The sequence below is a fragment of the Polyangium sorediatum genome, from assembly GCF_029946465.1.
Taxonomy (GTDB): Bacteria; Myxococcota_A; Polyangia; order Polyangiales; family Polyangiaceae; genus Polyangium; species Polyangium fumosum.
Genome location: NZ_JARZHI010000077.1, coordinates 1 through 50,791 on the forward strand (window position 1 = coordinate 1; position 50,791 = coordinate 50,791).

The window sequence follows — 50,791 nt, forward strand, 5'->3', positions numbered from 1 at the left end:
GAGCGGCGGGCGCGGAGGCGGCGGGGCCTTCGCGGCGAGCGGAGGCGCAGGCGGCGCGGCGGATTTGCCCGCGGGAGGCGGCGGCGGCGCAGCAGGTTTGCCCGCGGGCGGCGGCAGCGGTGCAGCAGGTTTGCCCGGCGCGGGCGGCGGTGGTGGCGCAGCGGGTTTGCCCGGCGCAGGCGGTGGTGGTGGCGCCTTTCCGATCGCGGGCGGCGGCGGAGGCAGCGCGGAGATTCGTCCCGGGTTCGAAGTCGGCGGAGGCGGCGGCGCAGCCGGTTTCGGGGCCGCGGGCGGAGGCGGCGGCGCGGCGGGCTTCGGGGGCGGCGGCGGCGCGGCCTTCGCCGGCGGCGGCTCTGCGGTCGTGAACTCGAGCGCGTCGTCGGCGAGCTCTTCGTCCGCGAAATCCTCGACCTCGTCGGCCAGGAGATCCTCGTCGCCGAGCATCTCCTCGTCGATCGTGAGCGCCTCCTTGCGGATGCGGGCGCGGCGCTCTTCCTGCGCGGCGGCGAGCTTCGCGTACTTCTCTTTTTGCTTCTTGCCGAGGATCGTCAGCGCGTCCTTCGCGCCGAAGCGCGCGGCCGCGCGGAGCACGTCGCGCTGGTAGGTGCCGTTCTCGATCTCGCGCGCGACGCGGCCCCAGTACTGCTGGAACGTGTTGTAGCGCTGGATCAGCGTCTGGAACTTGAAGCGGAGCGCGGTGTTCCGGATCTGCTCGCGGCGCAGGAGCATGATGCGCCGATCGAGCTCCTTGCGCGGGACCAGCGGCTCGAGCTTCTCGATGCCGAGGAAGTACTGCTCGTAGAGCGCGCGCAGCCGTTCGAGTCGGCTGTCGAGATCCTCCAGGGCGCGTTCGACCTCGGCGTGTTCCATGCGGTCAGAGCGGCGTGACCTTCAGGTTGTCGAAGCAGACCGGGACTTCCCAGTCGTTGAAGCCGACGTGCTCGTGCCCAGGGCCCGCGAGCGGCTCGGGGTCGGTGAGCGTGAAGTACTCGACGCCGTTGATCGACCAAACGATCGTCTTGCCGTCCGCGCGCTCGACGCGGAACCGATAGGCCTGACCCGCAGAGACGGGGCGCTCGCGCTCGTCGTCGCTCTTCGGGTCGACGTCGATCTCCAGCCGGTCGTCGCCGTGCTCGTCGAGGCGCGCGAGGACGTGCTTCGAGTTCCGCCAGCCGCCAAAAATGGCGATGTAACTCGTGGCGTTCGTGTACGACGTCGTCGTGGCGCCGCTCTGGCCGTCGCCCCAGAGTTCGACCTTGAGGTCGCCGATCGCGCTCTCGGCGTAGGCGTCGAACTCGATACGCGCGTTCACGGGGAGCCGGCGGCGGAGCCAGATGCCGCGGTTCTTCGCGCTCTTGCCGCAGAGACGGCCGTTCTCGATGTGCCAGCCGGGCGAGAGCGCGTTCCAGTCCTCGCCGAGCGCGGCGCGGTCGAAGGTGTCCTCGAAGGGCGCCGTGATGGGCGGACCGGGCGGGACCAGAGGAACGGGCGGGGCCTTGGTTTGGGGGCGTGGGGTCGCCGGACGGGCGGGCTGCGCAGGGCCGGCGTCCGCCGTGGGCGGCCCCTCGGGCACACACGAAACGAGCGTGAGCGAGAGCAGGGCGCACGCGCCGATCGTGGTCGCTCGTCTGAGCACGCCGACATCGTAGCAGCAGGTGGGGCTCCACCAAAAGGGCCGCGCGCATCGGCGACGCTTGCCCGGCCCTTGGGGCAAGCGTAAGGAAGGGCGGTTATGCATCCGATCCTGTTCCGCGTGCCGCTCCCGCGCACGACGCTACCCCTGCTCTGGGTCCTGTGCGCGCTCGCGGGCATCGCGGCGATCGTCGCGATCTACCAGTTCGTGACGAAGAACAGGTCCTTCGCGATCGGCGCCGCCGTCGCGACCGTGGCCCTCGGCGCCGCGGCGTTCGTGTTCCGCGCGAGCACGGTGCCCGTCGGGCCGCTGCCCATCTACAGCTACGGCGTGATGCTCGGCCTGTCGCTCGTCGTGGGCTGGTATCTGACGCTCGGGCTCGCGGAGCGGGATGGACTGCCGAAGGAGCTGATGGCGAACAACTACGTGGTCACGGCCGTGGCCGCGGTGGTGGGCTCGCGCATCTTGTACATCGTTACGAACCTGAACGAGTTCGAGTCGTTCGGCGCGATGCTCGACGTCCGCAAGGGCGGGCTCGTGGCGTACGGCGGCTTCCTCGGTGGGTTCATCGGATCGCTGGTGTTCCTGCGGCGTCACGGGATCCCGCTCCTGCCATGGGCGGACGTGGCGGTGCCGAGCCTCGCGTCGGGTCTCATGATCACGCGCGTCGGCTGCTACCTTTTCGGCTGTGATTTCGGCCAGCCGCTCGCGAAGACGGCGCCCGCGTGGCTGCAGAAGCTCGGCACGTTCCCGCGCTGGGATCCCTCGCTGATCGAGACGTCGACCGGCGTGCCCGGCGGCTCGCCGGCCTGGATCCAGCACGTGAAGAAGCACCTCATCGAGGACGACGCGACGGCGTCGCTCCCGGTGCACCCGACGCAGATCTACGAGTCGCTCGTCGGCCTTTCGCTCCTCGTGCTGCTCCTGGTCTCGCGGCGGTACCAGAAGTTTCGGGGTCAAATCTTCTTGCTCTTCACGTTCGCCTACGGCGTCGGCCGCTTCTTGCTGGAGATGCTGCGCGCGGACGACGAGCGTGGCTGGATCCCGCCGTCCTTGCCCGAGCACATCCTCCTGCCGCTCGCGCTCGCGCTCTTCGCGGTCGGCTACGTGGTCGGCATCTCGAAGATGGTCGAGAACCCGACGATGCGGCGCCTGTCGCAGATCCTCGCGTTCGTCCCGGCCGTCGTGCTCTTCCTCGCGCTCCGGCCCGAGTCGTTCGGGACCTCGGCGACGATCGAGCTGTCGACATCGCAGGCCGTCGCGCTCAGCACGGGCCTCGCGGCGGCGTTCGCGTTCTCGGTGTATCACCAGGCCGCGCTCGCTCACCCGGAAGCGGCGATGGCGATCCCGCAGCTTGCCTACGTCGACGACGAAGCGGCCGAGAAGAAGGCCGAGAGCAACGTCGCCGACGAGGACGAGGACGAGGACGGCGAGGCGGCAGCGGCCGAGAAGAAGGCCGCGGATGCAGACGAGGACGAGGACGAGGACGAAGCGCCGCGCGTGAAGAAGAAGCCCGCGAAGAAGGCGCAGAAGGCTGCTGCGTCGGACGAGGCGCCGAAGGCCGTCGCGACGAAGAAAACGAAGAAGAAGCCGGTGGAGGAAGAACGGACCTCGGAGCCGCCCCCGTCCGAGGAGAGCTGAAGCGTGGAGCTCGCCTGGGGGGAGGCGGGGCTCTTGCCCGCGATCGTTCAGGACCGGATGACGGGTCAGGTGCGCATGCTCGCGTACATGAACCGCGCGTCGCTCGAACGGACGATCGAGACGGGGCGAGCGACGTTCTTCAGTCGATCCCGGGGCGCGCTTTGGGAGAAGGGCGAGACGAGCGGCAACACGCTCGCCGTCGCGGCGATCGTCGCGGACTGCGACGCCGACGCGCTGCTCCTGCTCGTGGATCCGGTCGGGCCGACGTGCCACACGGGCAAACCCGCGTGTTTCTTCCGCCGCGTGGACGAGCGCGGGATCGCCGCGGAGGCCGGCGTGGATGCGGCTGCATTCCTCGAAGTGCTGGAGCGCGAGATCGAGGCGCGGCGCACGTCGAGCGCGGAGAAGAGTTACACGCGGTCGTTGCTCGACGGAGGCCCGACGAAGATCGGGGCGAAGATCCGCGAGGAAGCGGACGAGTTCGTCCGTGCGATCGAAGGCGAGGACGACACGCGCGTCGCGAACGAGGCCGCGGATCTCGTGTACCACGTGCTCGTGGGGCTCGCGTCGCGCGGCGTGCCGCTGCGCGACGTGGTGCGCGTGCTCGCCGCGCGCGCAGGGACGAGCGGGCACGAGGAAAAAGCGAAGCGCGGCGGGCCTCGCTGACACGCGCGGCGAGGTCCTGCGGCGCGTTCCGGAAGAGGCCGATGCTCTGGTAGTCTCGGTCTGCGATGACCGGCGTTCGGCGCGCGGGGACGCCACAATCCCCCTTCCGCGAACCACCGAAGCTGGAGCTCGGCCCCCTGTCGGTCGGGCTGCATCAAGCCGCCTCGCGCGCGATGAAGCGCTTGCCAAGCGGAGGGCGCCTCGTGCGGCAAGGGCCGACGCGACGCATCGCGCACACCCAAGGCGCGCTCGGATGCACGGGGCTCGTGCTCGCCGCGAGCGCCGCGTTCATCGCGATCACGACGGGGTGGTTGCCGCAATCCCACGCCGAAGTTGCGATGGTGATGGTCACCGTGATCGTGGCCGGCGCCTGCCTCGCGGCCGTGCTGCTCGCGCTCGATCGCGCGCGGCCTCTGCCCACGTGTGAGGCGGAGCCCGTCGGGCACGCAGCGCGGCTCGTGGCGCAGCGGCTCGCGCGGCTCGCGACGTGCGCGACCGAGGACGCGGCGCGGTTTGGCCCGAGGCGGATCGATGCGCTGCGGCGCGCGCTCGCGGCGGCCGCGGATCCCGCGCTCGCGACGTGGATCCCGGACGACGTGCGCGGCCGCGCCGAGCTCCTGCTCGCGCGGGCGATCGTGGCGCACGCGCGTCCCGGATGGACACGTGACGCGGCCGTGCGCGCCGAGGTGCGCGGGCTGCTCGTGCGGGCGACGACGCACCTCGACGAGCCCGCCGTGGCCGCGGCGGATCTCGTGCGGCTCGACGCGGCGCCGCTACCGCCGGCGGACGCGGCGGCCGGCGCGCAGGACCGGGAGCCGCTCCGGAGTGGCTCCCGGCAGCGGTTTGCGAGCGAGCCCGGCGCGGCGGCGGACGAGGCTGCGGCCGAGGAAGAGGCCCAGCACGAAGAGATGCAGCCCCGCGCGAGGCGACGGAGGGAACGGCGGGCCGACGTGATACCCTGAGCCGGCGTTTTCGCGTCGCCTTCCTTCTGCTGGCACAGGTGCACGATGAAGCAGAATCGCTTGCGCTCGTTCGGCCTCGGGCTCTCGTTCCTCGCGGCGGCCGCCTCGATCCCGCTGGCCTGCTCGCCCGACTCCGGGATCAAACCCGGCGGCTCGGGCGCAGGCGCGAACGGCGGCGGCATGTCGTCCTCGTCCGGCATGGGCGCGGGCGGTGAGGGGGGCACGTTGTTCCTCGACTCCGGCGGGACATGCGGCGACCCGACGGACAAGGACAAGGACCTCATCGCCGATTTCCTCGAGCTCGCCCCGAACCAGGACACGGACGGCGACGGCACGCCCGACGCGCTCGACAACGACAGCGACGGCGACGGCGTGCTCGACGCGGACGAAGCGGCAAACCCCTTCCTCCTGAACGGCGAGCCGGGACAAACGCGTGACGATAGCTGCGATCCGCTCGCGGACTCGGACGGCGACGGCGATCCGGACGTGCGGGATCTCGACAGCGACAACGACGGCGTGTCGGACACGCAAGAGACGACGTACGACGCAGACGGCGCAAAGGGCTGCCGCGTGCGTGTCGATTGCGACGACGACGGCGTGATCGATCTCGTCGAGCTCGCGGCCGGCTCGAGCCCCACGGAGAAGGGATCGGTCCCAGCGGACGCGGGGCTCTACTTCGTCCTGCCGTACCAAGGCGGCCCGCAGGCGAAGGATTTTACGTTCTCGACCGGCGTCACGAAGGCCGACATCTACTTCCTGATCGACACGACGGCGTCGATGCAGCCCGCGATCGACAACCTGAAGGCGTCGATCGACACGGAGATCATCCCGGCGATCCTGAACGGCGATCCTGCGGCGAGCCCGCCGATCCCGGCGATCGGCGACGCGTGGATCGGTGTGGGCGAGGTGCGCGACGTGCCCTGGCTACCCTACGGACAGGACGGAGACGCGCTCTATCGGTATCGCTTCCAGGTTGGTGCTCAAACGATAGCCGGGGACCTCGCGCCGCCGGTGTTCAATGGGCAGACGTACACGGCGCCGGTCGCGACGAAGCAAATCCTCGGCACGCTCACGGCGGGGGGCGGCGGGGACGCGCCCGAGGGGACGTCGCAGGCGCTCTGGCTCGCCGCGACGAACCCGAACAACTACGCGCTCACGATCGGCGGGATCTGGAACTACCCGCAGCACGCTTGTCCGCTCATGGGCAGCATCGGCGCGCCTTGCTTCCGGCCCGAGTCGTTGCCGATCTTCGTGCTCATCACGGACGCCGCGTTCCACAACGGGCCGAACGTCACGCACCAGTACGACGGGGCCAAGGTCGGCGGGACGGTGAAGACGTACGCCGACGCCGTGACCGCGCTGAACAACATCAACGCGAAGGTCGTCGGCGTGCCCGTCGCGACGGGCAGCCCGGGCGCGGCGCGGGCCGATCTCACGGACCTCGCCACGCAGACGGGCAGCCTCTACCACGACCCCGCGTTCGGCGGGAAAGACTACCCGCTCGTGCCGAAGACGGACGTCGGCAGCGGCTCGGTGTCGCAGGAGGTCGTGCGCCTGCTCGGCCGGCTCGCAGACGCGGGCCTGCACGACGTGACCACAGCGCACGAGAACTACGCGTGCGACGGCGGCGTCGATTGCACGGGCGACGGCGTGCCGGACCTCGCGTACCAGAACCCGCCGGTCGATCAGGGGATGGCGCCGTTCGACGCGAACACGCTCATCACGAAGATCGAGACGCTCGAAAGCGCGGCCTCTCCCCTGCCCTACGCGAGCCGCACGGAAAGCACGTTCTTCGGCCTGCAGGGCGACGCGCCCGTGAGCTTCCGCGTGCACGCCGTGAACAACACGATCAAGCCCGCGACCTTGCTCGTGATGCGCGCCTTGATCCGCGTCCGTACGCCCGATGGGCAGGTCCTCGGCGGCAAGAACGGGATCAAGCTCGTGTACTTCGTCATCCCGCAGTACATCCCCAAGGTGAAGTGAGCACACGCCGAGCGATGTCGCGGGGCAGCGGACGAACCACGTGATCGGCGCGCGCTCGCTCGTCTGGCTCTCCGCCCTCGCCGTCGTGGCGATCCCGGCCCTCGCCTCGGCCGCGGATCCGCCTTCTCCGAGCACGACCGCGTCGCCTCCGGAGACGCCGCAGCGGGCGCGCCTCCGCTACACGCTCGAAGGGATCGAGCTGCGCGGCAATGTCCGCACGGCGGGGCGCGTGGTGCTCCGGTACGTGAAATTCCGCGCGGGGGATCTGCTCGACGTCGACGATCCGGAGCTCGAGCTCACGCGTTATCGGCTCCTCGGCACGGGTTTTTTCGCGCAGGTGGATCTCAGCTTGCGCAAGGGGTCGCGGCGTGGCGCGGCCGTGCTCATCATCGAGGTCGTCGAGCGCAACACGCTCGTCGTGCAGAACCTCTGGGCCGGCGTCGCCGCGGATGAAGACACGGCCGGAAATGCGCGCCCGCTCTCGGCGTTCCTCGGCGTGCAGGTGGCCGAGACGAACCTCGCGGGCACGGGCATCACGCTCGGCGCGGGCGTCGCGCTCGCCGCGGATCAGTTTGCGCTGCGCACGAGCTTCGTGGATCCCTCGTTCGTCGGGACGGGCTGGTCGGCCGCGATCACCGTGCTCTACAACGACGCGCGCGACTTCTTCGGCAATCGCGACGTCCTCTTCGAAGCGCCGCTCATCGCGCAGCGCGAGGTGACGGACTACGCGGTCGTCGCCTACCGCCGCTTCGGCGCCACGATCGGCACCGGCCACGATCTCGGGGTCTCGTCGTCCTTCGCGCTCGACTACCACCTCGAACAGATCGACGCGACCGTGCCCGTCGCGGCCTCGCACATGCGCGGGCTCTCGCGCGAGCCGGTCGATTTCTCCATCCGGCCCGGCCGCAGCGTGCTCTCGACGGTGCGCGGCACGCTGACGTACGACACACGCGACGCGCCGTTTTTGACCGCGCGCGGGACCCACGCGCAGGCGTCCGTGACGGTCGGGATCCCGGGCACCGATTACAGCTTTCAAAAGTTCGAGGGGACGCTGCGGCGCTGGTGGCGCCTGCCGTGGCGGCACGTCGTGCGGTTCGACGCGTACGTGGGCGCGATCGCGGGCGACGCGCCCTTCTTCGAGCAGTTCTACGTCGGAGATTTCACCGACCTCTTGCCCGATCGCCTGCTCGCGCTCGCGCCGGATCGGAGGCAGCCGCCGAACTTGCTCGGCACCGACATCATCGAGGTGCGTTACGGCGACTTCGCCGCGAAGATCGAAGGCGAATATCGGATCCCGCTCTACACGGGGCGCGAGTCGGTCTACGGCGTGGACCTCTTCGCGTCGGCAGGCATTTATTCAGTGGCGACGCGGCGCGAGTTCACGGATCCGCCGACGGGGTACCGGGGTTGGTCGCGCCTGCCGGTCGACGTCACGGGCAACCTCGGCTTGCGCCTCGATACGAAGCTCGGCGGCGTGACCATCGCGTTTTCCAACGTGCTCGGGCTCGTCGCCGCGCGCAACGGTGCACGCAAATGACCCGGCGGGCGGCGCTCTTCGCGCTGGCCCTCGCCGCCCTGACCGCCCCGGCCGTGACCGTGCGCGCGGAGCCGCCGAAGACCCCGGCGGCCCTGCCGACGAGAAACGCAGTCGTCGCGCTGGAGGGCAAGCAGGCCGTCCTCAGCGTGCCCTTCCGCGACGTGGTCGACGCGGAGATCGAGAAGAAGCTCTCGAGCGGTTTGCCCACGGTGATCGTGCTCCGCGCCTGGGTGTTCCGCGACGGCGGCACCGAGCCCGTCGCGCTCACGGCGAAGACGTGCCGCGTCGTCTACGACCTTTGGGACGAGGTCTTTCGCCTGCAGATCACGCAGCCGGGCGGGCTCGTCGATACGGTCGCCGTCAACATCGAGGGCGTCTTGCGCCAGTGCGCCGAGGCCCGGAAGCTGCGCTTGATCGAGCGATCTCAGCTCGACGACAATGGCCGGTACTTCGTGGCCGGGCTCGTCGAGGTGAACCCGATCAGCCAGGAGACCCAGGATCGCATCAAGCGCTGGGTGACACGCCCAAACGGATCCGCCGCGATCGGGCCGGGCGACTCGCTCTTCGGATCGTTCGTGGGTCTCTTCGTCGCGCGGATCGGCGACGCGGATCGGAAGCTCGCGTTCCGGACGCAGGTGTTTGCACCGCCGAACCCGCCGCCGCCCGAGAAGAAGCCGTAGGCGTGCCGCCGGGCGCGGCCATTGCTTCGACGTGAAACGATCTCAAGCGCAGAGCGCTTCGTGCTCGGGCTCGGGTGGCGTCGCCGCGAGCAGCCCCTCGGCGGCCTCGTTGCCTTCGCGCACGACGGCTTCGAACGCGCTGCGGAGCTTCGACTTCGTGCGCGCTTCGAGCTGCCGCATGCGCTCGCGCGAGACGCCGAGGCGGCGGCCGAGATCCGCGAGGCTCACCTCGTCGTCGTCGTCCGAGAGCAGCCGCTCCTCCACAATGAGCCGCTCGCGTGGATCGAGGGCCTTCCACACGTGGTCCACCACGCCGCGAACGATCGCGTCGCGCTCCGCGCTCGCCGTGAGGTGCTCAGGATCCGACGACGGATCGCGCAGCATCTCGAGCAACGTCGGCCCGCCCTCGGTTCGCGCCTGCACGTCGAGCGAGGTGTCGCGATACGCGACCCGCTGCGACATCGATCGGATCGTGTCCTCCGTCGTCTGGAACCGGGTCGCGAGCAGCGCGTCGATCGAGGCGTCGCCCTCGCCGAGCTGCATTTCGAGCTTGGCCCGCTCACGCCGCAGCCGGAAAAACGTGCGCGACACGAGCGGACCCGTCCCGCCGCCGACGATGCTCCATTCGCGGAGCAAGTGGTCCACGATATAGGCGCGGATCCAGTAGATCGCGTACGTCTTGAAGCGCAGGTTGCGCGACGGCTCGAACCGTCGGACCGCTTCGAGCAGGCCGAGGTTGCCCTCCTCCACGAGGTCGGAGAGCTGCATGCCGTAACCTCGGTACTGCGCGGCCACCTTCACGACGAATTGCAGGTGGCTCTCCACGAGCGTGTTCGCGGCCGCGTGATCGCCCTCGCGCCGGTACCGCCAGGCGAGCTCGAGCTCGGTCTCGCGATCGAGCGCCTGGTACCGCTGGATCGCCGCACGGTAGGCCCCGAACGGAGACTGCGCCGCCGGGCTCGAACCGAGGCCCTCGGGCCGCGGCTTGCGGGCGGCCCCGTCAGGGCTCGATGCTTTTGGGGCGAGGCGGCTCCGCGAGCGCGGATCGGTGTCCAGCGGTGGATCCGAGGAGGGTGGAGGCTCGGTCGTGCGCTCGCCGCGCGGCGCCCCGAAGACGTGCTCCTCGGGCACGCGCGTCGGCGCGGCGCCGTCGAGGTGGAGCATGGCGCGGTAGATGAAGCCGCGCGTCTTTTTCTTGTGACCTCCAAGGATCGGCTGGATCGTGTTCGGGCTCGTGGCGTAGCCGAACGCCTCGACCTCGCGCGAGATGCGGATCGCGAGCTTGCGCATCGTCATGCCCGGGTTCTCGGCCACGTGCTTGCGGGCGAGCTCGGCGATGGGCGCGGCCTTCACCCAGGCGAGATCCAGCTCGACGCCCGTGGACGACGCGTCCTTCGCGGCGGGCGCCTCGATCACGGCGGGCGCCGCGTCTCCGCGCAGGATCGACTCGATCGCCCTCGACATCGCATGCCGCACGCGACGCGCGCGCCCATCGACCAGCTTCTGCACGTGCGGCAGGCCGATCACGATCCCTCGCTCGGCGAGCCGCTCCTTGAGCAGGAGCGCGAGCCTGCGTGACGACGGCTCCTTGTGCTCGACCTTCCACGCCTTCGCGAGCTCGTGGATCCGGCGCGCGCTCTCGAAGACCCGGCCCTCCTGCGCGCCGAGGATCTCGCGTGACATCGCGTCGATGCGCGCCTCGGCGTCCGCCGACGACGTCACGCCGTCGACGTGCAGGAGCGCGAAGAGCGCGTCCTGGATCTCGCGCCGCACGAGCCTCTGCTTGCCGGCGAGGATACTCTGGAGCGAGTCGACGTTGAGGCGGATCCCGCTCCGCTCGAGCTCCTCGCGCAGGCGAAAGGCGAGCGCGCGCTTCGATCGCTCGGGGTGCAGGTAGAGCCAGAGCTGGGCGAGCGGCAGCATCCGCTCGCAAGCGATGTACGTGGGCGCCGTGGCCGCGGACGCGGCCGCGAGCCCGGCCTCGGCGAGGGCCCGCTCGACCGCGACGATCGCGTCCTCGCCTCCGGCCTCGGCGATCGCCTCGTGCAGCGCGCGGTCGACCTCGGGCGGCACCGTCGCGACGGCGCCCGAGATCTGCCGTTTCAGCGTGCGCAGGTGGTAGCGGATCCCGCGCCGCGCGAGTCGATCCCGCAGGTCCCGCGCGATCGCTTCACGCGAGAGGTGCGTGTTTCGTTGCAGGTGAAGGGCAGCCGCAGCGCGAAACGCGGCGCCCGGGATCCGTTCGGGCGTCCCTGCCATCCCCGCCGCCGGCATCGTCACGCTCTTTTCCACGACCGACCTCCGTGCTCTCGCCGGCGCCCACGCGCCGATCGTCCCCGTGCACAACACTAGACAAACATCGCAACATCACGTCAACATTGGACAAAGACTGACGGACACTTCGCACGTATGTCAAGTCGGATTTTGTCCAACCTTACCGAACATTGGACAAACAATCGACAACGAGAACCTGTGGTAAACGGAGTTCGTGCGGTACTTGCCGGTCGAAGTCGATGTGCAGGGGCGCCTGGCGCTCGTGGTCGGGGCGAGCGCGGAAGTCGTGCCCAAGGTGGAGCGGCTGCTCGCCGCGGGTGCGCGGGTCGTCGTCGTCACGCCGGGGGAGATCGATCCGGCGATCGAGGCGCTTGCGGCCGAGGGGCGGATCGAGTTGCAGCGGAGGGAGCCGTCCGTGGGCGATGTCGACGGCAAGGCGATCGTCTTCGTGGCCACGTCGGAGGACAGCCGCGCGGCGCCGTTTCACGCCCGCGGGCTCGCGGAGGGGCGGCTCGTGTGCACGCTCGACAGGCCCGAACGGTCGACGTTCGTGAACCCGGCGGTCGCGCGGGCCCACGGCCTCACGATGACGTTCGCGACCGGCGGCACGAGCCCGGGGGTGGTGCGGCGCATCCGCGAGGACCTGGAAGCGCTCTTCGGCGATCCGCGGTTCGGGCGCTTCCTCGGGGCGCTCGAAGGCCTCCGGGCCCGGCTGCCGCGGGGGGAGCGCGCGGCCCGGATGGCCGAGGCCGTGAAGGGTTTTGCTTTGGACGCGGCGCTTCGTTTTCCCGCGTGGGTCGAGCGGGGCGAGGAGCCCTGACGCACGCGGGAGGGGACAGGGACGGAGAGGGCGCAATGACGCGCGCTGCTCAAACCTCTTGTGTCGCGCAGGCAGCGCGAGTTAATTCAGCGAAACTCAGAGAGTCGAGCAGAGACGAGTGAGGAGGGCTTAGATATGCGATCGAGTTCGGGCCGGCTGACGTCGTTGCACACGGCAGCAGTGCTCACGAGTCTGTTGGCGCTCACGGCGTCTCCGGCGGCGTACGCGCAGGCGAAGGCTCCTGCCGCCGCGCCCGCCGCCCCCGCCGCGGACAAGAAGCCTGCTGCGGCGGCGCCGGCCAAAAAGGAAGACAAGGCCGCCGCGCCCGCGGCGCCCGCGAAGAAGGACGAGAAGGCCGCCGCTCCTGCGAAAAAGGACGAGAAGGCCGCCGCCGCCCCCGCGAAGAAGGACGAGAAGGCCGCTGCCGCGAAGCCGGCGAAGCCTCTCACCGACAAGCAGAAGAAGGACCTCGCGACCCAGGCCATGAAGGACGGCGACGCCGCCTTCGAGAAGGGCGAGTTCCAGGCCGCGTTCGACGCGTACAAGACCGCCGACGAGACGCTCCCGGGCCTCAACGCGAAGTTCAAGGTCGCTGTCGCGCTCGAGAAGCTCAACAAGGTGCAGGAGGCCGTCGCGGCCTACCAGGGCTTCCTCGCGGCGATCGACGAGCAGGCTGCCGACAAGAAGAAGAAGTTCGATCCCAAGAAGTGGGAGGACCGCGTCAACGAGGCGAAGGCCAAGATCGAGGCGCTCAAGAAGACGCCTGCGACGGTCAAGATCGCCACGACGCCGGAGACGGCCGCAGGCCTCATGGTCGCGGTCGACGGCAAGGAGCCCGCGCCCGCCGGCGAGCTGAAGCTCGACCCGGGCAAGCACACGCTCGTCTACTCGGCCGCGGGTTACATCACCTCGCAGCCGCAAGAGGTCGAGGTCGCCTTCGGCGAAGCGAAGGAGCTGCCGGCGCCCGCGCTCGAGAAGGAGCCGCCGCCCCCGCCGCCTCCGCCGCCGCCTCCGCCTCCGCCGCCTCCGCCGCCCCCGCCGCCCCCGCCGCCTCCGCCGCCGAAGTCGTACGTCCCGGCGTACGTGACGCTCGGCCTCGCGGGCGTGGGCGCGGTCGTCGGCACGATCTTCGGTGTTTCGGCGCTCGGCGCGAAGAGCGACTTCGAGGCGAACCCGACGGTCGACAACGCCGACAAGACCGATCGCAACGCGCTCATCGCGGACATGTCGTTCGCCGTGGCGCTCACGTTCGGCGTGACCGGCGCCGTGCTGCTGTTCGGCGGCGACGACAAGCCCGCGCAGCAGACGGCCACCACCAAGCTCTACAAGCCGGTCGTCGCGCCCTTCGTCGGCCCGACGGGCGGCGGCGGCGTCGTGTCGTTCAAGTTCTGATCACACGATGAACGCACGGAGCACTCGAAGCTGGGCAACGCTCGTGTTCTGCACGGGCGTCGCCCTCTCCGTGGGCGCGGGCTGCGAGCTCGTCGCTTCGGTCGATCGCGACCAGATCCCGGTCGGTGATGGCGGATCGGGCGGCGCGGGCGGCACGGGCGGCGTTGGTGGCCAAGGCGGTCAAGGTGGCCAGGGCGGCGCGGGTGGCCAAGGCGGCGCTGGCGGCCAAGGCGGTGCGGGCGGCAGCGTCGGCACCTGCGTCGATCCTGCGACCGACTGCCCTCCGCCGTCGGGCCCGTGCATCGTCGCGATCTGCGACGCGACCATGCACTGCGGCGAAGAGCCGAAGGCGGAAGGCGCACCGTCCTCGAACGAGGTGGCGGGCGACTGCAAGCAGCACACGTGCGACGCCGCAGGTAGCGAGCAGGTGACGGACGAGGCCCTCGGGACGGCGTGCGGAGACGCCACGGCGTCCTGCGCGAACGGCGTCGCGAACCAGCCCGATACCTGCGACGACGCAGGCACGTGCCAGGCGAACGACAACGTCACCTGCGCGCCCTACGCGTGCAGCGCGAACGCGTGCGCCACGACGTGCGCCGCGGACGCGGATTGCGCGTCCGGCAATTACTGCAACGCCAGCGGCATGTGCGCGCCGAAGGTCGCGAACGGCGCGTCGTGCGCTGCGGCGAACGCTTGCCAGAGCGGCTTCTGCGCGGACGGCGTCTGTTGCAACACCGCGTGCAATGGGCTCTGCCTCGCGTGCGACGGCGCGGGCACCGCGGGCACGTGCACACCGGTCGCGGCGGGCACGCCCGATCCGGCGTGCGGCGCGGGCGAGGCGTGCAGCGACGCGACGACCTGCCTCAAGATCGCCGGCACGCCCTGCGGTTTGCCGGACGAGTGCATCTCGAACGTGTGCACGGCCGGCGAATGCGCGCCGTGACGTGACGAACGCGCGGGGGGTTGCTCCGGCAAACGGAGCGAATCCCCCCGCGTGTTTTTTTTTCAAACCCGCAGCGTCGTCCGCCGATAACGCTTGTCCGCCGTGAGCTCGGCGAGCGTCGTGAGCGACGACTCCGGCTCGACGGGCGCCGCGTCCGCGGCTTCGCCTTCGCCCGCCTGCGCCTCGTCCTCGTCGACATCGTAGGCCGGCACCGTCCTCGCCTGCTCCCACCGATCCTTCAGCCGATCGGCGATCGTCGCGAGCAGCGCGCGTGTCGTCTCGCGGTTCGTCGCGGAGACGAGCACCGCGCTCTTGTTGCCGAAGAGCAGCCGCCGCGCCTCGCCCTTCTCGACGAGGTCGATCTTGTTGAAGACCAGGATCCGGGGGATCGACGAGAGCCCGAGCTCGCCGAGCAGCTCCTCGGTCGTCGCGATGTGCTGGTCGTGGGCCGGGTCGCTCGCGTCGACGACGTGCAGGATGAGGTCCGCGTCGGCGGCCTCCTCGAACGTGGCGCGAAACGCGGCGAACAGGTCCTTCGGCAGCTCGCGGATGAAGCCCACGGTGTCGGTGATGATCACCTCGCGCTCTTCGGGAAAACGGATCCGGCGCGAGCGCGTGTCGAGCGTGGCGAAGAGCTTGTTCTCCGCGATCGTGTCCGAGCCCGTGAGCGTGTTCAGGAGCGTGCTCTTGCCCGCGTTCGTGTAGCCGACGATGCTCACGATCGGCACGTCCTTGCGCGCGCGCTTGCGGCGCCGCTGCTCACGCTGACGCGAGAGCTTCTTGAGCTGCGCTTCGAGGAACGAGACGCGCTCCTTGGCGCGACGACGCCCAATTTCGAGCTTGGTCTCGCCGGGGCCACGCCCGCCGATGCCGCCGGTGAGGCGCGAGAGCGAGTCGTCCTTCAACGCGAGGCGCGGCAGGGCGTACTTGAGCTGCGCGAGCTCGACCTGGAGCTTGCCGTCCGCGGACTCGGCGCGCTGCGCGAAGATGTCGAGGATGAGCTGCGTCCGATCGATGACCTTGAGGTCGGCGTGCTTGGAGATCGCCGAGGCCTGCGAGGGCGTGAGGTTGCGATCGAAGACCAAGGTCGCCGCGTCGAGCTCGGCCGCTCGCAGGACGATGTCGTCGAGCTTGCCCTTCCCCACGACGAGGCGCGGATCGATCTTCTCGCGGAGCTGCACGACGTTGTCGACGACCTCGACGCCCGCGGTGCGCGAGAGCTCGGCGAGCTCGCGCAGGCTGTCCTCGGCCTCCGCGTACGCGCCTTGCTTCGATTTCTCCGCGACGTGCACCAGGATCGCGCGGCCGTCCTTCGCGTGCGTGAAGATGCGCGACCTTCGAGCGAACTCGTCTTCGAGCGCGCTGATGAGCTCGCCGAAATGGATGTCGATGCGGCCCACGGGCAGCGGACCCACGCGCCGATAGGGCAACCCATTTCGCGGATCTTCGCCTTCTGCGACCGGTGAGGGCGGCGTGTTGTACGCGAGATCCATCGTCTTCGCCTCGCCTTCGGGCGAGAGCTGGATCGCGGCCACGAGGTCGAGGCGCAGGCGCACGAGGTCGACGATGTCGTCGCGCGTGAGCTGCTCGTTGTAGAGGTGCGTGTGGACGAGGCGGAGCGCGCGGAAGCGGCCCTCGGCGGCGCGCAGGCGGCCGATGTCGGGGAGCATGAGCTTCGTCGCGTCGCCGACGATGACGTAGTCGATCTCGCCCGATCGATGGATGAGCGCGCCGACCTGGCGGCCCGTCACGTGCGAAGCCTCGGCGAGGGATTTGACGAGCTCCGGCGTGGCCACGTGATCGAGGGGGACCTTGCGCCGATAGATACGCTCGAGCAGTCGAACCGCGTGGGGGCTCAGCCCCGTGGTGTTTCCGTAGATTTGTTGCATTCGGACGGTGGTTTGAGGGCCAAGCTCCGCTCGCCGGAGCGCCTCCCCCAAGCATAGATTCGTGCCTCCCTTTCATAACGCACGGATCCCCGGGGCGCGAGGGGCCGCGCCTTGGTACCGTGCAGCCGGACATGGGCATCTTCACGGCACTCTCGCAGGGGGATGCGCGAGCGCTCGGCGCGCGCTTCGGGCTCGTCGTCACGGGCGCGCGCGGGCTCGACGCGGGCAGCGTGAACACGAGCTACGAGCTCACGGTCGAAGGCGGGAGCCGGGTCTTTTTGCGGATCTACGAGGGCGCGAGTGTGGCCTCGGCCGAGCGGGAGGCGCGCCTGCTCGCGCACCTCGCCGAGCGCGGCGTCCCTACACCGAGACCGCTCCCGCTCGCCTCCGGAGGCGGCTCGTTCGTGGCCGAGCACGCGGGCAAACCCGCGGTCGTCTTCCCGTGGATCGAGGGTGATGTCATCTGTCAGCGCGGGGTGACCGAGGCGCACGCGCGCGCCGTCGGGGAGGGGCTCGCGCGTGTCCACCTCGCGGGCGCGTCGTTCGGCGAGCCGCTCGTGACGCGATTCGGACCCGAGGACCTCGCGGCGCGGCTCGCGGGCCTTCGCGAGCGGACGGACGCACCCGAGCACGTGCAGCAACTCCTGCCCGCGCTCGAACGGCAGCTCGACCGCCTCTCCCGTGTGAGCTTCGGCCCGACGCTCCCGGTGATCCATGCGGATCTCTTTCGGGACAACGTTCTGTTCCGGGACGGCGCGCTCACCGCGCTCCTCGATTTCGAGAGCGCGTCGAGCGGCGCGGCCGCGTTCGACCTCATGGTCACGGTGCTCGCTTGGTGCTTCGGGGACGGGCTCGATCGAGGCCTCGCGCGGGCCCTCGCGCGTGGATATTCCGCGGTCCGCGCCCTCGCGGACGACGAGCGGGCGGCGCTCCATGACGCGGCGCTCTTCGCGACGCTTCGCTTCACGATCACGCGCATCACGGACTACGAATTGCGCCCGCGCGGCGTGGTCGCTTTCAAAGATTACCGGCGCTTCGTGGCGCGCGGCGCGGCGCTCTCGGCGCTCTCGGCGCGCGAGCTCGCCGAAATGCTCGGCGTGTGAAGGGCGCGTGAAGGAGTTTTGATTTTCGTGGTGGATCCTGGGCCGACGGTTGCGCCGTTGGGGGCACGCCGTTACCTTCGAGGACCATGGCACAAGTCGGGACGCTCGATTTCAAGGGCTTCATCGAGAACCGCAAAGAACAGCGCGCAGGCGGCGTGGACGGGGGCGGACACGCGTATGCGTACGTCTCCGATCGGACGACGCGCGCCGCGTTCGACAAGATGAAGCCGGTCGAGCTGGCGGTCGCTGCCTCCGTCCGGTTCTTCAAGGCCGTCGGCAAGAGTGATCTCCTCGGCCACGCGGTGAAGGTCGGGACGAACCAGTTCCCGCGCGTGCACGGCATCGCCGCCGAATGCGCGCAGACGCTCGGCATCGCGACGCCGACCGTTTACATCCTGAACAACCCGCAGATGAACGCGGCGACGTACGGGACGAACGACGACTCGTTCATCATGGTCCACTCTGCGCTCGTCGATCACTTCTCCGACGAGGACCTGCGAAACGTCATCGGCCACGAGTGCGGCCACATCCACAACAGCCACGTCGTCTACCTGACGGCGATGCACTACCTCAAGATTATGGCCACGCGCTTGCTCGGCCCGCTGGTCGAGCCCGCGGTGGTCGCGCTGTCGAGCTGGTCGCGCCGCGCCGAGGTCACGTGTGATCGGGCGGGCCTGCTCTGCTGCAAGAGCCTCGAGGTCGCGCAGCGGACCTTCGCCAAGCTCGCGCTCGGATCGGCGAAACTCTACGCCGAGCTCAACATGGACGCGTTCCTCGCGCAGTACGAGGAGGGCCGGGAGGGCGTGGGCCGCTACCGCGAGCTGCTCGCGAGCCACCCCTACCTGCCGAAGCGCGTGATGGCCCTGCGCACGTTCGCCGAGAGCGAACTCTACAAGAAGCACATCGGCCAGGAAGGCCCCGGCCTCTCGATGGAAGAGGTCGACGAGAAGGTGCACGACATCATCAAGGTGGTCGGCTAGGAGCGCACGATGCTCGAGACATTCCGCACGAGACAGGTCGAAATCACCACAACGCTGCGCGAGCTGCTCTCGATCGCCGGCCGCGTCGGCGCGCGCTCCCTCGCGGGGCGCCTCGGCAGCGACGTCGTCGACAAACTCTCCGCCGACCGCTTCCACCTCGTCGTCGTCGGCGAGTTCAACCACGGCAAGACGACGTTCGTGAACGCGCTGCTCGGCGCCGAGGTCCTGCCCGTCGGCGTGACCCCGACGACGGCCGTCATCCACCACCTCGAATACGCGCCGGAGCCGCGCGCGGAGCTCGTGCGGGCCTCGGGCGAACGCACGGCGATGCCGTTCGAGGAGGTGCGCAAATTCGCCGTCGGCCAGGAAAAAGGCTCCGAGAGCGCGACGAGCGAGGTGAAGCACCTCGAGGTCTTCTACCCGGCAGAGCTGCTCCGCGAGCGCATCGTGCTCGTCGACACGCCAGGCGTGAACGACCTCTCGCTCCAGCGCGCGGACATCACCTACAGCTACATCCCGCGCTCGGACGCCGTGCTCTTCCTCATCGATGCGGGCCAGCCGCTCAAGGAGAGCGAGCGTGTCTTCCTCAACGACAAACTGCTCGGCCAGTCGCGCGACAAGATCATCTTCGTCGTCACGAAGAAGGACATCTGGAGCGAGGACGAGGAGGAGGAGGCGCTCGCCTACATCCGCACCGAGCTCGCCAAGCTGATCCGCACGCCCGTGGTCTTCCCCGTCAGCGCGAAGCGCGCGGCCGAAGGTCACCCCGAGGAGAGCGGCATGCCGGAGCTGCTCGGGCACCTGACGAAATTCCTCGCCGAGGAGCGAGGCCGCATCCTGCTCGACAACGCGCTCGGCGAGGGCCTCGAAGCCGCGCGTATGCTGGTGAAGGGCATCGACGCGCGCAGGCGCGCCGCGCAAATGTCGAGCGAGGAACTCGCGCGCCGCATCGAACTCCTGGAGAAGGATCTCGCCGGCCAGTCGCGCACGATCGAGGAGCGCCGCGCGGGCATCCGCGAGGAGGTCGCCGCGATCCGCGCCTGGGTGCAGCGAGATCTCGCGCATTTCGTCGACGACGTGACCCGGCAGATCCCGGATCTCGTCGACAACCACTCGGCCGAGGACATCAAGGTCTGGCTCGGCCCCTTCCTGGAGAAGACGTTCGCCGACTGGGCGCAGGCCGAGACGAAGGAGATCGCGAACGCACTCGAAGCGCTGGCCGAGAAGACGATCGCGCTCGTCCGCGAGGACGCACACGACGTGGCCAAGCGTGTCGGGCAGGCGCTCGGCTCGGACGTCCGCTCGCCCAGCGTGGAGGTCGACACGCTCGGCTATGACGTGGGCGTCTTCGCGCTCTTCACGCTCGGCCTCGGCGTGATGTTCACGAACGTCCTGCTCGGCGGCCTGCTCCTGCTCGCCTCGCCCGTCCTCGCCGTGTACGTGAAGGACAAGGTCGAGGCCGAGACGAGGAAGCGCGCCAAGGAGCTCGCCCCGAACGCGCTGCGCGAGGCCGCCGCGCGCGTCGGCCCCAAGCTCGACGAGATGATCCAGGAGTTCGCGCAGCGGCTCGACCAGTGGGTCGTGACCGCGGGCGAGGAGCTTCACCGCGAGGTCATCGAGGTGCTGGAAGCCGCGCGCACCGAGCGAGCGGGCAAGGCGCCGGGCGTGGAGGCCGCGACGCAGGCCTGCGACGCGGAGGCGCGCGAGCTCACGGGCGTGGTCGAGCGGCTCGAGACCATGCGCCGCTCGCTCTGGACCACGGACGCGGCCGCGAAGTGACGATCCCGGGGGACGTGCGCCCTCGGCCCATGCGATAGTCAAAGCGTGCAGCTCGATTTCGCATCACGCGAGATCTCGATCAAGCTCGTCTATTACGGTCCTGCGCTGAGCGGAAAGACCACGAACCTGGTCGCTCTGCACAGCCGCGCCGGCGCCGACGCGCGCGGGCGGCTCATGACGCTCGAGACGCAGGACGATCGCACGCTCTTCTTCGATCTCCTGCCGCTCACGTTCCGTTCGAAGGACGGCGACGTTTCGCTCCGCATCAAGCTCTTCACGGTCCCCGGCCAGCCGATCCACGCCGCGACGCGCAGGCTCGTCCTGCAAGGCGCCGACGGCGTCGCGCTCATCGCCGACTCGCGCATCTCCGAGACGCAACGCAACGCCGACGCCTTCCTCGATCTGCGCCAGAACCTGCGCGACAACGGCATCGAGATCTCGAAGATGCCGCTCGTGATCCAGTTCAACAAACGGGATCTGCCGGACATCCGCAGCGACGAGGAGCTCGCGCGGCTCGCCGCGCGCGGCAAGGAGCCGGTCTTCCGCGCGGTTGCGACGAGGGGCATCGGCGTCGTCGAGACGTTCGTCTGCCTGCTCTGGTCCACGTGGCGTTCGCTCGATCAGAGCCATCAGCTCTCGCGCAAGCTCTCGATCGACGGCGACGACCTCGTTTCCACTGCGGCGCAGCAGCTCGGCGTGACGACGCCGTTCCGCGAGCTCATCGCGGCGCGGATGGGCGGGAGGATGGCCGGCGCTGCGCCCGGAGGCGCTCCTTGAGCGACGAGCGCTCGGTCGACGTCGACGCCCTCGGCCTCGGGCTCGGACCGCTCCGGCTCGAAGACCTCGTCGACCGCGAGGCGATGCGCGGCATGGTCGGCTCGATCGAGCAGGTCTTCGGCATGCCCGTCCGCATCGTGTCGAACTCGGGCGTGAGCCTGGCGAGCTCGTCCCGCGAGGCCCCGCTCTGCGCGATGATCAACGAGGAGCCCGCGGGCCGCCGTGCCTGCGGCGCCATCGTCTCCGAGGTCAAACGCCTCCGCGTCACGTCGAGCGAAGGCACCACGCACGGCTGCTTCACCGGCGCGCGTTACCGCGTCGTCCCCATCGAATACGAGGGCGGCACCATCGGCCGTGCGATCCTCGGCCCCTACCTTCCTCCGGCGGCCGAGAGCGTCCCCGACACGCTGCTCGCGATCGAGGGCGTCGACCCGGCGCGCGCGGCGGAGCTCTTGCCGCACATGGCGCGGGCGACCGAGGCCACGGCCGAGACCGTCGCGAAGCACCTCGTCGCGGTGCTCGACGTGATCCTCTGGAGCGGGCACAAGGCCCTGCTCACGTCGAAGATGCACATCGCGTCGATCCGCGAGAGCTACCGCGAGCTCTCCGAGAAAAACGCGGCGCTCGAGCAGGCCTACGAGCGGCAGCAAGAACTCGACAAGCTGAAGTCGAACTTCCTCGCGACGATCTCGCACGAGCTCCGGACGCCGCTCACCTCGATCCTCGGCTACAGCGAGATGCTCGTGGGCGGCATCGCCGGCGAGCTGACGGGGCCGCAGCTCGACTTCGTGCAGATCATCCACTCGAAGAGTGATCAGCTCCTGAAGCTCATCATGAGCCTGCTCGACCTCTCGAAGCTCGAGAGCGGCACCGTGATGATGCGCCGGAGCGACGTGGCGATCGGCGCGGTGCTCGCCGAGGCAGCCTCGACGGTCGCGCCCGTCGCCACGAAAAAGGGCGTCACGCTCACCGTGGATGCGCCGGCGGATCTACCGCTCGTGCTCGGTGATCCGGAGCGGCTGCGGCAGGTGTTCGTGAACCTCGGCGAGAACGCCATCAAGTTCACGCCGACGGGCGGCACGGTACAGATGGTCGCGCGGCAGATGGCCACCGAGGTCGACGGCGGCGGCGACGAGCCCGGGATGGTGCTGCTCGCGCCGCTCCGGCAAATGGTCGAGGTGCGCGTGACCGACACGGGCATCGGCATCCCGGCGGCCGAGCGCGACAAGGTCTTCGACCCGTTTTACCAGGTGGATCAGTCCTCGACGCGCGAGCACGGCGGCACGGGGCTCGGGCTCTCGATCGTGAAGCGGCTCGTCGAGGCACACCACGGGACCGTGCACATCGAGGGCCACGAGCCGACGGGCGCCGTCTTCGTCGTGCGTTTGCCCGCGTCGCGCCCCTCCTCGCCGCCGTCGCACGGGGCGATTTCGGTCCGGTTCGCGTAAAGTCGGGGCATGACAGCTCGAAGCTCGGAGCGGGCGCGCATCGACATGCTCGCGCGCGTGTTCGGCACAGACGGGTCGGGCCGGACGATCGTGGGCATCGGCGACGACGCAGCCGTGATCGCGCCCGGTCGTGAGCCCCTCGTGTGGACCCTCGACGCGCAGGTCGAAGGCATCCACTTCCGGCGCGACCTCGTCTCGATGGCAGACCTCGGCTACCGCGCGACGATGGCCGCCGCGAGCGACCTCGCAGCGATGGGCGCCTCGCCGCTCGGCATCCTCGCGGGTCTCGTGCTGCCGGCCTACGTCACCGACGAGGACCTCCGTGCCATCGCCGAAGGCCAACGCGAGGCGGCCGAGGAAGTTGGTACACAAATCATCGGCGGAAACCTCGCACGTGGGCAAGAGATTTCAATCACGACGACCGTGCTCGGCGAGACGCCGCGCCCGCTCGGCCGATCGGGCGCAAAGCCCGGGGAGGTCGTGGCAATCGCGGGGCCCCTCGGGCTCTCGGCAGCAGGTCTCGTGCTGATCGGCCGAGGTCGCGAGCACGAAGCAGACGCAGCGCCGGCCGTGCGCGCCTACCGGAGGCCCCTCGCGCGCATCACGGCAGGGCTCGCCGCGCGGGACGTGGCAAGCGCGGCGATCGACGTGTCGGACGGGCTGACGCGGGACGTGGGGCACGTGGCGCGAGCGAGCGGCGTGCTCGTGGTGCTCGATCGGTCGACGCTCCTCACACCGGAACTCGAGCGCGCAGCAGCGCTGGCCGAGGCAGACCCATACCAGCTCGCGCTCGAAGGCGGCGAGGACTACGCCGTCGTGGTGACGGTGCCAGAGGACCGTGTCCCCGCAGGATTCAAGCGGATCGGGCGCGTTGTACCGCCCCAGGACGGGAAGATCGGCATCGCCGTCGAGCAGACCAACGGCACGCTCGCGTGGCTCGACGAGCGCGGCTACGACCACTTCGGCTGATCGTTCGACCTCGAACTAATTGCAGGCAGCCGGCGCACTCCCAGCCATGGTGGCGCGAATCTGCGTGAGCGCCGTCGAGCGCGGAGCCTTGCCCTCCTTGACGAGCTTCGCCGTGCCCGCGCACATCGACGCCGCCGTGGCAGCCTTCGACCGAACCGTCGAGCTCGACTTCGCGTCCTTCGACAAGGCCTGAAGCGCCGAGCAGCACCCATCAATCGACGGCGCCGCCACAGCCTTCGGAGGCTCCGTCGGCGCAGGCGCAGCCGACGGCGCAGCCTCCGCAGGCGCAGCGCTCCCCGCCGCCGAGCCTTGCGCAGCCTGAGGCGTATCCTCCGTGGCCTTGACCGGCGCAGGCGCCGCCGACGGGAGCGGGACAGCCTGAGGCGCCTCTTCCTCCTTCTTGCAGCCAGTGAAGAGCAGCGCGCCAAGCGCAATCGTGACGAGGGCAGTGCACGCGCGAGCGGGAGTCAGCATGGACGCCGTTTACCCGTGTTTTGGGGCGGCGGCTACTTCTAGGGGTCGATGGGAGGCGTAGCGCTGGGGCTTCGCCCCAGGCCCGACCAGGGGCTGTCCGCCCCTGGACCCGGACCAGGCACGGCCTGGACCGAGGGTGCATCGACCGCAGTGCGGTCGATGCCGTCGGTGAGGGGATTTAGCTGCAACCCATGCTGTTGCCGCAGTTCAGGCACTTGTAACAAGCGCCGTTGCGGACCGTGATGTGGCCACAACCGTCGCACACAGGCGCGTCGCCCATCATGTCCTCGAGCTGCGCATCCAGGGCACTCGTGACGCGCTCCTGCGCCTCGACGCGAGGTCGCGAAGCCGGCAGCGCCGGCGCCGACGACGAGCTCTCCTGCGCCCGCGAGTCCGTCGGATCCTGGATCGTCGCCGTCGGCTGCGGCTGCACATGCGCCAGGTCGTACCGGTGCAGGTACTCGATCCCGAGCACACGGAAGATGTAATCGACGATCGACGTCGACAACTTCACGTAGTCATGCCCCTCGACCATGCCCTGCGGCTCGAAGCGCGTGAACGTGAACTGATCGACGAAGGTCTCGAGCGGCACGCCGTACTGCAAGCCCACCGAGACGCTCATGGCAAAGCAGTTCATGAGCGAACGGAAGGCCGCGCCCTCCTTGTGCATGTCGATGAAGATCTCGCCGAGCGTGCCATCGACGTACTCGCCGGTGCGGACGAAGATCTTATGCCCACCAACGGTCGCTTCCTGCGTGAAGCCCGAGCGCTTCTTCGGCAAACGCACCCGCGCGCCCGTCGGCCGGACCGCAGGCCCCGCCGGCGCCTGCGTCGCCATCACGACCTCGGCGGCCTTCGCCTCGGCCTTCTCGGCCTTCTCCTCCTTCGAATCCCCCGACGCGGAGAGCGGCTGCGACGCCTTGCAGCCGTCGCGGTAGAGCGCGACCGCCTTCAAGCCGAGCCGCCAGCCCTCCTCGTAGATCTTCTGCACCTCCTCGACGGTCGCCTCGTTCGGCAAGTTCACCGTCTTCGAGATGGCGCCCGAGAGGAACGGCTGCGCCGCCGCCATCATGCGCACATGCGACATCGGCGCGAGGAAGCGCTTGCCAATCTTCCCGCAACGGTTCGCGCAATCGAACACCGCGTAGTGCTCTTCGCGCAGGTGCGGCGCGCCCTCGACGGTCATGCGACCGACGATGACCTCGTTCGCCTCGGCAATCTCCGACGACGAGAAGCCAAGCGCGCGGAGGAGCGAGAAGCCCAGCGTCTGGCGCTGCTCGGGCGTGATGCCGAGCCGCACGTACGCCTCTTCGCCGAGCACCCACGGGCTGAACGCGAGCCCGAGGTCGAACACGCCCGGGATGGCCGCCTCGACCTTCGCGAGGTCGTCATTCGTGAAGCCACGCTGCTTGAGCGACGCGCGGTTCACGTTCGGCGCCGCGAGCAAGGTGTTCGTGCCCGACACGTAGGCGACGATTTCCTGCACCTCATGCTCGCTGTAGCCGAGCCGGCGCAGCGCCTCCGGCACCGACTGGTTCACGATCTTGAAGTAGCCGCCGCCCGCGAGCTTCTTGAACTTCACGAGCGCGAAGTCGGGCTCGATGCCCGTCGTGTCGCAGTCCATGAGCAGGCCGATCGTCCCGGTCGGCGCGAGCACCGTCGCCTGCGCGTTGCGATACCCATTCAGCGTGCCGACCCGCACCGCCTCGTCCCAGTCCGCGCACGCCGCGCGCCAGAGCGGCTCGGGGCACTTCTCCCGATCGATGGCGTACGCCGCGTCGCGGTGCAGGCCCATCACCCGGAGCATCGGCTCGCGGTTCTTCGCGTAGCCCGGGAAAGGCCCGCGTGAACCGGCCATCTCGGCCGAGACCTTGTACGCATGGCCGCACATGATCGCCGTGATGGCGCCGGCCACCGCGCGCCCCTGGTCCGAGTCGTACGGGATGCCGAGGAGCATGAGCAGCGTGCCGAGGTTGGCGTACCCGAGCCCGAGCGGCCTGTAGTCGTGCGAGTTCCGCGCGATGCCCTTCGTCGGGTAGGACGAGAAGTCCACGAGGATCTCCTGCGCCACGAAGAAGACGCGCGTCGCGTGGCGGAAGCCCTCGATGTCGAAGGAGCCGTCGGCGCGGAGGAACTTCGTGAGGTTCAGGCTCGCGAGGTTACAAGCCGTGTCGTCGAGGAACATGTACTCGGAGCACGGGTTCGAGGCGTTGATGCGCCCCGAGTTCGGGCAGGTGTGCCAGCGGTTGATCGTCGAGTCGTACTGCACGCCGGGGTCGGCGCAGGCCCACGCCGCGTCGGCCACCAAGCGCCAGAGGTCCTTCGCGTCGTGCGTCTCGACGACGTCGCCCGTCGTGCGCGCCCGCGTCTCCCAGGTGCTTCCCGTGGACACCGCACGCATGAATTCGTCGGTGACGCGGACGGAGTTGTTCGAGTTCTGGCCGCTGACCGTGTGGTAGGCCTCGCCGTTGAAGTCGGAGGACATGCCGGCGCCGATGAGCATCTGCGCCTTGCGCTCCTCGCGGACCTTCCACTGGATGAAGTCGACGATCTCGGGGTGGTCCATGTCGAGGCAGACCATCTTCGCGGCGCGCCGCGTCGTGCCGCCGCTCTTCGTCGCCCCGGCCGCGCGGTCGAACACCTCGAGGAAGCTCATGAGCCCCGAGCTTGTCCCGCCGCCCGAGAGCTTCTCCTGCTTGCCCCGGATGGTGCTGAAGTTCGTGCCCGTGCCCGACCCGTACTTGAAGAGCCGCGCCTCGCTCTTCACGAGGTCGTAGATGCTCATCAGGTCGTCGTTGATCGACTGGATGAAGCACGCCGAGCACTGCGGCTTTTCGTACGCATTCGAGACCTCGCAGATGGAGCCGTCGCCTTCTTCTCGGTCGAAGGGCTGCTTGGTCTCGGTCCAGGCGTAGTTGCCGCCCGCGCCGACGATGCCGTAGCGGTGCCAGAGGCCGCAGTTGAACCAGACGGGCGAGTTGAAGGCGCCGTACTGGTTCACGAGGAGGAAGGTGAGCTCCGCCTCGAAGGTCTCGGCTTCCTTGGTGCTGGCGAAGTAGCCGCCGAACGACTCGCCCGCCTCGCGGATCGTCTTGGCCAGGCGCTCGACCACCTGACGCACGCTGGTCTCGCCGAGATCCTTCTTCCCGTGAAGGCCGGCCTTGCGGAAGTACTTGGAGACGACGATGTCCGTCGCGAGCTGCGACCAGCCCGCCGGCACCTCGGCCCCCTCCATCTTGAAGACCACGGAGCCGTCGGGGTTGTTGATGACGCTCGACCGACGCTCCCAGGTGACCTCGTCGAGCGGGTTCGCCCCTCGGTGCGTGAAGACCCGGTCGAAGGCGAGGCCACGCGCACGCGCCGCCTTCTTCGCCTCTTTCGCGGAGACCGCCGCCCCGGCCGCCGTGGCCGCCGCGGTCTTGCCGGGCTTGTCCGAGACCCGGGCTGCGCGCTTCGTGCCCTCCCCGGACGTCTTCGCCACCTTCCCGCCTTCCTCACCGATCGTCGGCTGCGCCATCTACATGTCTCCCAAGATGGAAAACGTCGCCTGTCCGTACGAACCGCTCCGAGAATCGTACAGTGGCGACGCTGCATTGGCAGGCCCGCGGCGCTGCCTCTGCTTTTGTTCAGGAGTAACTCGAAATCGTTTGCCGCGCCGGGCTCGACTCATCCGGCGGGCGACCTGCTGCCGACGGTGGAACCCCACCGGCAGTGTCTTGGTCGCCGTCGTACCCCAACCCCTAGCGTCCAGGCAAGCCCCCAAGATCAGGATGAGGGTTCTCCACACCAAACCACATGAACCGCTGCACCCCTGTGGATGTGTCCCGCCCTATCCTGGTTTTTCCGAACAAAGACCGAGATATGGAGCGCCTCGGTCAAACGCCGGTGTCCCCGCTTGGCAGGAAAATTCCGTTTATCATCCCACACCAATTCCAATTAGGTCGAATTGTCTGGACGTGCAAAATGTAAGGAAACAACGCATTGACAACACGGGGCGTCGCGTTTCAAGCGCCCACGCCGTCCTGCGGTGCGTAGCGTCGTTCCCACCCTGCGCGCCCCCCAAGGCCGGAGAGCGCAGAATCTGCGGGATCCCTTGGGGAATCGTTACGTGAGGTCCTGCCAGGTTCGTCCATCCGAACCCCAAGGCTCGTAGACGAGCACGCGCTCGCTCGCCGCGAGGTTCAAGCCGAGCAAGGCACGCTCGGCCACCGGCGAGAGGCCAAGCGCCCCCAGCGCCGACAGCGCCGCCTGGGCCACGCGCGCCGCGCTCGGCGGCGGCCCCTCCCCACGCGGCGGAGGCACGAGCCGAAGCTCGAGCGGACCGAGCCCCGCGAACTCCGACGCCCGAGCGACCGCGTCCGAGAGGCCCCCGAGCTCGTCGACGAGCCCACGCGCCCGCGCCTCGGTCCCGCTGTAAATGCGGCCCTGCGCGAGCTTGTCGATCTCCTCGAACGCCCGGCCCCGCCCCCGCGCGACCACGCCCACGAACGTCCGGTAGAAGGCGTCGACCTCGGACTCGAGCACCGCGCGCTCGGACGCGTCGAGCGGCCGGACGGGCGAGAACAGATCGGCGCGCGCCCCGCGCTTGACCACGTCCGTCGAGACGCCGACCTTCTCGAGGAGCCCGCGCAGGACGAAGTGCGCCGACACGACGCCGATCGACCCCGTGATGACCTGGGGCTCGGCGACGATGACGCGCGCCGCCGCCGCGACGTAGTAGCCGCCGCTCGCCGCGACGTTCGAGAGGTACGCGATGACCGGCTTCTCCTTCGCGAGCAGCTCGACCTCGTGGTGGATGCGGTCCGAGGCGATGGCGCTGCCGCCGGGCGAGTCGATGTGCAGCACGACGGCCGCGATGCGTCGGTTGCTACGCGCCGCGCGGATCGCCCGGACGACGCGGTCCTCGACGGCGAGCTTGCCGAGCGAGAAGCGGCTGCGCGAGACGATGGGGCCGTGCACCTCGACGAGGCCCACGACCGGCCGCGGCAAGAGCGGCCGGAAGCCAGGCGCGCGACGCGCGGCGATGTAGCGGCCCGCCGGCATCCAGCGCGCCGTCGGGGCCGGCGCCTTGCCGAGCAGCGTCGTGACCTCGTCCTCGTACGCGACGGCGTCCACGAGGCCGAGCTCCTCGGCGCGGCTCGCTCGGTAGGGCGCCTCGTCGACCCAGCGAGCCGCGACCGTCACGTCGCCGCCGCACCGCTCCGCGAGCGCCCGGACGAGCGCGTCATGCCGCGCGCCGAGCACCTCGCCGAGCTGCTCGCGTTGCGCCTCGCTCATCGCGTCCCGCACGAGCGGCTCGGCGGCGGCCTTGTACGTGCCGCGCGCAAACACTTCGGGCTCGACCCCGATCTCGGCGAGCGCCCTGCGCAGGTAACGCCCCGTCGCCGCGTAGCCGATCGGCGCGACGAGCGTCTCGGGCCCGACCACGACGCGGCGCCCCGCGGACGCGAGGTACATCGTGTCGTTGTCCGCGCCCATGGGCAGGTAGAAGACGACCTCCTTGCCCGCGTCCCTCAGGTTCGCGAACACCTTGCGCAGCGAGGCGAGCACGCTCGGTCCGGCCGCGAGGCCGTCGAGCCGGACGAAGAGCCCCGCGGCCCGGTCGTCCCCGGCGATGAGCTCGCAGAGCTCCCGCACCCGCGTCACCGAGAGCGGCGGGCGAACGCGCCGGAGGAGACGCGCGAGGCCGCGCGGCCGCGCCGGCACGGTATCGACGACCGGCCCGTCGAGTTCGAGCATGACGTAGCCGCCCTTCGGGATGGCGAACGCGCGGCGCAGCCATCGGAGGGGCAGGACGAGGAGGAGGAGGAGGTTCGTGAGGAGGGAGCGGAGCAAGGGAGGGCCTTCGGATCCGGGGAGGAACGAGCGCAACGTAGACCCTCGGAGGCGACGGCGGTAGATCGGGCCGTTCCCTCCTCGGGAAGGGGGCCAGACCGCCCTGGCCGCGTTATGCTCCGGGGACGAGCCGGCCGTCGCCGGCGCTCGAACGCGACAGGAGTGTTGTTGTCCTCGTTGAACGATCCGCAGAGCGGCATGTCCCCCCCTCCCCCGCGTGGGCCTTCGAACGGCCGCTCCTCGCTGCGGATCGTCCCCCTCGGCGGGCTCGGCGAGATCGGGATGAACTGCATGGCGCTCGAGCAAGGCGACGACGTCGTGCTCGTCGACTGCGGCGTCACGTTCCCGACGACCGACCTCGGCATCGACACGTACCACCCGCGCTTCGACTACGTGATCGGGCACAAGGACCGCGTGCGCGCCGTCGTGCTGACCCACGGACACGAGGACCACATCGGGGGGCTGCCTTATCTGCTCGCGCACCTCGACGAGGACGTCCCGGTCTACGGGCCGGCCCACGCGCTGGAGCTCGTCAAGGGCCGGCTCGCCGAGCACGGCTACGGCGACGACGAGGTCGAGCTCATCCCCGTCGCGCCGCGCAAGACGTACGAGGCCGGCTCGTTCTCGTTCGAGCCCATCCGTGTCACGCACTCGATCGTCGACGCGGTCGCTCTCGCGTTCCGGACGTCCGCGGGCATCGTGGTGCACACGGGCGACTTCAAGCTCGACCCCACGCCGCCCGACGGCGAGCTGACCGACGAGGCGCGCCTCGCCGAGCTCGGCGACGAGGGGGTCTCGCTCCTGCTCTCCGACAGCACGAACGTGGACTCGCCCGGCCGGTCGACGAGCGAGCTCTCCGTCGGCCACGCGCTGGAGGAGATCGTCACGCGCGCCAAGACCCGCGTGATCATCGGCATGTTCGCCTCGAACGTGCAGCGCCTCTCCATGCTGGCGAAGGTCGCCGTGGCCACGCGGCGGCGGCTCTGCTTGCTCGGTCGCAGCGTGCAGACCCACGTCCGCGCCGCCGAGATCGTCGGCCGGCTCCGCTTCCCGAGTGATCTGCTCGTCCCGCCCGAGCACCTCGGCTCGATGCCACGCGACCGCGTCCTCATCATCGCAAGCGGCACGCAGGCCGAGCGCATGAGCGCGCTCGTGCGCCTCGCGGCCGGCACGCACCCCTTGCTCCGCCTCGACCCGGGCGACGTCGTCGTCCTGTCGAGCCGCATCATCCCGGGCAACGACCGGCCGGTCTTCGAGATGATGGGCGATTTCCTGCGCATGGGCATCGACCTCAAGACCGGGCTCACGGACCGCGGCGTGCACGCGAGCGGGCACGCGCACCGCGAGGAGCAGACGCGCATGATCGAGCTCTGCCGACCCCGCTCGTTCGTGCCGGTGCACGGGACCTTGCACCACCTCGTGCGGCACGCCGCGCTCGCCCGCGAGGTCGGCGTCTCCGACGTGCTCGTCGCCGAAAACGGCGAGGTGGTCGAAATCGGCGCGCGGGCGGCGCTCGCCAAGGCCGCGCGCGTGACCGTGGGCAAAGTCGCGACCTACGCCGGCGACGAGCTGCCCGACGAGGTCATCCGCGAGCGCGCGCAGCTCGGACGGTCGGGCGTGGCGATGGTGTCGCTCGTGCTCGACCGGCGCGGCACCGTCGCCGCCCCGCCGCGCGTCGTGCAGCGCGGCGTCGTTGATCAAGAGGAAGGCGCCTCCGAGGTGATGCGCGCGGCGGCCCTCGCGGTCTCGCGCGCGATCTCGGAAGCGGACGGCCGGACGCGGTCGAGCGACGAGGGCGTGACCGAGGTCGTGCGACTCGCCGCGCGGCGCGTCATCGAGGCCAAAACGGGGCGCAGGCCGATCGTCGTCGTGGCGCTCTCGCGGGTATGAACACGCCGAACCACGCCCACGAGCTCGTCGCCTCGGCGCTCCACGCGCTCGTCGCGGACGCACGCGCGGCCCGGGAGCGGGTGCTCGCCGTCGCCGCGTCCGCGCTCTTCCAAGGAGCGCCGGGCGGCGCCAGCGACGAAGCGGCGCTCCACGACTTCCGCGTGGCGCTGCGGCGGATGCGGACGATCCTCCGCGTCGCGCGCGATCTCTGGCGGCGCAAGCGGCTCGCGCGGATCGAGGGCGAGATCCGGTACCACGCCCAGGCCACGGGCGCGCTCCGCGACGACGAGGTGCTGCGCGAGACGCTCACCGCGCTCGACCTGCCCCAAGAGGCGCGCGCCGAGGTGGGCGCCTGGCTCGTCCGCCGCGCCCGCGCCACGCGGAAAGAGCACGCCGAGGTCACGCGCCTGCTCCGGGACGGCCCTCCCGCGCACGCGCCGACCTTGCCGAATGGCAAGCGCATCCGACCTCTCGAGCGCTCGTTCCACGCGCTCGCCGCGCGCCTCGACGGGGACACGCCGCGGATCGTGCCCGCTGTCGAGCTCGGCCACGAGGTCCTCGATCGCGCGGTGAGCGACGTGGCGACGTGGGCCCAGCGCGACGTCGGCGACGTCGACGCGATGCACGAGCTCCGCATTCGTTACAAGCGCCTGCGCTACACCGCCGAGCTCTTCGCGGCGCCCCTCGGCGTGACGGCGACGCGCCTCGCCAAGCACGCGACGCGCATGCAGCGGCACCTCGGCGAGTTGCACGACATCGACCAGGCGATGATCACGCTCGGCCGCGCGCGCAGCCTCGGCGCGGCCACGAAAGGCGCGGTCCTCGCGGCGCTCCGCGCGTCCCGTGTCGCGTGTGCTTCGAAGGTCGAGCCGCACCTCGTCGAGGCGCGAAACCTCATGGTTCGTGGGTTGGACGACGAGTCACCACCCATCGTGTGAATGCTCGCCCGTCTCCTGCGATTGCCGTCCTCGTGATACCTTCGGGGCATCCTTTCCAAGTCGGGCCTGCGCGCCCGAGCGAGGTGATGCCGTGAAGCGCTCCGCCATCTTGACCGCAACCCTTCTTTCGGCTCTGGGCCTCACGTACCTGGGCTGCACCCAAGACTTCAACCAGTTCGAGCCCTCGGGTGGCACCGGCGGCCTCGGGGGTGGGGCGAGCTCGTCGAGCACCGGCGGGACCGGCGGCGTCGGCGGGGTCGGGGGCATGGGCGGCGGCGGCATGGGCGGCGGCGGCACGGGCGGCATGGGCGGCATGCCGTGTCAGAGCCCCGACGACTGCCTGGCGGACACGGCCTGCCGCGACTGGAGCTGCGTGAACGGGATGTGCGAGGCGGATGACGCGCCGCAGGGCACGGACCTGCCCGACCCGATGAACGGCGACTGCAAGGCTCTCGCGTGCGACGGGATGGGCGGCGAGAGCGTGATCGACGACGACGACGACACGCCGCCCGGCGACGGCAACCCCTGCACGACCTCGGCCTGCGTCTCCGGCCTGCCCATGCAGATCAGCGACCCGCCGGGTGACATGTGCTCCGGCGGCGTGTGCAACGGGAGCGGCACGTGCGTCGAGTGCGTCGAGGACAACCACTGCACGGGCGGCGACGTGTGCAGCCAAAACACCTGCGTCGAGTGCGTCACCGACGCCGATTGCAACAACGGCGTCTGCAACGAAAACACCTGCGTCGCGTGCCTCGCCGACAACGACTGCATGGGCACGAACCCCACGTGCTTGCCCGACAACACGTGCATCTCGTGCAGCGACGGCGAGATGAACGGCGACGAGACCGGGATCGACTGCGGCGGCGCCAAGTGCGGCAAATGCGACGCCGCCGCGTGCGGGGCAAACGCCGAGTGCGAGAGCAACTTCTGCGTCGACGGCGTCTGCTGCGCGACCGCCTGCACGGGCACTTGCCAGGCGTGCAACGTCATGGGCAACGTGGGGACGTGCTCCCCCGTGCCGGCCAACCAGGACGACACGAACGGCATGACGCCCTGCATGGGCAACAAGGCCTGCGACGGGGCCGGCGTCTGCAAGGGCGAGTCGGGCGCCCCGTGCACGAACAACAACGAGTGCCTGAACAACATGTGCACGGGGGGCGCGAACAAAACCTGCGCGCCCTGACCCGGCGCGCGCGCGCCGGGTCTCCGCGGAGGCCCGGCGCCCGGGGCGCCCTCCCCGGCTACTGCCGGAAGATCTCCACCCGCTCGATCACCACGTCCTGATCCGGCCGATCGCGCGAGGTCGGGACGTTCGCGATCCTGTTGACCACGTCCATCCCACTCACGACCTTGCCGAAGACCGAGTGCTTGTTGTCGAGGTGCGGCGTCGCCCCCTCCGTGATGAACCACTGCGACCCGTTCGTCGACTTGCCGCTGTTCGCCATGGAGAGCACGCCCGGCCCGTTGTGGCGGAGCTCCGGGTGGAACTCGTCGGCAAACTTGTAGCCCGGCCCGCCCGTGCCCCAGCGCGCCGCCGTGTCCGCGTGACGCGTGAGCGGATCGCCGCACTGGATCATGAACCTCGGGATCACGCGGTGGAAGCGGACGCCGTTGTAGAGCGGGGTGTTCTGCTGGGTCTCCCCGGTCTTCGGGTCCTTCCAGGCGATCGCGCCCGTCGCGAGGCCGACGAAGTTCTTCACGGTGTTCGGCGCGCGCTCCTCCTCCAGCCGAAGGACGATGTCGCCGAGCGTCGTGACGAGCCGCGCGTGGAGCTGCCCTTGGCCGGGCACGTTGATGGCCGGAAATTCCATGTCTCTTTCCTCTTCCTTTTCCGTGGGGCTGTTTGGCCCCGACCCCCTCAGACTTTTTCGAACAGAGCTGCGATCCCTTGCCCCACGCCGATGCAGAGCGACGCGAGGCCGATCTTCTTCTCGCGCGCCTTCATCGCATGCACGAGCGTGCACGCAATCCGCGCGCCCGACGAGCCGATCGGGTGGCCGAGCGCGATGGCGCCGCCGTTCACGTTGACGCGCGCGGGGTCGAGCTCGAGCGCGCGCACGCACGCGAGCGACTGCGCCGCGAACGCCTCGTTCAGCTCCACGAGGTCCACGTCGGAGGCCTGAAGCCCCGCCCGGCTGAGCAACTTTCGGACGGCGGGGATCGGCCCCTCGCCCATGAAGCTCGGATCCACGCCGGCCGTCTGGCTGCCGAGCATGCGCGCGAGCGGCGTCACGCCCATCGCCGCCACGACCTCGGCCGACGCGAGCAAGAGCCCCGACGCGCCGTCGTTGATCGGCGACGAGTTGCCCGCCGTCACGCTGCCGCCCTTCTTGAACACCGCCGGGAGCTTCGCGAGCGCGTCGAGCGTCGTGCCTTCGCGCACGGACTCGTCGCGATCGAAGAGCACGGGCTCGCCCTTCTTTTGCGGGATCGGCACGGCCACGACCTCGGCCGCGAAGGCCCCGCTCTTCCACGCCTCGGCTGCCCGGCGCTGCGACTCCACCGCGAAGCGATCCTGATCCTCGCGCGAAATCCCGTACTTCTCGGCCACGTTTTCGGCCGTCTCGCCCATCGAGATCAGCGGGAAACGCGCCTTCATCCGCGGGTTCTCGTACCGCCAGCCGAGCGTCGTGTCGTAGACCGGCGGCGGCGTGCGATCGAAGGCGCTCGCCTGCTTCGGCATCGAAAACGGCGCGCGCGTCATGCTCTCGACCCCGCCCGCGATCACGCACGACGCCTCGCCCACCGCGATCATCCGCGCGGCGTCCGCGACCGCCTCCAGGCCCGAGCCGCAGAGCCGGTTCACCGTCACGGCCGGCACCTCGTAGGGCAAGCCCGCGATGAGCAGCGCCATGCGCGCCACGTTCCGGTTGTCCTCCCCGGCCTGGTTCGTCGCTCCGAACACCACGTGATCGAGCCGCGCCGAGAGCGCCTCGTTGCGCTTCGCCAGCGCCGACACGACGTGCGCCGCGAGGTCGTCGGGACGCTGGCTCGCGAGCCCGCCGGCGTACCGTCCGATCGGCGTGCGCACGGCGTCGACGACGTAGACCTCGCGAGGCAAAAGAGACGGTCGCGTGCTCATGCGAAGGGACTCTAGTCGCAGCCCCCGAAGCCGCGCAAAGCTTCGTTTTCCTCATCGCCCACGGCACAACACGGGATCCTTCCCGCGCCCTGGATCCTGCGGATTCGAAGCGACCCCGCGCAGGCGCAAATCCTGCGCGCGTGATGTGTACAGGAGGAACGTCGCAGACGGACAAAGGGGCGCCGTGATCGCTCCGGCGAGGCCTTTTTGTAGCGTATTGCGATGAAAATGAAGGTACGCTCGGGAGACGTCATCGCGTGGGGGGGAGCGCCGCGCACCGACGGATTGCCATGAAGAGCACCGAGCACCGAGCGCGCGAGCCCGGTCCTACCGAGGAGCAACTCGCCTTCCTGGCGCGGGCCGGCGAGCGCCTGGCGAGCTCCCTCGATTTGCGCACGACGCTGGCAAACCTGGCGCGGCTGAGCGTGCCCACGCTCTGCGATTATTGCGTCATCGACCTGCTCGAAGAAGACGGACGCCTGCACCGCGTCGAGTCCGTGCACGTCGACCCCGCCAAGGAGCACCTGCTCACGGCCCCCGCGTCGCCGCGCGAAGGCGGCCTGTGGTTCGCCGACGTCGGCCCGCGCCTGCTCGCGCGTGGCGAGCCCTTGCTCACGCCGAGCAACGACGCGGGCCCCGCCCCGCGCAGCCACCCCTTCTTGCCCGCGGCCGTCCTCGGCACGATCTCCTCGATCAACGCGCCCCTCGTCGCCTCCGGACGCACCATTGGCGTGCTCACGCTGGCCACGGCCGACTCGGGTCGACGTTACGGGAGCGCCGATCTCACGATCGCCCAGGACCTCGCCCGGCGCGCCGCGCTCGCCATCGACAACGCGCGCCTGCACGCAGCCGAGCAGCGCGCCCGCGAGGCCGCCGAGCGCGCCGCGGCCCGCACCTCACGGCTCCAGGCCCTCACGTCGAGCCTCGCCGCCGCGCTCACGCCCGCGCAAGTCGCCGACGCCGTCCTGCAACAAGGCCTCGTGGCCGTCGACGCCCGCGCCGCCGCGCTCGCCCTGCGCACGCAGGACGGGAGCCTCGACGTCGTTGGCGCCCTCGGGTTCGCCCCGGGCGCGCTCTCGCGCGGCGCCCGCGTCGCCGAGGAGGCTCCCGGCCCGCTCGCCGAGGCCCTGCGCCGCAAGCAGCCCCTCTGGCTCGAATCGGAGGCCGCCGTCGCCGAGGCGCGGGCCCTCGCCGAGCTCGATCCCGAGGGCCAGGACCCGCCGAAGGCCGTCGCCTGTTTGCCCCTCCTGCTCGACGACCGGGCCACCGGCGTGATCCTCTTCTCCTTCCGCGAGCCCCGCGTCATCTCCCACGAGGACCGCTCGTTCCTGCTCACGCTCGCGCGTCAGTCCTCGCAGGCCCTCGAGCGCGCGCGCCTCTACGAGGCCACCGAGCGCGCCCGCGCGGCCGCCGAGCTCGCGACGACGCGCCTCGTCGCCCTCCAGCGCATGACGGCCGCGCTCTCCGACACGATGAGCCGCATCAAGGTCGCCGAGACGATCGTCGACCACGTGCGCGACATGCTGCCGCGCTGCAAGGCCATCGTCGCGACGGTCTCCGCCGACGGCGAGCACCTCGACCTCGTCCGCGCCATCGGCCACACGCGCGAGACGCTCGACCGGTACGACTCCACGAAGCTCGCGTTCTCCTCGCCGCTCACGGACGCCGTCCGGAGCCAGACGCCGCTCTTCTTCGACGACGAGGCCTACCGCGCGCGTTACCCGCACCTCGCGAGCGCCGCGTCCGACGTGCCGTGCTGCGTCGCCGCCGTGCCCTTCATCGTCGAGGACCGCGCCATCGGCGGGCTCTCGCTCCGCTACCACCGGTCGAGCCAGCACACGAGCGAGGACAACGCCTTCATCCTGCACCTCGCCCGCACCTGCACGCAGTCGCTGGAGCGCGCCTACCTCTACGAGGCCGAGCGCAAGGCCCGCGCCGAGGCCGACGTCGAGCGCAAGCGCCTCGCCCTGCTCGCCGAGGCGAGCGCCGTGCTCAACGCCTCGCTCGATCCCGCGGCCATCACCGAGTCGCTCGCGCGCGTCGCGGTGCCGAGCTTCGCGGGCTACTGCCTCCTGTGCAGCCTCGACGAGGAAGGCACCCCGCAGTTCGTGTACGCGCTTCACGAAAATCCCGAGATGGAAGCGCTCCTGCGCGACATGCGCGCGCGTTACCCCTTCGGCACGAGCCACCCGATCAGCGAGGCCGCGCGCACGGGCAAGTCGAAGCTCCTCCGCGTGGTCGACGACGGCGCGTTCCGCGCGGTCGCCGCCGACGAGGAGCACCTCGAGATCATCCGCCGCATCGGCACCACGTCGGCGATCGTCGTCCCGCTCATCGCGCGCGGCCACACCCTCGGCGTGCTCTCGTTCGGCACCACGCGCGGCCGCTACGACCCGTCCGACCTCGCGCTCGCCGAGGAGCTCGGCCAGCGCGCCGCCCTCGCGCTCGACAACGCGCGCCTCTTCCACGAAGCGCAGGAGGCGAGCCGCGTGAAGGACGAGTTCCTCGGCGTCGTCTCGCACGAGCTGCGCACGCCGCTGAACGCGATCCTCGGCTGGGCGCGCATGCTCCGCACCGGCGCCGTCCGCGAGGGCAACCAGCCCCGCGCGCTCGAGTCGATCGAGCGCAACGCCGTGCATCAAGCAAAGCTCATCGACGACCTGCTCGACGCCTCGCGCATCACGGCGGGCAAGCTCCGCCTCGACCCCTCGGTCCTGGAGCTCGCGCCCGTCGTCGAGGCTGCGGTCCACGCCGTCACGCCGGGCGCGACGAACCGCGAGATCTCGCTGCACACGACCTTCGACACGGACAGCGTGCCGATCTTCGGCGACCCGAGCCGGCTGCAGCAGGTCGTGTGGAACCTGCTCTCGAACGCGCTCAAGTTCACCCCGAAGGGCGGGCGCATCGACGTGCGGCTCGCGCGCACGGGCGACGAGGCGGTGCTCGTGGTCTCCGACAGCGGCCGTGGCATCCGCGCCGAGCTCTTGCCGCACATCTTCGAGCGCTTCCGTCAGGGCGACGGCACGCTCACACGCGCCTCGGGCGGCCTGGGTCTCGGCCTATCGATCGTGCGTCACCTCGTCGAGGCGCACGGCGGCACCGTACGCGCCGAGAGCGACGGCCCGGACACGGGCGCGAAGTTCACGGTCAAGCTCCCGATCGCCAAGCCCCGCCCGCTCCCCGCCCCAGGCCCTCCCGTCGACGAACGCCGCGCGGAAAAACGAGCGCTCGCAGGCCTGTCGGTGCTGGTCGTCGACGACGAACCCGACGCGCGGGAGATCCTGTCGGAGATCCTCGACATCGCAGGCGCGACCGTGAAGACCGCGGCCGACGCCGGCGAGGCCCTGCGCATCCTGTCCGACTTCGTGCCCGACGTGCTGGTCTCGGACCTCGCAATGCCGGGGGACGACGGCCTCTCGCTCATCCGCAAGATCCGCAGCCGCACCCCGGATCGGATCGCCACGGTGCCAGCGATCGCGCTGACGGCGTACACGCGGCCGGAAGATCGCGTGCGCGCGCTGAACGCAGGGTTCCAGATGCACGTGCCGAAGCCGGTGGACCCGACGGAGCTCGTGGTGACGATCGCGAGTTTGCGGACGCTTTTGGCCTGAGCACAGGCGCCGCCCTTCGGCGCTTCGCCAACGACCCCCCGGCCGCGCCGACCGCCGCTTGGCGCGTCGCCAACGACCCTCCGGGCCACGCCGACCCCTCGTTGGCGCGTCGCCAATGACCCCCTGGGCCGCGCCGACCGCCCTTTGGCGCTTCGCCAAGCGTCTTTGGCGTCAACCGGACCGCTCTTCGGCGCGTCGCCAACGACCCCCTGGGCCGCGCCGACCGCCCTTTGGCGCTTCGCCAACGCCCCCCCGGGCCACGCCGACCCCTCGTTGGCGCGTCGCCAACGCCCCCCGGGCCACGCCGACCCCTCGTTGGCGCGCCGCCAAGCGTCTTCGGCGTCACGCGGACCGCTCTTCGGCGCTTCGCCGCTCCCTTTCAGGAGACGTTGGCGCGAGGCAGCGAGGTCCCCGCTGCCCCACGTTCCCTACTTGCCCGCCTGCTCCTGCACGAACCGCGCGAGCAGCGCCTGATCCTTCTCGGAGAGCTTCTCCTTGAACGCGGGCATGTGCCCTTCGAGCTTCGGATCCATCGCGCCCTTGGGATAGGTCTTGCCGCTCCCTGGATCCTCGATCTGCGCGAGGATCCACGGCACCGAGGCCCAGCCGCGCAGCTCCGGCGCGAGCGAGTCCTCGTCGTCCGTCTTGCCGTCGAACCGATGGCAGCTCGTGCATCGCTGGCTCACGAGCTTCTCACCCGGCAACCCCTCGCCCTTCTTCCCTTGCGCTTGCACGGCGAGGAAGTCCGCGATCGCGTCGAGGTCGGCCGGGTTCATCGCCGTGAACGCCTTCGCGGCCTCGGGATCCGCGGGCGGCTTCGTCATGCTCGGCATCTCGCCCTTGAACGCGGTCTTGCCGAACATCATGTCGTGATCCGGCTCCTCCATCACCCGCTTCGCCCACGCCTTCGTGCCGAAGCCCGTGAGATCCGGCGCCGTGTCCTTGCCCTTCGGCGGCCCGAGATCCCCCATGCGATGGCAGCTCGCGCAGTGCTGCTCGAAGAGCGCCACGCGTCGCGTCTCCGGGTGGTTGCGCAGCATCGCGAGCGCGCCCTCCGGCGGCACGCCTTCCTGCGCCAGCTTGAGCGCCTTCACCCCTTGCGCCTCGGCCTTCGCCACCGCCTTCCCGAACTCCGCGTCGGCCGCGTCCGTGCGCATCGACGCGAACGTCAACACGCCCGCCGCCACCCCGAACAGGCCCACCGGCACGAGCAGCGGCAGCCGCTTCATCACGCCGCGATCCGCCTTCTTGTCGAGCAGCGGCAAGAGCACCAGGTACCCCACCACGAGCCCTGGAATCACCACCGTCGCGATGAGCTCCAGCTTGCCCGGGAAGGGCTTTCGCATCTCGTAGAGCGCGAGGAAGTACCACTCGGGCCGCGCCGGGTAGTCGCTCGTCGGATCCGCCGGCGCGTCGAGCGGCGCGCCATGCCGCAGATACGTCAGCGCCCCGATCACGCCGAGCACCACCACGGCCACGATCACGTCGCGCGCCGCCTGCGTCGGGAAGTATCGATCCGACTTCACCGCGTCCGCGGGCGTCGCGAGCGCCGGCCCGTGCTTGCGCGACAGCCACAGGTGCTTCGCCGCGATCACGCCGAGCAGGAACGGGAGCACCACCGTGTGCAGCGTGTACAGACGCGACAGCGTCATGTGCCCCGGCGTGCCTCCGCCGAGCAGGAGCTGCTGCAAGACGCCGCCGACCACGGGCAACGTCCCGATGATCCCCGTCTCGACACGCAGGCCCCAGAAGCCGCGTTGATCCCAGCGCAGCGGGTTGCCCGTCAGCGCCGTGACCACGACGAGCCCCACCATCGCGAGCGCCAGCCAATACGTCAGCTCCCGCGGCTTGCGATACGCCCCGCGCACGATCGCGTACCCCACGTGGATCACCGCGAGCACGATCGCCGCCTGCGCGCCGAACTGGTGCAGCCCGCGCACGATCCAGCCCGCCGGCACCGCTTGCTGCAGGTACGCCACGCTCGCCCACGCCGTCGTCGCGCTCGGCGAATACACGGTCATGAGCAGCACGCCCGTCACCGCTTCGAGCAAGAGCACGATCCCGAGCGCCGCGCCCCATGCGTACGCGAAGCGCGCGCCGCCGGGGACGGTCGCCTCCACGAACTTCCGGGTGATCGCCCGGTAGCCCGTCCGTTCGTCGAGCCAATCGCCGAGCTTCACCCGACCTCCTTTCGCTCCGCGATCCCCTGGCGGAAGAGCTTGAAGTCCACCTCGACGTGCCCGTCCACGACGCGCACCACGAGCGGATCCATCCCGCGCGGGCTCGGCCCTGCTTCCGCCGCGCCCGCGAGCGAGAACTTCGACGTGTGGCAGGGACACGAGAAGCTCTGCTTGTCGCCGTTCAGATCGATCGAGCAGCCGAGGTGCGGACAAACCGCGCTGAGCGCCGTCACGCTCTCGCCCTTCTTCGTCACCCAGATCGAGCCGAGGAGCTGATCCTTCGTCACCGTGTACGCGTCACGCTCGTCGCCGACGACCACGACGCGCCGCGGCTCGCCCTCGCTCAGCTCGGCGAGGCGACACACGCGCATCCACCGCGCCGCGCCCACGCCGCCCTCGGACGACGGGGCCAGCATGGTCGCGGCGGGGAGCACGATTGCGCCCGCGTAGGCCGCGCCGCCCAGCGCGACGAGCACCTTCAGCGCGCCACGACGGCCGCCGTCGACGCGCGAAGGTTCCTCGGGACGCTCGGCCCGCGGCGGCTCGCCGCCGAGGTCGTTTTGCATTGGCTCCGCCATCTCGTAGGCTCTCCCTCTCCGCCGCGCCCGCGCGCGGCGGTTCGAGGATACCCGAGGGGGAGGCCACTTGACGCAGAACAGGATCAGATCCCGCGTCGCCTTGCGCAGGCTCCTGCCGCTCGCCCTGAGCCTCGTCACGTCCGCGGCATGCAAAACCACGCCCCCCAAAGCCCCGACGTGTAACCCTCAAGACCTCTCCGGCTGCATCATCGAAGAGGTCGACGTCCTCGGCAACGACGAGATCCCCGACGCCGCCATCAAGGACAGCATCGCCACCGCGGAGAGCTCGCATCCGCTCGGCGGCGTCCTCCAGGGCATCCCCATCCTCGGCCTCAGCGACGTCCTGGCCGTCGAGTACGAGCGCTTCGACCGCTTCGTCCTCGAGCGCGACCTCGCCCGCATCGAGCGTTACTACCGCAGCCGCGGGTTTTACGAGGCGCACGTCGAGGCGGGCCGGGTCATGCGCCGCAAGTCCGACGGCAAGCTCCGCATCGAGATCGTCGTCGACGAGGGCAAACCCGTGAACCTCCGCAAGGTCGACCTCGCCTGGGTCGACTGGCGCCTGCCCGACGCGGCCGACGTCACGCGCCCCGTCACCGAGGCGAAGAACGAGCTGCCCCTCGGCAAGCGCTTCGAGGAGGACAGCTACGAGGCCACGAAAAAGGCCCTCATCCGCGTCCTCACCGAGCGCGGCTTCCCCTACGCGAACGTCCGCGGCGACGCCAAGGTCGACCTCGTCGCCCACACCGCCGACGTCACCTACACCATCGAGCTCGGCCCCCAGGCCAGCTTCGGCGACGTCCGCATCGTCGGCCTCGGCGAGCTACCAGAAAAGCCGATCCGCGCGGCCCTCGGCTTCAAGAAGGGCGAGCGCTTCTCCACCGCCACCCTCGCCTCCGCCGAGCGCGCCCTCGCCGACTTCGGCGTCTTCGGCGCCATCGACGTCCGCCCCGAGCTCCCGCCGCCCGACAAGCCGCGCACGAACGTCGTCCCCGTCACGATCGTCGTCCAGCCTGCCGCGCTCCGCGCCGTCAAGCTCGGCTTCGGCGCCGAGGCCGGCGGGCGCGTCGAGGCGCACGGCACGGCGAGCTGGGAGGACCGCAACTTCCTCGGCGGCTTGCGCCGCTTCGCCGTCGAGGCGCGCCCCGGCCTCGTGTTCTACCCGAACGCCCTCTACAACCTCTTCCTCGCGCGCCCGAGCTACATCCTCCCCGAGATCCGCCTGCGCTTCGAGCTCCGCCAGCCCGGCGTCTTCGAGCCCCGCACGCAGGCCGTCCTCCGCGGCGCGGCGAACATCTACCGCCCCCTCAACATCATCACGGCGCCCGCCCCCGGCACGCCCGAGGCCAAGGAGCCTGCGCTCGGCTACCGCGAGGCGGCCGTCACCCTCGGCCTCGAACGCCGCTTCGCCGACTTCACGCATTACCTCGGGCAGTTCATCCACGTGCAGTACGACGACCCGTTCCTGTACTGGCACGACGGCGTCCCCGAAGGCTTCACCCGCCTGCTCTTCACGTACCTCGAGACCGTGGGCACGCTCGATTTCCGCCAGAACGACCGCGGCGAGACCGACCGCATCACCCCGCGCCGCGGCGTCTACCTGAACCTCAACGCGCAGCTCGCGGGCTACTTCCTCCCCGGCGACGCCGACGACGTCCGCCTCCGCCCCGAGCTCCGCGCCTACGTGCCCGTCGCCAAGCGCGTCACCCTCGCCTTCCGCCTGGCCGGCGGCTTCCTCATCCCGCGCTCGGACGACTTCCAGCAGACCCTCGACCTCCTCGGCCCCAAGGCCCGCGACAAGAAACGCCCCGACGAGAACGACGACGGCATCGTCGACGGCACGAACGTCTCCCTCGACGACCTCCGCAGGTCCCTGCAGCTCCTGCAGTTCCGCGGATTCTACAGCGGCGGCCCCAACTCGAACCGCGGCTACGTCTACAACGGCGTCGGCATGCACGCGAGCGTACCGCTCCGTGACACCGCGCGTGGGGCCGTGCCTCCGTGGGCGCCGACGGGCGGCCTCACCTTGTGGGAGTCCGCGCTCGAGGTGCGCCTCTCGTTCACCGAGAACCTCGGCGCGATCCTCTTCCTCGACGCGAGCGACGTGAGGCCGGGCCTCGGTGAGCTCGCCCTCAACCGCCCGCACATGTCCGCCGGGCTCGGCGTCCGGTATGCGACCCCGGTCGGCCCTGTCCGTGTGGACGTCGGCTACCGCATCCCGTGCGCGCAGCAGATCGGCATCTGCGACGAGAACGAGCTTGGCTACGACGTCGGCTTGTTCGGATATACGGGCGGATTCCCGATCGTGACCACGATCGCGATCGGCGAGGCGTTCTGAGCTGGGAGGCTCAGCCTTCTTCTTCTTCGACGCTCCACGTCGCGAGCGCCGTGATCCCGATGGCCGTCGCGCATTGCGCGCAGAGCGGCGGCTCCTCGTAGCGGACCTCGTCTCCGCGGGTCCACACGTAGAGCCCTCGCCCGGCCGGCTCCCCTTCGATGGGCTCCGAGCAGGCGTCGCACCGGAGCTCCCCCGCGTCCTCCGGCGTCGTGCGCGTTTTGAGCGCCACGTCGGCCAGCGAATCGATGGCCATGGAAAAAACCATGTTACGCGGTTGCTCCATATGCCTCCCTCGGATCCGGCGACCGCCCGAATCTAGCTCAGGCTCTCGTCGGACGCACGTGCTCCGGAACGAGGGGGGGTGGACCAGGCGATTCCTGGGTGGGATTGAGGGAATCGCGGAACTTGCGTGATCAGGCCTCGGCCTGGGCTTCCGCCTCGGGCGCCGCCTTCTTCGCCTTTTCCTTCTTCGACCCGCCTTCGAGGCAGCTCTCGAGCAGGATCTCCGACACGTCGAGCTGACGCACGCTTTCTTCCTTCCCGTGCGCCTTCAGGCCGTCGGTGATCATCGTCTGGCAGAAGGGGCACGCGGTCGCGATCGTCTTCGCCTCCGTCTGCAGGAGCTGGAGCGTGCGCTTCACGTTCACGCGATCCTTGTTTTGCTCCTCCATCCAGAACTGCGCGCCGCCGGCGCCGCAGCACAGGCCCTTGTTGCGGTTCCAGCCCTCCGCCTCGACGAGCTCCACGCCCGGGATGCTCTTCAGGATGTCGCGCGGCTGCTCGTACACGTCGTTGTAACGGCCGAGGTAGCAGGAGTCGTGGAACACGACCTTGCCCTTCACCGGCGTCTTCGGCGAGAGCTTCCGCTCCGCCACGAGCCCGAGCAGGTAGTCCGTGTGATGCACGACCTCGAACTTCGCGCCGAAGTCGGGGTATTCGTTCAGGATCGTATTGAAGCAGTGCGGGCAGGCCGTGATGATCTTCTTCACCCCGCCCTGGTCCTTGTAGCCGTTCAGCGTGGCCACGTTCTGCTCGGCCAGCATCGCGAACAGGTACTCGTTGCCCGCGCGCCGCGCCGGATCCCCCGTGCAGGTCTCCTCCTGCCCGAGGACCGCGAAGTCCACGCCCGCCTCCTTGAGCAGCCGCGCCGTCGCCCGCGCGATCTTCTTCGCCCGGTCGTCGTAGCTCGCCGCGCAGCCGACCCAATAGAGCACCTCGGCCTTGGGGTTGTCCGACATCATCGGCACGTCGAGCCCCTCAGCCCAGTTCGCGCGATCCATGCGGGCGAGGTTCCAGGGGTTGCCGTTCACCTCGAGCGCCTGGAACGGACCGTTGAGCTGCGCCGGGAACTCGCCCTTCACGAGCACCAGGTGCCGCCGCATCTCCACGATCTTGTCGACGTAGCTGATCATCACGGGACACTGCTCCTCGCAGGCCCGGCACGTCGTGCAGGCCCAGAGCACGTCCGGGTGGATCACGTTCGCCACGAGATCCTTGCTCGCGTCGGCGGCCTCGGCGCTCGGCTGCGCTTGCAAGCTCTCCGGCTCCGAGCGGTAGGGCCCGACCTCGCCGTTGTCCTCCGTCGTCGCGTCGGGCCGCGGCAGCGCCCCGCCCACGCGATCGGCCTCGTGCTTCTGCGCGATGAGCACGCTGTCGTGGTCGTACAGGTGGTCGCGCAGGTTCAGCGTGAGCTGCTTCGGCGAGAGCAGCTTGCCCGTCTTGTGGGCGGGGCAGTTGTCGGAGCAACGCCCGCACTCCGTGCACGTGTAGAAGTCGAGGATCGCCTTCCAGGTGAAGTCCTGGATCTTGTTCACGCCGACCGGCTCGGCCTTCGCGGGCTCCTCGGCCATCTTCATGACCATCTCGCCGATCGCCTCCGCGCTCGGCGCCATCATCGGCAGCCGCCCGCGCGGCGTCACGTTCCGGAAGAAGACGTTGAAGACCGCCGTGATGACGTGGAAGTGCTTCGAGTACGGAAGGACGTTCGCGAAGATCAGGACGAGCGACGCGTGCGTCCAGAAGCCGATCTTGGCGATCACGAGCAACGTGTCGCGCGGCACGCCCGCGAGCAGGGTCGCGAAGAGCGAGCCGGCCGGCGAGGGGAACGGCGCCCAGGCGAGCGCGTGTGTCGGCGCCGGCCCGAGCGGGGCCACGACCTTGCGCACGGCGTCGCAGTACTCGGGCTCCAGGTTCCGCCCCGTACAGCCCACGAGGCCCTTGTGGTGCAGGACCATGGAGGCGCCGTCGTAGAGCATGTCCGCCAGCATCATCGTCATGATGATGCCGAGGATCAGGATCGCCTCGCCTGACTTGGTCATGCGGGGGTCGACCTTGATCACGCGGAAGTACAGGAAGACGAGCGCGCCGACGATGACGAGCGACGCGATGATGTCCTTCAGGAACTCGTAGGCGTGGCCGAGGGGCAGGCCGAGGAAGCCCTCGGGCCCCAGGATGAAGAGGTTGAACGACGGGTCGAACCCGCGGCCCCAGAGGATGATCGACCGGGCCAGGAGCACCACGAAGCCCAGGAAGATGAGCATGTGGGCTGCACCGGCGAGCCGGTAGTAATGCATCTTCTTCTGGGCGAGCGCGTAGATCGCCGTGCCCTTCACGCGCTCCGGAACATCGTCGAAGCGATCTTCCGGCCGCCCGACCTGGAGCAGCGACCACCGCCGGCCTGCGCTGTACGCGAAGGCCCCGGCCAGGCCGAAGATCATGAGAAACATCATGAGCGGATTCATGGCGCGCGTTCTCCCGGGGAAACGGACCCTGTTGTAGGTGGCCGAGTGGCCGCGCGTCAACCCGAGCGATGCCGCGCGTCACGGGGGTTTGTGGGGGCGTCGCTAGGCTCGTCCTCGCGGAGCCCCCAAGCGTCAACCAAGCGTCAACCGGCTGGCCGCGAGATCAAAGTGTGAACTCGAACGACTTCTCTTCCGTGCCCGCGCCTGGCGCGAGCTCCACGACCATGCTGAACGGCCGCTGCCCCACGCGCGCGCCGAGGCGCACCCGCACCGGCGCGGCCGCGCCGTTGAGCTTGTCGAGGCGGATCACCACGCGGTAGCGACCGCGCTTCGGGTCCCCCTCGGCCAGGTAGACGTTCTCCACGTTCTGGCCCTGACACTCGTTCTCGGCCTGCGGACAATCGCGGTCCTTCACGAGGCCCGTCGAGGTCGGCTCGCCGACCCGCGCGAGCTCGCCGCCGACGTCGTAGACGTTCAGGTCCACGTCGGCCTCGACGGCCTCCCACGCGATCACGAACTGCAAGATGCCCGTGTGCAGCCCGCAACCCTCGTCGATGACGCCGTTGCAGTTGTCGTCGCGGGCGTCGAAGCACGTCTCGATGCCCGTCGGCGTGCAGGCGGTCTCGAGCACCACGCCCTCGCTCGCCTTCACGTCGACGACCTTGAGCGCGTCTTTCGCCGGCGGCGCAGGCACCTCGATACACGCCGGCCCTGCGAGCACGAACGCGAGCGCGGCGAGCAGGCTCTGGGGCTTCAGAACGTGCCTGCGCATGAGACGCCGAGGCCGCCGAGCGGACCACACGCGAACGAACGGATGCCCGCGCCATTTTGCGCCGCGGGCGGTGCTTCATCCTTGGGCTTCGCGGGCTCCTCCGGCATCGCGAACACCGTCAGCACGATCCCGCCTGCGCCGAGCACGAGCGCGCTGATGCCGAGGCCCACGCTCAGGTTCCGCATCGTGTTCGCGTCGCGCCCGTCGGCCGCGATCACCTGACGATCGAGCTGACAGAACGAAGCGTCCCCGCGGCTGCAGTTCGTCCCGTACATCCGCTCGTGGATCTCGATGTCGCGCGCGACGTTGTTGCGCAGGTGGGTCGACACGAGGCTCGCGCCGAGCGTGCCGAGCCCGAGCCCTGCGCCCACGCCCGTCGCCACGAGCCCGATCAGGCGCTGCTGCGGGATCCAGTTTTTCTGCGGCGGAGGCGGCGGAGGCGGCGGAGGCGGCGGAGGCGGCGCCTCTTTTTTGACCTCCTTTGGATCGATCGAGAGCTCGAGCGGCTTGCCGCCTTCGAGCTCGATCTCCTGCACCTCGTCCTCGTGGTCCGGCGCGCTCACGACGATCTTGTGCTTGCCGGGCGAGAGCCACAACGCCTTCGCGAGCGGCAGATTCACGGCCGGCTGATCGTCCACCACGAGCTTCGCCCCGCTCACCTTCGACGTGACGTTCAGCACGCCGATGTGCACCATCGCCTTCGCGAGCTGATCGTTGACGTCGGTCTTGTCCTCGTCGGACAGGGCCCCGACGTCCGAGACGAGCGCGGCTTGCATGGCCTCGGCCGCGGGCATCCACTTCTCGAGCGCGAGCAACGAGTAGCCGATCATGCGGACGATCTGCGCGCTCGGGTAGAGCGCCTTCGCCTGCTCGAAGAGGTTCAGCGCCTTGTCGAACTGGCCCGCGCGATAGGCCGTGAGCCCCTCCGATGCGGCCTGGCGCGCGAGCTGGATCTGGGCCTGCGAGGTCTGCGCGTCGGACGCCTGCGAGGACGCGGGCGCGGCGAGACCAACGAAGGCGACGAAGGCAAAGGCGAGCGAACGCCGGCAGAGCTCGTTCATCAGAACTTGATGTTACCGACCTTCGGCGCGACGGTACTAGAAGGCTTCGGTTTTCCAGTGCCGCTCTTCGTCGTCGCCGTGGTGGCGGCCACCGCGGCGGCCGTGGGCTTGGCCGTCGGCGCCGCCGTGGGCGCGGCGGAAGGCTCGGCCGTCGGCGCGACTTCGATCGCGAGATCCTCCTCGGGCTCGGCGGCCTGCGCAGGATCGGCCGTCGGCGCGGCCGTGGCCGCAGGCTCGGTCGTCGGCGGCGGGGCGACCGGCGGGGCGACCGGCGGCGGCGCCGGCTCGGCCGTCGTCGCGGCGGGCGGCGTCGTGGCCGTGGCCTGCACGGCGGGCACGGGCACGGCAGCCTTCCCCTTGAACACGAAATAAAGCCCGGCTGCGCCTGCGAGGCCCACCGCGATGAGCCCGCCTGCGACGATCGCGCCGAGCTTCGACCGGGCCGGCTGCACCGTCGCCCCGGCCTGCGTCGAGTAGAGCGGCGCGCCCGTCGTCCCCGGCGGGATCGACACGCGCGGGATGGGCGCGCCCGACTGCGACATGCCCATCGCCGCGAGCTGCGCGGCCGTCGCGCCCGCGTGCGAGAGCGCCGCGGGGTTCACGCCGGGCGGCAGCGTCATGCCGGCTTGCGAGAGGCCGGCGGCGGGGATGCTCGTGCCCGGGATCGACATGCCCGGCGGGATCGAGCCGCCCGCCACGCTCATGCCGTACATCGGCATGCCTTGCAGCGCCTGACGCACCTGCGCCGACGCGGAGAGATCCGACGGGTTCGGCATGTCGAGGCTCGTCGGTTGCGCCGCGTAGTTCACCTGCAGCGCCATGGCGAGGGCCTGGGTCTGCTCGACCGCGTTCGGGTATCGCTGCTCGGCTTCCCGCGCGCAAGCCCGGGCGAACCACGCGTCGAAGCGCGGGCCGAGGTGCGGCGACATCGTGCTCGGCGGGGTCATCGGCTCGTAGAGGATCTGCCCGATGAGCGCGGCCATGCCCTCGGCGGACCAGTAGTTTTTCCCGGTGAGCAGGCGGTAGGCGATGAGCCCGAGCGCCCACAGATCCGCGGCCGGGCCGACCTTCGACGCCTGTCCGCGGGCCTGCTCGGGCGACATGTACCAGGGCGTGCCGAAGATCGCGCCGTCCTGCGTGAGCTCCTTGGCGTCGCTCTGATCGACGAGCTTGGCGATGCCGAAGTCGAGGATCTTCACGAGCGGCGTGCCGTCCTCGCGTTGCGTGACGATGAGGTTCGCCGGCTTGAGATCGCGGTGGACGATGCCGAGCGTGTGCGCCTTGTCGAGGACACGCGCGACCTGCTTCAGGTACACGACGACCTCGCCCGCGGGCAGCGCGCCGCGTTGCTTCAGCTCCGAGCCGAGATCCCGGCCCTTGAGCAGCTCCATCACGATGAACGGCACGCCGCCGATCTCGGGCGCGACGTCGGCGTCGATGACGCGCACGACGTGCTCGCTGCCGATGCTGACGGGCGCGCGCGCCTCGGTGCGGAAGCGCTCGACGGCGCCGGGGTTGTTCGCGACCGACGGATGCAGGAGCTTGAGCGCGCAGATCTCGCCGGTGTTGACGTGACGAACGGCGTACACCGCGCCCATGCCGCCGCGACCGATGAGCTTCTCGATGCGGTAGCGGCTCTGGATCACGAGCCCCGGCTGGAGATCACCTTGCTGCGGGTTCACGGCCTCGCCGACATCGGCGGGCACGGCCGGCGCGCCTGCGGCCGGGCGCGGCGCGGGCGCGGGCGCCCCTGCGGCGGGGCGCGGCGGCGACGGCGCGGCGGGCGCGGGCGCTTCGAGGGGGCTCGGGAACGGC

Annotated in this window: 36 protein-coding genes; 20 read left to right on the plus strand and 16 right to left on the minus strand. The window is 70.1% G+C overall.

Annotated features, from left to right (window positions below; all coding sequences use genetic code 11):
- Together QHF89_RS42545 and QHF89_RS42550 are read right to left on the minus strand one after the other, a co-directional pair.
- Nucleotides 1-870 (minus strand): hypothetical protein (locus QHF89_RS42545; protein WP_284721663.1); only part of this gene is annotated, 870 nt, incomplete at its 3' end.
- A 4-nt stretch (nt 871-874) separates the two neighbouring features.
- Complete coding sequence (locus tag QHF89_RS42550; RefSeq protein WP_284721664.1) at nt 875-1,636, minus strand: hypothetical protein; 762 nt, start codon at nt 1,634-1,636, stop codon at nt 875-877.
- A gap of 96 nt (nt 1,637-1,732) precedes the next feature.
- On the opposite strand from QHF89_RS42550, the gene QHF89_RS42555 reads away from it, so the two are divergent.
- The 6 genes from QHF89_RS42555 (at nt 1,733) to QHF89_RS42580 (ending at nt 9,102) form a co-directional block, all read left to right on the plus strand.
- Nucleotides 1,733-3,274 (plus strand): prolipoprotein diacylglyceryl transferase, encoded by a 1,542-nt coding sequence (locus QHF89_RS42555; protein WP_136969196.1) that lies wholly within the window; start codon nt 1,733-1,735, stop codon nt 3,272-3,274.
- Between the two features lie 3 nt (nt 3,275-3,277).
- Complete coding sequence (gene hisIE, locus QHF89_RS42560; protein ID WP_136969197.1) at nt 3,278-3,940, plus strand: bifunctional phosphoribosyl-AMP cyclohydrolase/phosphoribosyl-ATP diphosphatase HisIE; 663 nt, start codon at nt 3,278-3,280, stop codon at nt 3,938-3,940.
- A gap of 65 nt (nt 3,941-4,005) precedes the next feature.
- Nucleotides 4,006-4,902, plus strand: coding sequence for a hypothetical protein (locus QHF89_RS42565; protein WP_136969198.1), 897 nt, complete (start codon nt 4,006-4,008; stop codon nt 4,900-4,902).
- A gap of 45 nt (nt 4,903-4,947) precedes the next feature.
- On the plus strand, nt 4,948-6,885 hold the full coding sequence (locus tag QHF89_RS42570) for an MSCRAMM family adhesin SdrC (RefSeq protein ID WP_136969199.1): 1,938 nt from the start codon (nt 4,948-4,950) through the stop codon (nt 6,883-6,885).
- 40 nt (nt 6,886-6,925) lie between these two features.
- Complete coding sequence (locus tag QHF89_RS42575) at nt 6,926-8,422, plus strand: BamA/TamA family outer membrane protein (protein ID WP_136969200.1); 1,497 nt, start codon at nt 6,926-6,928, stop codon at nt 8,420-8,422.
- On the plus strand, nt 8,419-9,102 hold the full coding sequence (locus tag QHF89_RS42580) for a hypothetical protein (protein WP_136969201.1): 684 nt from the start codon (nt 8,419-8,421) through the stop codon (nt 9,100-9,102). Before QHF89_RS42575 ends, QHF89_RS42580 begins: the two co-directional genes overlap by 4 nt.
- A 42-nt stretch (nt 9,103-9,144) precedes the next feature.
- On the opposite strand, the gene QHF89_RS42585 is transcribed toward QHF89_RS42580, so the two are convergent.
- Nucleotides 9,145-11,394 carry a sigma-70 family RNA polymerase sigma factor gene (locus QHF89_RS42585; RefSeq protein ID WP_136969202.1) on the minus strand — a complete coding sequence of 750 codons (2,250 nt, stop codon included), beginning with the start codon at nt 11,392-11,394 and terminating at the stop codon, nt 9,145-9,147.
- Between the two features lie 196 nt (nt 11,395-11,590).
- On the opposite strand from QHF89_RS42585, the gene QHF89_RS42590 reads away from it, so the two are divergent.
- The 3 genes from QHF89_RS42590 to QHF89_RS42600 all read left to right on the plus strand — a co-directional run bounded on the left by QHF89_RS42590 (nt 11,591) and on the right by QHF89_RS42600 (nt 14,531).
- The gene (locus QHF89_RS42590) at nt 11,591-12,196 is read left to right on the plus strand and encodes a precorrin-2 dehydrogenase/sirohydrochlorin ferrochelatase family protein (protein WP_136969203.1); all 606 of its coding nucleotides are present in this window, start codon (nt 11,591-11,593) and stop codon (nt 12,194-12,196) included.
- A 135-nt stretch (nt 12,197-12,331) separates the two neighbouring features.
- Entirely contained in the window at nt 12,332-13,588 is a 1,257-nt protein-coding gene (locus QHF89_RS42595; RefSeq protein WP_170229864.1) for a PEGA domain-containing protein, read from the plus strand.
- A 7-nt stretch (nt 13,589-13,595) separates the two neighbouring features.
- The gene (locus QHF89_RS42600; protein ID WP_284721665.1) at nt 13,596-14,531 is read left to right on the plus strand and encodes a hypothetical protein; all 936 of its coding nucleotides are present in this window, start codon (nt 13,596-13,598) and stop codon (nt 14,529-14,531) included.
- A 62-nt stretch (nt 14,532-14,593) separates the two neighbouring features.
- Here QHF89_RS42600 and hflX read toward each other — a convergent pair whose 3' ends face one another.
- Nucleotides 14,594-16,420, minus strand: a complete 1,827-nt coding sequence (gene hflX, locus QHF89_RS42605; RefSeq protein ID WP_136969206.1) for a GTPase HflX — start codon at nt 16,418-16,420, stop codon at nt 14,594-14,596.
- 131 nt (nt 16,421-16,551) lie between these two features.
- Between hflX and QHF89_RS42610 the strand changes: the two genes are divergently transcribed.
- From QHF89_RS42610 to thiL, 6 genes are all read left to right on the plus strand, one after another.
- A complete protein-coding gene (locus QHF89_RS42610) occupies nt 16,552-17,523 on the plus strand; it encodes a homoserine kinase (protein ID WP_136969207.1) in 972 nt (323 codons plus the stop codon).
- Between the two features lie 86 nt (nt 17,524-17,609).
- Entirely contained in the window at nt 17,610-18,503 is an 894-nt protein-coding gene (locus tag QHF89_RS42615; protein ID WP_136935319.1) for a M48 family metallopeptidase, read from the plus strand.
- Between the two features lie 9 nt (nt 18,504-18,512).
- Nucleotides 18,513-20,282, plus strand: a complete 1,770-nt coding sequence (locus tag QHF89_RS42620) for a dynamin family protein (protein ID WP_136935320.1) — start codon at nt 18,513-18,515, stop codon at nt 20,280-20,282.
- Nucleotides 20,283-20,327: 45 nt separating this feature from the next.
- A complete protein-coding gene (locus QHF89_RS42625; protein WP_136969208.1) occupies nt 20,328-21,059 on the plus strand; it encodes a GTP-binding protein in 732 nt (243 codons plus the stop codon).
- Nucleotides 21,056-22,507 (plus strand): ATP-binding protein, encoded by a 1,452-nt coding sequence (locus QHF89_RS42630; RefSeq protein ID WP_284721666.1) that lies wholly within the window; start codon nt 21,056-21,058, stop codon nt 22,505-22,507. Before QHF89_RS42625 ends, QHF89_RS42630 begins: the two co-directional genes overlap by 4 nt.
- Nucleotides 22,508-22,516: 9 nt before the next feature.
- The gene (thiL, locus tag QHF89_RS42635) at nt 22,517-23,476 is read left to right on the plus strand and encodes a thiamine-phosphate kinase (RefSeq protein WP_136969209.1); all 960 of its coding nucleotides are present in this window, start codon (nt 22,517-22,519) and stop codon (nt 23,474-23,476) included.
- 15 nt (nt 23,477-23,491) lie between these two features.
- Here thiL and QHF89_RS42640 read toward each other — a convergent pair whose 3' ends face one another.
- From QHF89_RS42640 to sppA, 3 genes are all read right to left on the minus strand, one after another.
- Nucleotides 23,492-23,950, minus strand: a complete 459-nt coding sequence (locus tag QHF89_RS42640) for a hypothetical protein (RefSeq protein ID WP_136969210.1) — start codon at nt 23,948-23,950, stop codon at nt 23,492-23,494.
- Nucleotides 23,951-24,128: 178 nt separating this feature from the next.
- Entirely contained in the window at nt 24,129-27,467 is a 3,339-nt protein-coding gene (locus QHF89_RS42645; protein WP_136969211.1) for a vitamin B12-dependent ribonucleotide reductase, read from the minus strand.
- A 587-nt stretch (nt 27,468-28,054) separates the two neighbouring features.
- Nucleotides 28,055-29,785 (minus strand): signal peptide peptidase SppA, encoded by a 1,731-nt coding sequence (gene sppA / locus QHF89_RS42650; protein WP_136969212.1) that lies wholly within the window; start codon nt 29,783-29,785, stop codon nt 28,055-28,057.
- Nucleotides 29,786-29,983: 198 nt separating this feature from the next.
- Between sppA and QHF89_RS42655 the strand changes: the two genes are divergently transcribed.
- The 3 genes from QHF89_RS42655 to QHF89_RS42665 all read left to right on the plus strand — a co-directional run bounded on the left by QHF89_RS42655 (nt 29,984) and on the right by QHF89_RS42665 (nt 33,796).
- On the plus strand, nt 29,984-31,675 hold the full coding sequence (locus QHF89_RS42655) for a ribonuclease J (RefSeq protein WP_284721667.1): 1,692 nt from the start codon (nt 29,984-29,986) through the stop codon (nt 31,673-31,675).
- Nucleotides 31,672-32,613, plus strand: coding sequence for a CHAD domain-containing protein (locus QHF89_RS42660; protein ID WP_136969214.1), 942 nt, complete (start codon nt 31,672-31,674; stop codon nt 32,611-32,613). The genes QHF89_RS42655 and QHF89_RS42660 overlap by 4 nt, the downstream gene beginning before the upstream one ends.
- A 91-nt stretch (nt 32,614-32,704) precedes the next feature.
- Nucleotides 32,705-33,796 (plus strand): hypothetical protein, encoded by a 1,092-nt coding sequence (locus QHF89_RS42665; RefSeq protein WP_284721668.1) that lies wholly within the window; start codon nt 32,705-32,707, stop codon nt 33,794-33,796.
- A gap of 58 nt (nt 33,797-33,854) precedes the next feature.
- Here the strand turns inward: QHF89_RS42665 and QHF89_RS42670 are convergent, their stop codons facing one another.
- Together QHF89_RS42670 and QHF89_RS42675 are read right to left on the minus strand one after the other, a co-directional pair.
- On the minus strand, nt 33,855-34,424 hold the full coding sequence (locus tag QHF89_RS42670; protein WP_136969216.1) for a peptidylprolyl isomerase: 570 nt from the start codon (nt 34,422-34,424) through the stop codon (nt 33,855-33,857).
- Between the two features lie 47 nt (nt 34,425-34,471).
- Nucleotides 34,472-35,695, minus strand: coding sequence for a thiolase family protein (locus tag QHF89_RS42675; RefSeq protein WP_136969217.1), 1,224 nt, complete (start codon nt 35,693-35,695; stop codon nt 34,472-34,474).
- A gap of 290 nt (nt 35,696-35,985) precedes the next feature.
- Here QHF89_RS42675 and QHF89_RS42680 point away from each other — a divergent pair, with 290 nt between their 5' ends.
- Nucleotides 35,986-39,306 carry a GAF domain-containing protein gene (locus QHF89_RS42680; RefSeq protein WP_136969218.1) on the plus strand — a complete coding sequence of 1,107 codons (3,321 nt, stop codon included), beginning with the start codon at nt 35,986-35,988 and terminating at the stop codon, nt 39,304-39,306.
- 428 nt (nt 39,307-39,734) lie between these two features.
- Here QHF89_RS42680 and QHF89_RS42685 read toward each other — a convergent pair whose 3' ends face one another.
- Nucleotides 39,735-41,486 carry a cytochrome b N-terminal domain-containing protein gene (locus QHF89_RS42685; protein WP_136969219.1) on the minus strand — a complete coding sequence of 584 codons (1,752 nt, stop codon included), beginning with the start codon at nt 41,484-41,486 and terminating at the stop codon, nt 39,735-39,737.
- A complete protein-coding gene (locus tag QHF89_RS42690) occupies nt 41,483-42,052 on the minus strand; it encodes a QcrA and Rieske domain-containing protein (RefSeq protein WP_284721669.1) in 570 nt (189 codons plus the stop codon). The genes QHF89_RS42685 and QHF89_RS42690 overlap by 4 nt, the downstream gene beginning before the upstream one ends.
- Nucleotides 42,053-42,131: 79 nt before the next feature.
- Here QHF89_RS42690 and QHF89_RS42695 point away from each other — a divergent pair, with 79 nt between their 5' ends.
- Complete coding sequence (locus tag QHF89_RS42695; RefSeq protein WP_136969220.1) at nt 42,132-44,402, plus strand: autotransporter assembly complex protein TamA; 2,271 nt, start codon at nt 42,132-42,134, stop codon at nt 44,400-44,402.
- 10 nt (nt 44,403-44,412) lie between these two features.
- Here QHF89_RS42695 and QHF89_RS42700 read toward each other — a convergent pair whose 3' ends face one another.
- The 5 genes from QHF89_RS42700 to QHF89_RS42720 form a co-directional block, all read right to left on the minus strand.
- Nucleotides 44,413-44,655 carry a hypothetical protein gene (locus QHF89_RS42700; protein ID WP_136969221.1) on the minus strand — a complete coding sequence of 81 codons (243 nt, stop codon included), beginning with the start codon at nt 44,653-44,655 and terminating at the stop codon, nt 44,413-44,415.
- A 160-nt stretch (nt 44,656-44,815) separates the two neighbouring features.
- Nucleotides 44,816-47,143, minus strand: a complete 2,328-nt coding sequence (locus tag QHF89_RS42705) for a (Fe-S)-binding protein (protein ID WP_136969222.1) — start codon at nt 47,141-47,143, stop codon at nt 44,816-44,818.
- 163 nt (nt 47,144-47,306) lie between these two features.
- Nucleotides 47,307-47,915, minus strand: a complete 609-nt coding sequence (locus QHF89_RS42710) for a hypothetical protein (RefSeq protein WP_136969223.1) — start codon at nt 47,913-47,915, stop codon at nt 47,307-47,309.
- The gene (locus QHF89_RS42715; protein ID WP_136969224.1) at nt 47,897-48,976 is read right to left on the minus strand and encodes an outer membrane protein assembly factor BamD; all 1,080 of its coding nucleotides are present in this window, start codon (nt 48,974-48,976) and stop codon (nt 47,897-47,899) included. The genes QHF89_RS42710 and QHF89_RS42715 overlap by 19 nt, the downstream gene beginning before the upstream one ends.
- On the minus strand, nt 48,976-50,791 hold a 1,816-nt coding region (locus tag QHF89_RS42720; RefSeq protein ID WP_284721670.1), incomplete at its 5' end, for a serine/threonine protein kinase. The genes QHF89_RS42715 and QHF89_RS42720, both read right to left, overlap by 1 nt.

Bases quoted from the DNA above. Each gene is read 5' to 3' on its own strand.
- QHF89_RS42675 (WP_136969217.1), bottom strand. From the start codon at position 35,695: ATGAGCACGCGACCGTCTCTTTTGCCTCGCGAGGTCTACGTCGTCGAC.
- QHF89_RS42555 (WP_136969196.1), top strand. From the start codon at position 1,733: ATGCATCCGATCCTGTTCCGCGTGCCGCTCCCGCGCACGACGCTACCC.
- QHF89_RS42660 (WP_136969214.1), top strand. From the start codon at position 31,672: ATGAACACGCCGAACCACGCCCACGAGCTCGTCGCCTCGGCGCTCCAC.
- QHF89_RS42655 (WP_284721667.1), top strand. From the start codon at position 29,984: ATGTCCCCCCCTCCCCCGCGTGGGCCTTCGAACGGCCGCTCCTCGCTG.
- QHF89_RS42620 (WP_136935320.1), top strand. From the start codon at position 18,513: ATGCTCGAGACATTCCGCACGAGACAGGTCGAAATCACCACAACGCTG.
- QHF89_RS42705 (WP_136969222.1), bottom strand. From the start codon at position 47,143: ATGAATCCGCTCATGATGTTTCTCATGATCTTCGGCCTGGCCGGGGCC.
- QHF89_RS42645 (WP_136969211.1), bottom strand. From the start codon at position 27,467: ATGGCGCAGCCGACGATCGGTGAGGAAGGCGGGAAGGTGGCGAAGACG.
- QHF89_RS42700 (WP_136969221.1), bottom strand. From the start codon at position 44,655: ATGGCCATCGATTCGCTGGCCGACGTGGCGCTCAAAACGCGCACGACG.
- QHF89_RS42670 (WP_136969216.1), bottom strand. From the start codon at position 34,424: ATGGAATTTCCGGCCATCAACGTGCCCGGCCAAGGGCAGCTCCACGCG.
- QHF89_RS42580 (WP_136969201.1), top strand. From the start codon at position 8,419: ATGACCCGGCGGGCGGCGCTCTTCGCGCTGGCCCTCGCCGCCCTGACC.
- QHF89_RS42570 (WP_136969199.1), top strand. From the start codon at position 4,948: ATGAAGCAGAATCGCTTGCGCTCGTTCGGCCTCGGGCTCTCGTTCCTC.
- QHF89_RS42565 (WP_136969198.1), top strand. From the start codon at position 4,006: ATGACCGGCGTTCGGCGCGCGGGGACGCCACAATCCCCCTTCCGCGAA.
- QHF89_RS42640 (WP_136969210.1), bottom strand. From the start codon at position 23,950: ATGCTGACTCCCGCTCGCGCGTGCACTGCCCTCGTCACGATTGCGCTT.
- QHF89_RS42690 (WP_284721669.1), bottom strand. From the start codon at position 42,052: ATGCAAAACGACCTCGGCGGCGAGCCGCCGCGGGCCGAGCGTCCCGAG.
- QHF89_RS42610 (WP_136969207.1), top strand. From the start codon at position 16,552: ATGGGCATCTTCACGGCACTCTCGCAGGGGGATGCGCGAGCGCTCGGC.
- QHF89_RS42715 (WP_136969224.1), bottom strand. From the start codon at position 48,976: ATGAACGAGCTCTGCCGGCGTTCGCTCGCCTTTGCCTTCGTCGCCTTC.
- QHF89_RS42710 (WP_136969223.1), bottom strand. From the start codon at position 47,915: ATGCGCAGGCACGTTCTGAAGCCCCAGAGCCTGCTCGCCGCGCTCGCG.
- QHF89_RS42680 (WP_136969218.1), top strand. From the start codon at position 35,986: ATGAAGAGCACCGAGCACCGAGCGCGCGAGCCCGGTCCTACCGAGGAG.
- hflX (WP_136969206.1), bottom strand. From the start codon at position 16,420: ATGCAACAAATCTACGGAAACACCACGGGGCTGAGCCCCCACGCGGTT.
- QHF89_RS42600 (WP_284721665.1), top strand. From the start codon at position 13,596: ATGAACGCACGGAGCACTCGAAGCTGGGCAACGCTCGTGTTCTGCACG.
- QHF89_RS42595 (WP_170229864.1), top strand. From the start codon at position 12,332: ATGCGATCGAGTTCGGGCCGGCTGACGTCGTTGCACACGGCAGCAGTG.
- QHF89_RS42615 (WP_136935319.1), top strand. From the start codon at position 17,610: ATGGCACAAGTCGGGACGCTCGATTTCAAGGGCTTCATCGAGAACCGC.
- thiL (WP_136969209.1), top strand. From the start codon at position 22,517: ATGACAGCTCGAAGCTCGGAGCGGGCGCGCATCGACATGCTCGCGCGC.